A 57,671-nucleotide genomic window follows, 5' to 3' on the forward strand; every position below is an offset into this window, starting at 1 on the left:
ACAGGTTCCCCGGCAAAGGAAAAATCCTTAGCTTGTATTGTTTTCATAAGCCTGGAAGATTTATTTAAAATGATATGATAATTCACTTTAAATATAGTCTCCAGGCTTTCCTTTTTTAAACATACAGGCTCCGGGGATCTGAATGCAATTCTGCATTTCATTTTTTGCTACAGAGAGATTATCCCCTACGGGATCTAAATGCTTTAATTACCGTTTGCGTATTTACCTTGCAAACGTTTGATGTTTCCCCATTCATTTTCGCTAAATTAGAGGTCAAGCCTTCGCCACGCTAAAGCGGTCCTCATGAGATCAATTCGACAGACTTACATACTAGTCATTCTCGGTTCAATACTGTGGATGGGATGTACTAAAAATGCCGACCAGAGAGGCGTAGCCAGCAGAAAGGGAAAGATCGACTTCAACTACGATGTTAAGCCGATTCTTTCCGACAAATGCTTCGCATGCCATGGACCAGACATCAAGAAGCGCCAGGCTGATTTTCATCTCGACACCGAAGAGGGCGCATTCAAAGCTCTAAAGTCGGATGCACATCACTTTGCCATCGTAAAGGGAAAGCCCGACGAAAGCTATCTGGTAAAACGCATATTCTCTGAAGATCCTTTGTTCCAGATGCCGCCGCCGGAATCCAACCTGGTGCTCTCGGAGCACGAGAAGAATGTGTTGAGAAAATGGATCGAACAGGGTGCCGAATACAAGAAGCACTGGGCGTTTATCCCACCCGTTATGCCCGAGGTGCCCGAATCAGATTCCGACTGGCCCGCGAATAACATTGATAAGTTCGTTCTGGCAAAGCTTGAGGAAAAGGGACTTGATCATGCGGCCGAAGCAGACAAAGAGCGACTTATTCGTCGTGTAAGTTTCGATCTTACGGGGTTGCCGCCAACACTGCAGCAAGTCGATGCATTCCTCAAAGATGATTCACCTGAGGCATATGAAAAAGTTGTTGATCAGCTACTGGCTTCAAAAGGCTATGGCGAACGATGGGCAAACTACTGGCTGGATGTAAGCCGCTATGGCGACTCGCATGGCTATCAGGATGATTTACCCCGGGTAATGTGGCCCTGGCGCGACTGGGTTATTCATGCTTTCAATGTGAACCTTCCTTATGATCAGTTTGTCACGTGGCAACTTGCCGGGGATCTGTTACCACAGGCCACGCGCGAGCAGATACTGGCAACGGGATTTAATCGCAATCATAAGATCACGCAGGAAGGCGGCGCCATTCCTGAAGAATATCGTACTGAATATGTTGTGGACCGGACGAATACATTCGGGAAGGCCTTTCTCGGCATGAGTGTCGAATGCAGCCGATGTCATGACCATAAGTATGATCCGATATCTCAGAAGGAATTCTATTCGATGTATTCGTTCTTCAATCAGGCCAATGAAAAGGGATTGATCAACTACGGAGAACTACCCAAACCGCGCATAGAAATAACGCAGAGTGATGTTGATGTTGATGGCATTCTGAACTTCATCAATAAGAAGACCATCGGTCCGAAGGATACCATCAGAGTGATGGTGATGAGTGATGATCGCCCGCGCAAGACATTTGTACTTGAGCGTGGTGTGTATGATGCGCCCACCAATGTGGAAGTCAGATTCGGTGCGCCTGCGGCCATCATGCCCTACGACAGTAATCGTTACGGCTCAAGCCGCCTCGGACTTGCAAAGTGGTTGTTCTCGCCTGAGAATCCGCTTACGGCTCGTGTGATGGTAAACAGATTATGGCAGGAGATCTTTGGCAAAGGAATCGTTACAACATCCGATGACTTCGGCAACCAGGGAGCAAAGCCCTCCCACCCCGAGCTGCTGGATTATCTGGCCGTGCAGTTCAGGGAGAATAAGTGGGACATGAAGTACATGCTGAAACTGATGGTTACTTCTTCCACCTATAAGCAATCCTCGGCATCAACTGAGAAGATGAGAAAGATTGATCCCGATAATACGTACCTCGCCAGGAGTTCACGATACAGGCTTAATTCGGAAATGATACGCGACAACGTTCTTGCGTCGAGCGGACTATTACATGACGAACTGGGAGGTCCCAGCGTGAAGCCGTATCAACCGGAGGGCCTATGGGAAGCAATTGCCGTTGGCATTAAAGGACGAGGAGAATCGGAATACATTGCTGACAAAGGTGACAAGCTGTATCGCCGTAGTTTGTATACCTACTGGCGCAAGACGATTCCTCCCCCGTCGATGCTCATCTTTGATTCACCCATGAAAGAGTTCTGCGAAGTGAAACGGGTGCGTACGAGCACTCCGTTGCAGGCGCTCAATATGTTAAACGATCCTCAGACACTGGAGGCATCGAGGGTACTGGGATCAGCGTTGATAAAAGATCAATCGCTTTCAACTGAGCAGAAGATTGCTCTTGCATTCCGGAAGATCACTTCACGTCAGGCTCAGGATGAAGAAGTGAAGATCCTTTTGCAGGGGTATGAAGAAGAGCATGAACGCTACCGCGCGAATCCTGCCGAAGCGAAGAAGTTTCTTCATGTAGGCGGTTATCCGCAAGATGAACAGCTCGACACTGTAGAGTGTGCGGCCATGATGCATGTGGTAAGCATGATTTACAATCTCGACGAAACGATAAGTAAATCGTAAAGTGATCAGCAAACGTAAACGCAACATTTATGTCCAATGAATTTCTCCGGCATTCGCTCAATATAAATCGAAGGACATTTCTTTCAAGCGCAAGCATTGGCATCGGGAGTCTCGCCTTAGGTTCACTGCTGGTGCCCGATTTGTTCAGCGGCAAGAGTGATGAAGATGAGATGCTGCCTCCCGGGGTAACGCACTTCGCACCCAAAGCAAAGCGTGTGATCTACCTGTTTCAGAGCGGCGCTCCGTCTCAACTCGAGCTCTTCGATTACAAACCCATGCTGCATAAAATGGGTGGACAGGAGTTACCTCCATCGGTGCGCAACGGGCAACGCCTCACGGGAATGACGGCATCGCAGAAATCATTTCCACTGATCCCTTCGTTCACTTCGTTTCAGCAACACGGACAAAATGGAACGTGGCTTGGCGAGTTGTTACCTTTCACCTCGAAGATCGTTGATGATATCTGCATCATCCGAAGCATGAATACAGAGGCGATCAATCATGATCCTGCCGTTTCTTTCTTTCAGACGGGAAGTCAGCAGCCGGGCAGGCCGAGCATGGGCTCCTGGTTAAGCTATGGACTTGGAAGCGAGAACAAGAACCTTCCTGCGTTTTGCGTGCTGCTATCACGAAGCAAGGGCGACATTCAACCACTCGCCTCACGCAACTGGGGAAATGGATTTTTAGATTCAATACATCAGGGTGTTCATCTTCAATCGGGACATGATCCGGTGCTGTATCTTCAAAATCCTCCGGGCACCGATAAAGCGAGCAGAGGAAAGATGCTGGATCATATCGCAGCGCTTAATCATATGCAGGAGGAACAATTTGGAGATCCTGAAATCACAGCGCGCATTGCACAGTACGAGATGGCGTATCGCATGCAGACTTCTGTGCCAGACGTGATGAACTTTTCGGATGAACCCGAAAGTTCGTTCAAGTTGTACGGCGCCGATTCACTGCAGCCAGGCACATTCGCTGCAAACTGTTTGCTGGCGCGGCGACTCTCGGAACGCGGCGTTCGATTCATTCAGCTTTATCATATGGGCTGGGATGCGCACTCGGACCTGCCAGAGAGAACGAGGGTATTTACGAAGAGCGTTGACCAGGCCTCAGCTGCTTTGGTTCAGGACCTTAAGAACCGTGGAATGCTTGACGAAACACTGGTGATCTGGGGTGGAGAATTCGGACGCACCAACTATTGCCAGGGAACATTTAAAGATGGAAACTATGGCCGCGATCATCATCCCCGTTGCTTTACAATATGGATGGCAGGCGGCGGTGTAAAGCCCGGCATTGTGTATGGCGAAACTGATGAACTAGGATACAACATTGTAAAGGACCCTGTTCATGTTCACGACTTCCAGGCTACGGTCCTTAATCTTTTTGGATACGATCATGAAAAACTAATCTATAAACACCAGGGCAGACGTTATCGCCTCACCGATGTGAGCGGTCATGTCGTAAAAGGTATCCTTGCGTAGCATGATGCGAGAACTTCTTTCATTCCTTAATGTGACTCTCACAGATGCTGCAATTTAGACGGTTCACGATAGCGTTCTCCTCTTTTCTGAATGTTCTGCTGCTGTTCCTGATCTTCTTCGAAGACAGAGTACAGTTGCCTGTATTGCTGCAGGTATCAGGGCGGATGCATCCGCTTATCCTGCACTTTCCATTAACGTTATTGTTTACCGCGATCTTCCTGGAGTATCTGTCGACGCGACCCAGGTTTCGCCATCCCTCAGTGCAGGGCATTACATGGTGCGTGTTCTATTTGTTTGCGCTAAGTGCTGCGACGACGGCGCTGTTTGGTTTCTTCCTGTATGAAGAGGGTACTTACCTGGGCAGGGAAGTAACACTCCATAAGTGGTTTGGTGTAGCCGTATCGTTGCTATCCGTGGCCATCCTGTTAGTGAAGTCAAGGGCGTTGCCTGCCACGTATTACGTAACTCTAGGCCTATGTGCGGGCAGCCTTGTCGCGGCCGGGCATTTTGGTGCCGAAGTAACGCATGGTAAGGGATTTCTTACAGAGCCATTGCTTAATCGCACCAGGACAGCCGTGCAAATCGAGAATGCCGATAGTGCTGTCGTTTTCCGCGACGTCATCCAGCCGATCTTCAATGAAAAGTGCCTTAACTGCCACAATGCCAACCGAGCAAAAGGAGACCTGATCTTATCCGACTACGAGAGCATGATGGACGGTGGAGAACATCGCGACGGGCTTGTCCCTGGCAAGGCAGAAAAAAGCCTGCTGTACAAATACATCTCGCTGCCCATGGAGGACTCACTGCATATGCCACCCAAAGACAAACTCCAGCTGGACCGTGAAGAAATCAGGCTCATTGGATGGTGGATCAATTCAGGCGCTGATCCCAATGTAAAATATGTTACTCTTCCGAAGACAGACAGCATACAACCGATCATGCTGGCAAGGTTCCATCCAAAGACCGGTCTCGACCTCCTGAACATTCCCTTTGTTGATTACGATGAGATCGAGGGATTGAACAATCCATACAGAACCGTGCAGCAGATATCTGCGACACAGCCATACGTCGCAGTATTTCTTGGAAGCAAGAAAGATTTTACCTCAAAAGACATTGAAGAACTTGCGCCGGTGAGCCGGCAGGTAGTGTCGATAGACCTCGGTAATTCGGAAGTTAAAGACAATGACCTGAAGAACCTCGAACCCTTTACCCACTTGCAGAAGCTATACCTCCAGAACACAGGCATTGGCGACGAGGGAGTGAAACATCTTAAAGAATTTAAATACCTGGAAACGCTAAACCTTTCAGGAACAAAGATCACCAGCCAGACCGTTGAGCAGATATCGAAGTGGAAGGACCTTAAGAAATTGTATCTGTACAACACAGCAGTACCGGAGACATCGCTCGCAACGTTGAAAGGGTCGCATCCTGACCTTGAAATATTCAGCACAGCAATTGACTTAAGCGACTCTGTGTACAATGCAGCCCTTACGCCGCCGGTGGTAAAGATTGACAGCTCATTCTTTCGCAACAGTGCACTGGTCGATGTAAAACTATCGAGAGGAAAAGTGAAATACTTTTATACCCTTGACGGTAAAGATCCCAACACAGAATCAATGGTTTATGACGAAGCGTTTCGAATTGATCATTCCGCTACTCTCCGTATAATAGCAACGATGAACGGATGGAAAGACAGCAAAGTGGTTGAATTCCCGCTGATGAAACTTGGAAAGAGACCTTATGTTATTAAGCTCGAGTCCAAGCCCGATCCTAAGCACTCCGGCAAGCTGGATAGTGCGCTGGTCGATGGACTGTCCGGAGGATTCAGTCGCGGCGATAAAGAGTACCTGGGATATATCGACAACGATTTTCAGGTACTGCTTGATATGGGCAGGGACACAGAACTATCCGAAGTAACGATAAGCTATCTTGAAGATGGGGCAAATGGAGCTTTTGCACCTGAGAGCATAGAATTATGGACTGGTTCCGATAAAGAAAGACTATCGATGGTCGCCAGTCAAAGCAGCGCTCTGCCTTCAATGGAAAGAGCGGCGGGCAAAGGTGTCATCGTGTTGAAGTTTCCCAGGCAGACTGCGCGATACATTCGCGTCAAGGCAAAAAGATTCAAGACGCTACCCGAATGGAACAAGAATCACGGCAAGGGCAAGCCAGAGTTTTTTGTAGATGAAGTTTCCCTCAATTAATAGTAAGTGCCACTTCCTGTCGTTACAGGATCGCGCAACTCAATACCATACCGGCTTAAACGATTTGGTATGAAATTTTCGCCACAATTTTTTTAGAGCAGAAAGCCTCACTATTTCTTCGGGTATACGATATCAATCGCGGCGCCTCTGTCATCCTGCGAAAGCATCCATTCGTGCAATTTTGTCTCGTACGCTCTGATCTGAGATTTATATGCCGGATCATCTGCAAGATTTTTCAGTTCAAACGGATCCTTTGAAATATCATAAAACTCCATGCGCGGACGCTTTTCAAATCTCCTGACAAGCGTTGCTGCCCCGGCATTGTTCAATGCTTCATCAACCCAGCTGAACCAGACTGAATTCCGGTCCTTCCGCTGTGGGTCCATCATGAAACGATTGTAATAAGGCATATCGGATGAAAGGTTTACGATCAACTTATAACGTTCGTCGCGAATACTCCGGATTGGATAGGCATTGCCTTCCGGGATATTATTGTGAATACCATAAACGAATTGTCGCGCGCTCTTACTCTTGCCGGTTAATACTGAAAGAAAGCTTCTGCCATCGAGGGACGGCACCGCTGCTCCACCTGCGACATCTATTAAGGTGGGCGTAATGTCTTCGTATTGAGCAAGGATGTCAGGCTTGCTACCCGCTTTCACGACACCCGGCCACTTCACAATCATGGCGCTCTTTTGTCCTGCATCCCACAAGTTCCATTTCGCCCCGGGAAATTGCGCTCCCTGTTCTCCCAAAAACATTACGATCGTATTCTTGTCCTGGCCGGTTTCTTTCAACAGGCGCACTACGTCTCCCACCTGATTGTCCAGCCGTCTTATCTCTGCGAGGTATTTTACAAATTGACGTCGCGTAACTTTTGTGTCCACCCAATCCGGCGGCAGTATGAGCGCATCGGCGTTGAATTCTGTAGTATCACCAACGGTCCATGGAGCATGTGGATTTATGCTCATCACGAAAAGGCAATAAGGCTGAGTGCTTGCAGTAATATACTTTCTCAGATCATCCAGTTCGTAGTCGTCAGTGGCGGCGACGCAGTTAGGCTCAAAGCCCTTCACTATATCAAATGGAAAAATATATTTCGGTTTAGTAACATGATCTTTACCGGTGAGGCCGACGCGATAGCCCAGCGCTCCAAGGTAATGCACAACACTTTTCAGACTATCGTTAACAGGCTTATGATTTTGGAACGAACCATGACGCAACGGATACAGACCTGTGAACAAAGATGCTCTGGTCGGCACGCACATCGCTGCAGAAGCATAGATGTTAGTTTGAATTCCCTCTGACGCAAGTGCATCAATGTTATGCGTACGAATGTTCTTCCCACCGTAGCAACTGAGCTGTTTACTGTCGAGATCGTCAGCCATAATGATGACAATGTTGGGCTTGTCTCCGACCTTTTGGCCGATGGCCTGAAAGAAGATCATAAGCATGAGCACAGCGACGCTCAGAATTAGCTTCATGTTTTTATTCATCAACCGGTTGATGTTATAGCATCTCTTCAATATGTCGTGACTTCGCCTATACGCGTATATAAATCTTGCGCCGGTCGAGGAAAGCTGCCAGCAACAGGAACAGCAGCACGTGTGCAACGGCAAAAAGCAACGATCCCGGATAGTCTCCAGCTAATGGCTGGAATACCGACTTGTAGAGTGCGCCATAAAAGCCATCGCCTCCGATATGGATCAAACCATATATCTTCACCAGCACGCCCGACATCACGAAGATGAACAATGGATTCTTCCCAAAAAGTACAAAGGGAGTTGTCCACGACTGATATCCCTTCATCTCGACAAAAAACAGGATGACGGAAAGAATTGCGAGTGCGAGGCCTGAAGTATAAAACACATACGAACTGGTCCAGATCGGCTTGTTGATTGGAAGCGTGAGATCCCAGCAAAGACCGACGAAAATACTCAACAGTGCAGCAACCATCAGGTGAGCGATCATCTCATATGAATTGCCGTGCTTTCTGATGTAAGTGCCGGCCAGGAAACCAAATACGACAGAAACCATTGCAGGAAGCGCACTCAATAAACCTTCCGGATCAAAAGCGATATTCTCATTCAGAACTGCACTGAAATATCCTTTGTATAAATGCGAGTCGGCGAGCATAAAGCGATCCAGGTAACGCACCGCATTGCCTTCGAGCGTAAGGTCGCCAAATGTCAGCAGGATGATCCAGTAGACAATCAGCAAAACGATTCCTGCAATGAATGCCCTCGTTGGCTTAAAGAAATGAACAATGAGAGCCCCACCGAGGTACGCCAGCGCGATACGCTGTAGCACGCCGTAGATTCGGAGATTTTCAAATGCCTTCGGAACGAAATCGCCATCCTGCCAGCGAATGAACGGAAACCAGTTTAGTAACAAGCCGATCAAAAAGATTAGAGCACTTCGAATAAAAATCTTTCTCAACACTGCTGAAGACGACAGCGCCTGATACTTCGATATTGAAAAGCTGAGTGCATTTCCCACAGCGAACAGGAAGAAGGGAAATACAAGGTCGGTGGGCGTGCAACCGTTCCAGGGTGCGTGACGTAATGGGGCATAGACATAATCCCAGCTTCCCGGAGTATTTACCAGGATCATTCCTGCAACCGTGAGGCCGCGGAAAACATCAAGGGAGAGAAAACGGGACGAACGAGCAGACAGTGCTGCATGAGGATTTGTCGTGGTAGCTGTGGACATAAGTGATTACAATGTAGCCAACGAAAGGGATACACGAAAACATAAAAAAGCCGGTCTCTTTCAGGAGGCCGGCTCATTCTAATTAAACCAGGGACTTCTATCAAAAATACGGACTCAATGCGGCTTCATCCGCAGGGAGTGCATACAACTCTTTGATGTTGTTGAATGCATTGCTTCGTGGTTTCGCCTCAGGTGGGTAATAGTAAGCCTGTGGATCTGCCTTAATCCTGTTGCCGTATGCTGTAATTGTCTCGATTGCTTTGCCGGTTCTCACCAGGTCGAACCAGCGTTTGTTCTCAAAGCACAGCTCTACCCTTCTCTCCCTGTAGATCGCTTCCAGAATATCACCGGTTGCATCGCCAAGACCGGCGCGCTTACGAACCAGATTCAGATATGTACTGCCATCTTTGCCCTGTTTAGCCAACGCTTCTGCGAGGAACAGCAGCACTTCTGAATAGCGGTAAATCGGCCAGTTCATTCCATGATTGTTGTGCAGTGAGTGTGTCTTCGCGTATTTCTTGATATATGGATATACTTTGTCTGTCCTGAAACTGCCGGCCAAAGTGATATAACCAATCGAGACATCCTTCCTCTTATCATTAGGTTCAAAAGCTGCAATGACATCCGGTGTCGGAGTATTGTTACCTTCACCATCGAGTGGCTGAGGATTGGATGTACCGGTAATGGTGACCAGTTCTGCCGGGCTCATCGGGCGTGGCATGAAATTGTAAAGGAAAGTACCATTCAGACCGGCCGATCCTTCAATGAACTGAACCTCAAATACAGACTCAGCATTGTTCTTATTGGCGGTCGATGTAGAGAACACATTCTCGTAGTTGAGGATCAATGAATATTCGTTGCTTACCACCACTTCCTGCAGCAGTGCTTCCGCCTTTGCCCATTCTTGCCGAACGATGTAAACATTCGCCAGTAAGGTGCGCGCAGCACCGGATGTTGCACGACCAGCTTCCTGTTTTGACTTAGGCAGCATTAGTGGAATCGATGCGGTAGCGTCTTCAATGATCTGTGCGTAGATATCGTTTACCTCTGACAACGGTAGGGCTGCTTCTTCGCGGTTGGGTACAGGCGCGAGATGCAGCGGCACTTTACCAAAGTAACGTACCAACTCGAAGTAGGCGTATGCTCTCAGGAACAGGGCCTGCCCTCTTAAGTTGTCCTTTGATGCTTTATCAAACTCCACGTTGTCAATGGATGCCAGTACCTGATTTGCCCGTGCAATGATCTGATAGTCGAGACGATATTGATTCAGAACATGGGTATTGGAAGTTATTCCCTGTGCTTCAGGAATGGCGAAGTCGGCAATATCTTCCTGCTGCTCGGTTGCGCCGAACAGGATGTTGCGCGAATAGTAGGTATTGTCGGAGTGCATTTCTCCCAGTAGCCAGGCCCGGTCATTTACAATGCTCCGGAGCGGAACATAAGCGCCATTGACAGCCTGCACAAAGTCGGCTTCCCTGGTAAAGAATGTTGCTGAGCTGAGTGACGTCTCCGGATAGACGGTGAGGAAATCGTCGCAGCCGGATAGCGCTCCTGTCAGCAGGAATATTATCAATATTTTCGTTTTCATCTGATTCATACTTTTAGTCTTCTCGATGGTTGTTCGTAGTCTGAATTGTTAACGATTGAAATGTCAGGTCAAAAATTCAGGTTTACTCCAATGGTCCATGTACGGGGCACTGGGAAATTTGAGAGATCAAGACCCTGGCTTAGATTACCTCCGTCGCCGTTGCCATCTCCCTGCGCACTCGTTTCAGGATTGTTTCCTCCCCAGTACTTGGTGAAAACAAAGGCCTGTTGGACAGAACCATATACGCGGGCAGACTTAAAGAACTTATTGACAGCACCGATACTATATCCGAGCGTGATGTTGCGGATGGTGAAGAAGGAGGCATCGGCCACAAACCGGCTGTTTACCCAGTCGCGCTCAATACCCGTCACGTTGCCACCACCTACTGTTGTTCCATAAAATCCCTTACCTGGATTTTCTTCAGAACGGAAGCGATACTTCACGCCGTCAACCAGATTGAATACACCGTCGAGGTTAGCGGTGCTGTAGATATGACGAACCAACAGCTCATTGCCCTGAGAACCGGAACCGACGATAGTGAAATCGAAATTACCATAATTCAGTGTGTTGGTAATTCCGTATACGAAGTCCGGGAAAGGGCTTCCCATGATAGCGCGGTCGTCGTTGTTGCCACCATTCGTAATTATGCCGTCGCCGTTAATGTCTCGTAACTTAATACTGCCTACAGTTGACCTTCCTGGCACCTGCGGACTGCTGGCAAGGTCTGCAGCATTCATGTACACGCCGTCGGCGATATGTCCATAAAACTGACCGAAGGGATGTCCCACTTTTGTAATATGGAACGTGCCATAGACCCGGTCGATTCCGTCGGCAAGAGACGCAACCTCATTACGGTTAAAGGAGATGTTCGCAGTTGTTGTCCATCTTAGTCTGCCTGCGGTGTTGAGAGAAGTTATCGCGAATTCATGTCCCCAGAAATCGATCTGTCCGATGTTGTCGTTGAAGTTTGTGAACCCCGATTCCTGTGGGATCTGCACGCTGTAGAGCAGATTAGTCGTCTTCTTAGAATAGAAGTCATAGATGAATTGGATACGGTCGTTGAACAATCCTATGTCGACGCCCACATCGAACTGACTGGTTGTCTCCCATCCGAGGTTGCTGTTCGACAACGTGGTGACTACTGCTCCCGGTGCAACTGTTGCCCCGAAGGCAGCATTTACCGTATTGTTCACGAGAGCATATTGTGTATAGTTACCGATATTGTTATTCCCTGTGACACCGAAACTGGCTCTGAGTTTCGCGAAAGACACAGCTTTGACATTCTGCATAAAGGATTCATCCGACATCACCCAACCAACTGAGGCCGACGGGAAGGTACCCCACCGGTTGTCGGCGCCGAAGCGTGAAGAGCCATCCGCGCGAACGGCCGCGGTGAGCAGATACTTGCCCTTAAAATTGTACGTTAGCTTTGCCAGGAAGGATGTCAGCGACCATTCATCGACACCGCTGTTCGTACCCGCGCGGTTGATGTTGATCCCGCCCTGAATAGTGGGCAGTCTGTCATCTGAATATGTGTCGGCCTGAATGCGCGTTCTATCGCGTTTGAAATGCTGATTGGTAAAACCACCCAACAGCTCAAAGCGATGATCACCAAACTCAGCATTATAGGTAGCGAGGTTCTCATTCAGCCACACAAATGTCTCCATGTTCTCGCGAATGGAAACTGCGGTGGTCGGTATCGGAACATTGATCTGACTGGTTGCTGTCGACGGATTAAAGAAGAAGAATTTTGAGTTCAGTATCTCAGCGTTCATCGTGGATCTGAGCGTCAGTCCTTTTACGGGCTTGTATTCTATGTAAGCATTCGAAAGCAAATTCAACTGCTCCGTTTCGTTGGTCAATTCATCCGCTGATCTAACCCAGTTGGCATACGCAAAGATGTTTCCGGTGTTCGCCGGGTAGCGATTGAACTTGGTGAGCTCACCGTTTTCGTCATAGATCGGCATGATTGGCCAGGTGTGCAGCGCATTGAAAAGAATACCAGTACCCCGGTCACCATCTGTTCTTGGCGTGTTGTCGTAGATGAGTGTGGGCGCTATGTTGAATCCGATCTTCACCTTCTCAGACGCAGTGTAGTGCGTGTTCATACGAAGGGAATATCTTTTGTAGTCTGTGTTTAAAACTACACCCTCCTGATTGAATATACCTGCAACAAGTGCAGTGCTGATCCGGTCACGATTGGAAGTAAGTGTGAGATTGTAATTCTGAATTGGCGCAGTTTGCAGCAAGGCATCGTACCAATCATTATTTTTTCCCTCGTACTGCGATGGATCCTGAAATGCTTCCGGCACTGCAAGTCCTGCGTCCTCATAATACTCCTTCTTGAATGTTGCGAATTCAACGGCGTCCATCATATCAATCCTCCCTTTTTGAGGCACTTTAGCCACGCCTGCATACGCGCTGAAACTCAGGTTGCTTGTATTAGGCTTCGCTTTCTTTGTCGTTACCAGTACAACACCATTGGCTGCTCTTGATCCATAAAGTGATGTAGATGCTGCATCCTTTAACACCGTGATATCTTCGATCTCGTCGGGGTTGATCGATCCTATGTTTCCTGTGATCGGGAATCCATCAACCACATACAGCGGATCACTTCCGCCTGATACCGACAATTGACCGCGGATCCTCACCGACATTCCCTGACCGGGTTTACCTGTGGTTTGGTTGATCTGTACGCCGGCCAGGCGTCCCTGTATTTTCTGTGTGATCTGTGCGACCGGAAGATCCTTTAATTCTCTTTCGCTTATCGTCTGTACAGATCCGGTAATTTCTTTCTTCAACTGCGTGCCATAACCAACAACAACGATTTCCTCCAGGTTGGTAACATCGGGCACCATGACTACATCGATCGTTGATTTCGCTTCTACAGGTACCTCCTGCGTTGCGTATCCGATAACCGAAATGACCAGTATGCTGTTCGCATCAACGGACAGCGAGTATAGACCATCGACGTCGGTAACAGCACCACTCGTAGTACCCTTAACAAGAATATTCACGCCGGGAATAGCGGAGCCATCGTCCTGAGCGATTATTTTTCCCTTCACGGTTCTCATCTGCCCATAGGCACTGATCAAGCCTGATATCAAAATCAGGAGCAATAACGCTCGCTTTAAAATCCAGTAATATTTATTCATAGTTCGCAGGTTTAGGGTTACTCATCGGTGGGTTTATTTTTTAATTGAACAATACGTTCCCTTGTGCATGGTCAATACAATTCCATGCTCATGAACAATTCAACAATTTGAACGTTCATGGACGATACAATTCATGCCTTGAACAATCCAAATGGATGCTCATGGACAATACATTTCTATGGTTCCTCTTAAGAGGATCCAGATAGAAACTTTAACTCCTATATTTCACTTAAACACTACGCACGACCGATCACACATAACAATTCCACGTCGTCTCTTCTCACGAAAGAACAGTATTCTTCCAACCGATTTACATAAAAATAGATCACCCTATAGCCTAACCCATCCTGTACTATACCGTTTGCACCGACAGTACCCCACAGTTTTTTTCTCTAACACCAGCTAACGGTCACGGTAAGTGAGCGAAACCGGCTTCACAACTTTCGCGCATACCCTCGCCGTTAGTGTTTATTTCAGATAACAGATCCTGGCCTGTGCAATTAATAATTCAGTCTCCCGTACTGTCGTGATCGTCATGTTCAGATCCGATGGCGCCATGCATACCAACCGCTCCGAGCCTGACTGCGGCTCACACAACACAGGGTCACACGACGCCGGACGCTAACTGCCTTGTTTTGGCCGCAATTACCCCCGCTTTTAAATACAGTCCGGCATTATTTTTACCTCATTATTTATCAAAACAAATAGTCATGAGCAATCTCAACGAAACACTCGCCAAACTTGAATTCGCACAAATTGGATGGGTCGTCCCTGATATCAACGCCGCACTTAAATTCCTGGAGAAATCTTTGCGTATCGACTTTCCGAAGCCCGAACGTTATGATGCAGAGGAACTGAGCATAAAGTACTATGGCAAGGTTGTACCCAGCGACGGGCTGGTGAGTCAAACGTATAACGGCAGCGCCTTCATTGAGTTGATTCAGCCGCTCTCGGGAAAGAGTCTGTTCCATGATTACCTGGCAAAAAATCCGGCAGGTGGCGTGCAGCATTTGGCATTCAGGCTACCCGTTAGTGGTTTCGATCAGATTGTACAAGACATCACAGGGCACGGGTATCCGATCATTGGAGAAGTTGATCATCCGATCGCGAGAATGAAGTTCTTCGATACTTATAAAGCCACTGGGGTGGCCACGGAGATCATGGGCATCACTGAAGATGGGTGGAAGATGCTGGAGAAGATGGAGAAAGCGTAGTGGGCAAATCGTTTTTACCAAAGGACTGCTGTCGCCTCCCTAGCTGAGTCTACCGTAGGCTAATTATCATACTTCGCTCTGACTAGTCTGGCAAAGACAATCATTTCACAGAGTCCGATTGCCCACCACAATGGTATACGGAGCCATATGTATACCAATTCATAACCGTCGACCACTGTATACTTTCTGTACACGTTGTACAACTCAACTTTCATCGACGCCAAAGGGAACACGAGAAGTAAAACGACGGCAACCGATAGCGTGGTCAGGCAGCCGGCATTCTTCATCAGGTCGGTCTTCCAAATGAGCACGTTAAAGCCGATCACGATCAGAAACAGCAGAATGTCGAAATAGCCAAAAAAGACACTGGGGTTCGTTGGCTCAATAAGGAATTCAAAGTTCAACTCGATAGGGTTCGATATAAGGTACGGAGCAACAGCATCATCATCAAGTGCAAAGGTAACGTCGTGGAAGCAGCGATTTCCTTCGCCTCGTCACAGACGGCATTGAGATTCATTCAAATGTCGTAATTTATGTACCAAATAACGTTATGAAGAACCTAAGTCCCATCTCCTTCAGCCTGCTGCTCGTCGTTCTTAGCATCATAGCAGACGCGCGTGAATCAGCGGCACAGGACGGATATACACTGAACTTCAAGGTCACCGGCTGGCACGACACAACGGTATATCTGGGGCATCACTTTGGTGAGAGCATTTACATCAAGGACACAGCAGTTGTTGGCAAACAAGGTGACTTCAGGTTTGACGGTGTAACATTAAAAGATCATGGTGTTTACTTTGTCGCGATGGCAAAGGATGGAAAGGCAAGCAAACAATTTGACTTTCTCATTACCGATGATCAGCAATTTTCAATGACAACATCCGCGACGGATGTTCTTCAATCTATGAAAGTAACCGGAAGCGATGAGAACGTGCTTTTCTATAAGAACATGAAGTATCAGACTTCTGCACGTGAACGTGCAGCGCCTTTGGAAAGCATCCTTCAGGACGCAACGCCATCCATGCAACAGAAAGAAGCTGCAAAGGCAGAGTATACCAGGATCCGTGACGAAGTATTATTGTATCAGGACCAATTGATAGCGGCCAATCCCAACAGTCTTACAGCAAACATCATCAGGGCATACCGACCGATCAACGTTCCTGCTGCGCCTAAAGCGTCCGACGGCAGGATCGATTCAACGTTTCAGTTCAGATGGTATAAAAAGCATTTTTTCGACAACTTTGAATTGTCAGAGCCGGGGCTGGTTTGCCTGCCAGATCCACTCTATAAACAAAAGATTGATGAATATCTGGATAAGCTCACCGCCCAGGATCCTGACTCCCTATTTCTGGCTGCCACTAAGATTATCAACGCTGCGGAGAAAAATCAGCAGGCATATAGATATGCTGCATGGGTGTGTCTGCTGAAATATCAGCAGCCCAGCATTATGGGCCTTGATGAAATTTATGTCCGGGTCTTCGATACCTATTACGCATCCGGCAAGATGAACTTCTGGATCACCGCGGGTAGCCTGAAAGCTCTTAAGGATCAGGCCGACCGGCTTAGGAAAAGTCTTATTGGCAACATCGGTCCTGATTTGGTTATGCAGGATGCAAGTCTTAAACCTCAGGCGCTGTATTCCATTGATAACAAGTATACCATACTGTTCATCTTTGATCCCGACTGCGGACACTGCCGCGAGGAAACTCCTAAGCTTGTTTCATTCTATAACAAAAAGAAATGGGACGTAGGCATTTATGCCGTTAGCGCAGACTCGTCAATGCAGAAAATGCGCAACTATGTTAAAGAGATGAGCATGAGATGGACGACAGTAAACGGACATCATACTTATACTAAATATTATCAGGAGTTGTATGACGCGCTGATGCTGCCTTCGATTTTTGTTCTGGACAAAGACAAGCGTATTATCGCCAAGCAAATATCAGCGGATCGGCTCGATGAGTTCTTTGAGAACTATGAAAGGTATCATGGGGGAAACGGGAAACGATAATTGTGAAAAGCATAAAATGAAAATAAGATTTCTATTTATAATTATAGGGTTATGCACAGGGTGCCTGCAGGCGCTTGCGCAGATTCAGTCCAATCCGCCTGAGGATGACACGACAAGAACCACTGGCATTTCTGAACATCGTGCCGGGTCAGGCTTCCTCTTAGTCAACAATAAGAATGCTACCCTGTCCTTCTCTCCATACATCACTATCCGTTACCTGAATCAAAGTGGCTTTGACGATACATACACAGATTACTTTGGACGTACGTCAACGCTGGACAAACGCAACGATCTTCAATTCCAGAAGGTCACGCTTTATTTTAAGGGATGGCTTGCCACGCCAAAGTTCAGATACTTTGTCTATGTCTGGACATCAAATTCCAATCAGGGATTAGGTGCTCAGGTAGTGATCGGTGGAAATCTGCAATATCAGATTAACAAATATCTGGATGTCGGAGCGGGTATTGGTCCATTACCAACAACCCGGTCACTATACGGCCAATGGCCATTCTGGCTGCGACAGGACGCGCGCCCAATGGCTGATGAATATTTTCGCGGATCATTCACGTCCGGTATCTGGGCCCAGGGAGAAATCGTTGAGAACGTCTATTACAAAACCATGCTCGGAAATAATCTCAGCCAGCTTGGTGTAGACGCCGGGCAAATGGATAATAAGTTTGACACGTGGAGCACCGCTCTCTGGTGGGTTACGGGCGACTACGGTCGGCTTGCCCCTTACGGAGATCCCGAGAACCATGAGAAGGTTGCAACCCTGCTGGCGGGATCTTTCACTCGGAGTACCGAAACCGCGCAGTCTCAACCCGGATCCGACGCACCTGAGAACTCTCAGATCAGGCTGTCTGATGGAACAGGCTTGTTTAATGGAAATGCATTTGGTAATGGATCACAGGTATTGGAAGCCACCTACCAGATGATGGACATAAATGGAGGTCTCAAATACAAAGGTTTCTCACTCGACCTTGAATTTTATATGCGGTGGATCTCCAATTTAAAATCTAATGGGCAGCTTCCGGTTTCCAGGCTGTTTGACAAGGGATTCACAGCACAGGCCTCCGGAATGGTAGTGCCCAAAAAACTGATGGCGTATGCTACGGGCTCCTACATAGATGGAGAATACGGTAAGCCCTGGGAAGTAACTGCCGGTCTGAATTGGTTTGTAATGGGCAACCGGATCATTCGTATTAACCCCGAGGTGATGTTTGTTGATCGTTCGCCTGTTGGCTATTTCAGCTATCCAACTTTAGTAGGCGCGAAGGGTACGGCATTCATGATTAATGTTGAACTTTTCTGGTAGCAAATACAACTATGAAAAATCCATGTGCACTTACGGCATTTATGCTATTGGCTTTTAGCGCGTGCGCGCAATCTGTGCCGACCGCCAAACAGCGCCAGGATATCCATGCCTTAATCGATAAATACTCGGAAGCGCGCGAAAAGAAAGATACCATACTATTGAAATCCATATTGACAGATGATATCGACCAGCTCGTTTCAACTGGTGAATGGAGGAACGGAATTCAGTCGTCGGTGACGGGTATGCTGAAGAGTTCGGCTGCATCTCCGGGAACAAGAACGTTAACCATTGATAAGATCCGGATGATTGCTCCTGCTGCTGCAATTGTGGATTGCAAATATGAAATTGCCAATGCTGATGGTACACCCAGGAAGATGTGGAGTACGTTTGTAGTTGTTGACGAGAAGCGCGTATGGAAAATTAGTGCGATACGGAATATGCTTCCTGGTAAGCCCTAGGTTATACACACGCACAAGGTAACCTTTTCATGTTGGAGCTTGTTCTACATTCGACTGATCAAAATCCAGGATTGCGTCAACGTTAATCAATAATCAAAGACCTATTCAGGTCTTCGCACAAGGATGAGAGAATGTTCCCAGCTGGCATAGTTTATAGTAAAAGACAGGAAGTCACCGTTATTGGAGAGGATAACATCTTTCACTCTGGCAGGAAAATCTGCTAGCGGCCATTCAGGGTCAGTTACACCTGCAAAACCCTCTGCTTTTCCATCCGGCAGTACCGATTGTAAATTAATGCTGTTAAACTTATGGTATTGGTAGTGAACGTACGTGTCATTTTCGGACCAGGATGAATATACCAGCTTTGATTGAAAAGCACCATCCAGGCCAATATCAGCTTCGACCGTATAGTAAATGAAGTCGGGATTTATGTAATACGTCCAATATTGACCAACCCATTTTCCTGCGATCAGTTGTCTGAATTCGTCCACGCTTAACCCCGTCATCGGATTGTCAGGATTAGAGTTATAGTCAATTTTATAATAGCTGGTGATTGTCTTTCCTGGAAACACATTTTCACCAGCCGCGAATGCCTTCAATACTTTGAATGTACCATTCCCTGCAATACTGATAGGTGCTGTATAAACGTCAGACGCAAGGGTTGGTTCCTGACCATCAAGCGTGTAGTAAATTTTAGTGTTTGGTTTTTCGGCAAAAGACACAAGAATGTCCTGGTTGTAGACACCCGCCAGTTTATCAATCTTTGGATACGGTCCAACAAGATATTTGATTACATAGTCTTGTGTACTGACGACACTGTTGTCCATGCCTTCTTTAACAGCGACGGCCTTGACAACATGTGTTCCTTCGCCCTTTAACTTTATTGGATCAGTATATCGCAACGACGCAGTAGTCGGTGTTGTTTGATCAACCGTGTAATAGATGGTTGATCCGGGAGTCGCGCAGACAAGTTCCACCTCAATGTCGGTTGAATAGATGTAGGGTGCGTCTGTGAAGGGAGGTGGAACTTGTTGTGCAGGTGGTATAAAACGAGGCGTACGCACCTGATTCAAGTTGATTATCCCATCACCATCAGTATCAACATAAGGAAAAAAATCCGGAGGGTTAATTTCTGTTCCCAGGGCAGCAAATCTTTCCTTCAGTCTGTTAATTACATAGTCGACTGTGGGCTGGAAAATCTGCATCGACTGCGCTCTGAGCGCCCCCTTTATTGAAGTGTCGTCCAGTGTACCATCCTCCTGCAGGTCGGTTGAAATTTTCCGAATCTGCTCAGACAAGCCCGCCTCATCGTTACCGTATAGAAGTATGCATGAAACCGCCAGCAATATCGCCGACGATTCGTCAGACCTGGAAAGGTCGATCTGGCTAAAAGGTACAACGTCAGTGCTGACAATATGAAAAACGTTTAACACTTCCCGTTGTGCCTGATCTGAGGCCTCAGCGAGCGACTTCTTCTCGCTCAGAACAAGATACTTTATCCTGTCAGCACTTAACGAGGTCAACAGGTTTACATTAACGACTCCTGCCGACGCATCAGCTATCGCATTCAAGGCAATGGTGGAGTTCGATAGCTTACCAGCGAGCTCATTAAAAAAGTAGCCATTAGTGACTACTTCAACTGGCCCACTATTGACATTTGCCACTGAAAATGACCCAAAATCATCGCGGGTTTCTGAAAAGAAGACACTACCCGTTGGCTCAAAATGAGAATCCAGAATTCTGATTTGCACTTCGGCGCCTTGTATGAATGGGCCTTTTTGAACGACGCCAGAAACCTGTATTCTACTTGCTTCATTTTCGTTGTCGCATGATAAAATACTTAGCAGCAGCACTGCTACACAGATGAGTTTTGACATATAACGGGGGTGTAATCTATATTACAAATTATCCAGGCAAAAAGCAATGAAGTGTCTCGAGTTCTGAGAGGCAACCGGCTAGATATATCCCAAACGCTGCAGAATTTCCTTTACTACAGGGAAGGTGAAGAAGTGGCCAATTTTCCTGGATGCTACATCTCCAAGCTTGTTGATATGACGACTCATGGTCCTTGTGGACACACCGCAGAGCTCAGCTAATTGTTTCAGTTTGTAAGGTCGCGGCTGCAGGTTACTTAAATCGGCTAACATAGTTTTTTATATTTTATTTCATCTTGCTAACTGGTGCCATTCATTATGGCAGGCTAGTAAATATCGGAAAAAATTTCCTTCGTCCATATTCAATAGGTGAAAGAGGATTGAATGTCACTTTAATCTTCTCCAATTATTGAAGTACCAAAATGCAGATTTCAAACGGAGTTGCAGGTATAAACCACAAACTTCACTGCTGGCAAAAATAAATTTTCAGGTATTATGAAGCGGAGACCATTTCACTTCACCTCGCTGCGGACAAAGACTCTTAACCATGGTCAATGAGAGCGCAATATCAGTGCACGTTGTGTGCACTTTAGGTGCACGTTATGTCGACGTTAGGTCGACGATAGATCGACTTGCAGTAACGACAATCCTGGAGCGCACGGGCTTCCTGGGCAAGAAGTGTAAAGATGACACATCAATTTTCAACCCGAATATCCCAAACATGCGTTAGCGCTAACTGCAAACAACTGAAAGTAAACAACAGTTAACGTAATTTGACGACATAATCCGGACAAATCCGGACAGCAGGTTTCAGGCGCATTCGTAATGTTGTGACGTAATGCATTACTGACCTAAGTGTCGTTGGTCAATTAACGACACATCATTTTAACTAATTTATTTATGGCCCAACAAGTAGGCCTAATTCAATTTAAAGGCCGGATAGGAAATCTGTCTTTCTTCAAAACGAAAGATGGCTATTCGGTAAGAGAGGCGTCCGGCGTCGATGGTAACAAAATCAAGAATGATCCATCATATGCCAGAACGCGAGAGAACAATGCAGAGTTTGATCATGCGAGTAAAGCTTCCAAGGTGTTTCGCGCAGCCTTCGCGCGGGATATCAAGACCACGGGTGACCGCAGTCTTTCGGGCAGGCTCAGTTCGTTGATTCACAAACTCCTGAGGCAGGACCCGGTGAATATCCGTGGTTCACGCAAGGTACTTCCCGTTGCAACAGCGGCGCTGGAAGGTTTTGAGTTTAACGGTGCAATGTCGCTGAAAGACGCGCACAACCTGTCGTTCACACCGGTAGTGGACCGGTCGACGGGCAGCCTATCGGTCGAGGTCCAAACCTTCTCGCCGAAGACCCTGATCGTTCCACCTGGCGGAGCCACGCACTTTGTGCTGCGATCAACGGCCGCAGAAGTCGACTTCGAAACGCAAAAGTACGTAGCCGTTAGTGCTGAGTCAGCGCCCATCGGTGTTGATCAGGCACAGACAGATGCGATCACATTGCAGCACACTATTCCGGGCGCGACGAAGCCCTTGCTCCTGGCCTTCGGGATCAACTTCGTACAGATCGTTAACGGAATTCAGTACGCATTGAAGTCAGGCCTGCATTCCGTGATGCAGGTGGTGAAGGTCGACACGGGAATTGCTGTGTAGCAAATCAATGTGTCACTCATTACCGACACAGAGCACTGCGGCCGTACCATTCAGTAGTGAGTAAACGTTGAAGACCTGCGTTGCAACTGCAGTCCTCGTATCACGTACAACGATCCGCACAAATTGATCCTCGCATGTTACATAGGTGTCTTCGTTTATGATGCCCGGGCGTTGCAAATACAGAAGTAAGTCTTATGTATCATGCACATGCATCTAACAGAGAATAGGTGTACAGTGATAAATTGACGATTGATAGTACAGGTTTGTTTTCAACGGACGTATTGACATTGTTACATAGCGGTAACGTTGTTGATTATTTCATCGGGGGCTGGTGGATGCCAGCCCCTTCTTTTTTGGTGTTGAATAACTTTGTTACCTTCAGGCAATTCCATCAGCTATGCGTGCATCTCTTATCATAACGGCTCTGATTGCGGCTGCCTGTAACACTCCGCAGACTTCAAACCTTCAGGCTCCTTCTCAGCTAACATGCGAATATCTCAGTAATCCTGGCGTGGTTGATGTCGTTCCGCGATTAGCGTGGGTCAATACAACAACATCTTTACAGAGGAACGAGAAACAGACTGCTTATCAAATACGCGTGGCGACTTCCGAACAACAGCTTGAAGAGCCCGATCTCTGGAACAGCGAGAAAGTGTCGTCGGAGGAATCAAACCGCGTTGTATACAAGGGCAAGGAACTTACCTCGGGACAGGACTGCTATTGGCAGGTGCGCTCCTGGGACAGTAATGATAAGCCCGGACCATGGAGTAAGCCTGGCCGGTGGCGTATGGGGTTGTTGAAGAAATCCGACTGGAAAGCAAAATGGATTGGAGCTCCGTGGCAAAATGAATCGGCGTTGCCAAAACCAGATGGTGGTCCAGATGGCGTTCCAAAAGAATTCGGACCGCCGGCACCTATGCTAAGGAAAACATTTGACGTCAGCAAAAAGATAAAACGTGCCGTAGCGTTCGTCACGGGACTCGGATACTTTGAGTTTTATGTCAACGGCAGCAAGGTTGGCGATGATGTGCTCGTTCCGAATCAAACGAATTATGGTAAGCGTCCGGGTATAGAAACGGCCCTCATCAGTCTGCCCGATAATTTCAGAAAATATAAGGTGATGTATCTGGCCTACGACATCACCGATCAGTTGGTTCAGGGTAAGAATGCGATAGGTGCTATACTCGGAAATGGTTTCTACAATCCTGCTAAGTTCTGGACAGAAGGTTATGGAAGTCCGCGCTTTCTCGGTCAGATCCAGGTGAGCTACGAAGATGGTTCTGAAGATATCATCACCAGTGATACTTCATGGACTGTTCGCCGAAGTCCCATCGTCAGGGACATGGTTTATTACGGAGAGATCTATGATGCACGCGAGGAACAAAAAGACTGGAGCAGTCCAGGATATAATGATGTGCAATGGGAAAAGGCCATTGAAAGGACTGCACCCTACGGTGAGTTGGTGGCGCATACGGCACATACTGACAAAGTGATGGAGCAGTTAAAACCTGTTTCAATAGAGCGGCTCGGCGAAGGTCATTACAAAGTTGATTTTGGCAAGGAAATCTCCGGATGGGTTAAGCTGTTGAATGTGCAAGGTCCCGCGGGACATGCCATTGACATCGCTTTCAATGGCAACTTGTACTCCGGCGACAACCGCTATATCTGTTCAGGCAACGGTCCGGCTACCTACGCACCGCGATTTAACTGGTTTGTTTTTAGCGGCGTGGAGATCAAAAACTGGCCCGGTGAGTTGAAGACCCCGGATCTCGTCGCAGAAGCAGTGAACACCTATATTGAACCTTCTGCCAAATTTGAAACTTCCAACACGCTGTTCAATCAGATTAATACGATCTGGCAGAGAAGTCAGCTGGACAACATGCATGGCGGTATTGCCAGCGACTGTCCTCATCGCGAACGGTCGGGCTATACGGGAGATGCACAGGTGGCTTGTCCGACGGTGATGCAGAACTTTGAGTCACGCAACTTTTATCATAAGTGGGTACAGGATATGCTGGAAGCCCAGAATGTTGAGACCGGATATGTTCCGAACGGTGCGCCATGGCAGCCCGGCTGCGGCGGTGGTGTGGCCTGGGGAGCAGCTATTTGTATCATCCCCTGGGAATTTTATATGGCGTATGGCTCCCGCGACATGCTCGAAGATAACTACGACGGCATGAAGGGTTATGTCAGGTACATGGAAACGTGGGTTGATAAGGAAGGTATCATGCTGATGAAGCGTAAGAATTTGCAAGGTGAGGAAGTACAATGGTACAATCTGGGTGAATGGGTGGCGCCTGGTCCAACCGTTGGAAGTGACATGGTACACACGTTCTACTATTGGTATTGTGCTGATATCACTGCGCGTACTGCCAGGGCACTCGGTCGCGAACAAGAAGCTGAACAATACACTGCGCTCGCCGATAAAACCAAACGCGCATTCCATGCACGCTTTTATCAGAAAGCTGCAGGCGGCTACGGCGACGGAGGAGGAAACATCTTCGCATTAAAAATGGGTGTTCCCAAAGAGCAGTACGAAGAGGTTGTTGCATCGCTCCGCAAAAGTATCGCAGCAAAAGGCGGTCATCTCGATACAGGCATCTTCGGTACGCGCTTCTTTTTTGAAGTGCTGGCGGAAAATGGAATGAATGACCTCGCCTTTGAAGCGCTAAACAAGAAGACTGTACCCAGCTTTGGTCATTGGATTGAATTAGGTTCAACAACGTCGCGCGAACAATGGGACGAAGGAGGTTCACATAACCATCCGATGTTTGGCGGTGGACTCGTATGGTTCTATCGCAATCTTGCCGGCATGAAGTCAGATGAAGCGCAGCCCGGCTACAAACACATCATCGTGAAACCTCAGCCTGTGACTGCTGTCAGTCATACGAGTTATACGCTTCAGACACCCTATGGCGAGGCCGGTGTTGACTGGAAATTGAATGATGCTGCGTTTGAAATGAACGTCACCGTACCGGTAGGCTCTCACGCCACGGTGTATGTACCTACGCAGCAAGGGCAAAAGGCATCACTGGCAAGCAGCGAACAGGGAGACCAGATGAACGGTGAGGTAGCCGAAGATGGTTATACGAAGTTCGAGATAGGAAGCGGGCAGTATGTATTCCATACGAAATGAACAGGTGTTATAGATTGATATCAAAACAGAAGTCACTATGTATAAAAAACTCGTTATTCTGATATTGCCCGTAGTCGTCATTGCATGCAATCAAAAAGCAACAATAGAAGACGCTTCAAAAGGCGACACCGTTTCTTCATCAACCCGCTCATTGGCAGATGATCCTGTTGAACAACTGCCGGCCGGGCCAGTGCCTAACACAGTGATGACTGAAGAATATGTAAAGAGCATGACGAAACTTGTTTACCTGTGGGCCTGGCCTATGGTTAATGTCCACAACAGGGTCAGGCTGCTCAGCGACGTGAAGGAACCCGTGTATGTTGGCGGAGTGATTCCTACGGCCCCAATCGGTCGACTGTGTTTACTTAACGATTACATCAAGCCGGAACAAAGGACAATTGCATGTCCAAACCAGGATGTCGTATATGGAGTAGGTCCGTTTGATACACAAAGTGAACCTATCGTAATACAAGTGCCGGATTTTGGCGAACGGTTTTGGGTGTACCAGGTTAGCGATGAGCGTACAGACGGCTTTGCCGGGTTGGGGCAAATGTATCACACAAAACCCGGCTTTTACCTTGTAACAGGCAGAGACTGGAAAGGCAAAGTTCCCGAGGGGATTACCGGAGTCCTTACCTGTCCCACAAGATATGGCCTTATTCTTCCACGCGTTTTTCAATCCGATGATCCGGCTGATAAAGAAGCTGTGCAGCCGTTGATCAATCAAATTAATCAGTACCCGCTGAGTGAGTTTGATGGCAAAATGAAAATGGTGGATTGGAGAAAAACAAAGAGCACACCACCAGGTAATTCCGGGGGAGGCGAAACAAAATGGGTGAAGCCTGAAACTTTTTACGACCAGCTGCCGGATATCTTAAATGAAGTTCCTCCACAAAAGGGTGAGGAAGCATGGTATGCGCAGGTTAGTGGCTTACTGGATGCTATTGCTAAAAATCCCAAGCTGAAGGAAATTGCAAGGCAAGCAGCTATTGATGCCGACAAAACGCTTGTTAACCCATTGCTTCAATTTGTAAATGTTGGCTATCCTGTCAAGAACAGATGGACCACCCAAAGTAATGGAGCACAGTTTGGAGTAGATTATCTCACCAGGACCGCCTGTGCAAAGGCAAATATTTTCGTAAACAAGCCAAATGAAACAAAATACTTCTACCAGGATCTCGATTCAGCCGGAACAAGATTAAACGGCCGTAACCAATACACCGTCACCTTTGCAAAAGGTGAAATACCACCAGTAAAAGGATTTTGGTCGCTCACCATGTACGACAAGGAACATTTCTTTGTACCCAACAATTTGAACCGCTATTCTCTTGGCACAAAAAATAAAACACTGAAAACAAATCCTGACGGCTCACTTACTCTTTATGTGCAAAGCACGCCTCCATCGGATGAAAAAATCAGCAATTGGTTGCCTGCTCCTAAGGAAGTATTCTCATTATACGTAAGATGTTACTGGCCTGACGAAAATGTTGTACGGGACGAGTGGACGCCACCCGCTGTGGTGAAGGTGAAATAAACTGAGACCAGATCTCGTTAAAGAATCAGTGATCTGTTAAAATCATTCGCTTCGTGTCGATCACCTTACCATCGACGATGAGGGTGTACAGGTACATGCCGGCGCTCAATCCTTCCCCTGACTGCACCTTTACCGTTACATCGCCGCGATCCTGAATCGGAAGCGACTTCACCTGTTTACCCTCCAGAGTATAAATCATGAGCCGTGCGTAACCCGTTGACTCAGGCAATGACACCTTTACTTCGGTACCTGCCGAAAAAGGATTGGGACTATTCTGAAACAGGACGGCATCTCCCACGGAACGGGTAGCTCCGGGGTTTTCGAAGGTGGCAAGCTGTTGCTTCAGCACCTCAACTTCTTTTGAAAGCTCCTGCACAGCCTTTACCAGGGGCACGACAAACTCTGCATAACGGATGGCATAGTGGTCACCTTTATTCTGGGGTGACTCAACGCCGTCAAACACATATCCCGCATCACGGACCACAGCCTCAACCTCCTGGGCAATAAAACCCGTATGGCGGATGACATTCTTTTTAGCCGACGTCTTCTCTGACTGCAGGGTGTCTGGTATCTGAAGAAACTTATCGATGGCGTTGTCGTCAAGAGTGTAGCTCACCGGCCTTAGCTGCTTGATAAATTCAAGTCCTGATACATCTTCTCTAACATCCTTTTTGAATCGGCCATCCGAGAAAGTAGACCATGATACTTTTCCACCAATGCTGGTAACAGAGGTATTGCCTATCCTGACCTGATTGGACGCAGTAGGCACAGCGTTATATCCCAGCGCCGTTGTGTTGGACAGGTTCGCAAGCGTGGGGCCAGCATGGGCGCCAAATGCACTGTTCAGCGACCCGGTCTCGTTGTTAGCTAACGCGTGCATACCATAGGCCGAATTGATGTGTCCGGATGTATTCTCGTACAATGATTTATGACCCATTGAAGTATTGTTGCTGCCCGAAGAATTGTTGTAACCTGCCCACGCACCGATAACTGTATTGAACGACGCCGTTGAATTGGTCATGACAAAATATCCCAGCGCCGTACTTTCGTTGCCTGTCTGATTGTAAGTCATGGTAAAACTTCCAATCGCAGTGTTGCCGGTCCCGGTTCTGTTGTAGTCCATACTTTGTGAACCTACAGCTACGTTGGAAGTTCCCGTCGAATTGTGCTGCAGTGACGAGTAGCCAACGGCTGTGTTGCTACTGGCCGTGTTATACTCAAGCGCGCGGAATCCGATGGCTGTGTTAGACCCGTACGAAACGTTGCTGTATAACGCTCTATGCCCCATCGCCGTATTTCCGAATCCAGTAGTTGTTGCCTGGCCACAAAGATCGCCAAAGAATGAATTATAACTCTCTCCACCTTCGTTCGCTTCCGTTACTGACTTCCCGGCCTGAAAACCGAAATAGCTGCTGCCTTTTCCCAAAGTTCCGGCTCCGTTCCCATAGTAAGTCGGAGGATTCAGTTGTGCATAAGCACTTGAAAACATACTGATCGCGAATGCGACAAGGAATAGAGTGGATTTCATAGGGCTGAGGGTTTTGTTAATCATGCATATAGTTCGTGCGCGGCGGGCATGTAAACTTCAGCACAAATATGATATCGCGGTATCGCATGAACGGGCGATATGCGCATCAATGTATCCTCTCCCGGTGTCAGTTCCGGTCGCCGGCTAGACGAGCTTCTCCCTGAGCGCCTTCGATACTGCCTCCGTCTGGGAGTGTACATGAAGTTTCTCGTAGATCTTTTTGATGTGCGTCCTGACTGTATCCAAAGTGATGTTTAATTCGGAAGAAATGAGTTTGTAGCTGTTTCCGGTTGATAGCGATCGGAGAATATCCAGTTCGCGAGGGGTAAGTAAATAAGGATTGTGCTCTTTCTGAGCGATCTTCATAGAGTTGATGACCATACGCGCAATACTGGGCGACATTGGTGCGCCACCCGTCATTACTTCATCGACTGCGGAAAACAATCTGTCTGCAATATGCTTCTTCAACAGATAACCGGATGCGCCGGCACAAATGGCGTCGAACACATGCTGGTTGTCATCAAAAACAGTCAGCATCAGGATGGCAACATCGTTGTTTAATGACCGCACTATTTTCACTGCCTCTATTCCCGACATGCCGGGCATATCAATATCCATCAGTACGAGGTCAGGCTTGTCACGCTGAACATGGCCAGCTATCGACAAAACATTCTCGTACGCGCCAGCAATGGTGACGCCTTCCTTTAACCTTAAAAAACTCACGAGACTTTCGCGCAGCTGGGAGTTGTCTTCAAATATTGAAATTGTCATGTCCGTAGTCATATTGCAAACTGGCATGCATTCATCAAAGGCGCCATACCCCGATCATGTGATGTCTGCAACCTCAAGGATAAAGGTAGTTCCGTTCCCGGGCTCTGTTTGCAGTTCTACTTTCGCATTCATGGCAACAGCGCGTTTCTGTATATTGCTCAGTCCATTGCCCTTTCTTGCCGTTGTTTTATCAAACCCTTTTCCATTGTCAGCAATCGCCATCCGCCACCCGCTGCCGGCCTTGCCAAACACAACGTCGATTCGGGTTGCCTCGCTGTATTTGGCCGTATTATTAACGATCTCTTTGAAAATAAGGAAAAGACTTTTTCGTGACTCTATGTTCAGGTTCAATCCCAAAATCAATTCGATGTTTTCAAATGAATAAATGATGTCCCGGGAGTCCAGTATCTCGCCACAGAATTCCTTCATCCTCACCACGACCTTTTCCATACTATCATTCTCCGGATCAATCGACCAGACGATGTCTGACATGTTCTCCATCATTTTGGATGATTGTTCGCGAATCCGCCGGAAATGTGTGTCGAGTGACTGTCCCATTGTCCCTTCTTTTAATGCCACCTGACTGATGATGTTGATGCTTGATAAAGTTGATCCAATGTCATCGTGCAGGTCGCGCGCAATCTGATTGCGCATGCGTTCGATTTCAATTTCACTTTTTGTTCGGTTCAGAAGCCTGTAACGGTTCAGCAGTAAAGACGAAATAACAACAGCGGCAATAAAGGCAATGACTATGCTACCGGTGACGATCCTGTTCCGTTCCAACTCGGCAGACTTCACTTCCTGCTCCTTGGTGAGCAACACGATCGCCGCGCTCTTTTTGTCGTTCTGGTACTTAGCTTCCATTTCAACAATAGAGTTTCTGTTCTCCGCGGCAACCAGGCTGTCTTTGATTGAGATGTACCGTTCCTTATATGCAAGCGCACGCTCGTAATGATGCAGCTCGCTTTCAACCCTTGACAGTATTTCGTAGGCATCCATCTCCAGATACGCATTCCCTACGTCCGACGCAAGCTCCCGGGTCGAGTCCATGTATGCGGAAGCACCCTCCCACTGCCTGAGCGCATAAAAGGCAAAACCAATTGCTGAATATGCATGTGTAATAAGATTTCGGGAAGATATCTCCCGCGCCAGGGCAAGAGCTTTCCTGTACTCTGTCAACGCGTTGTTATATTCTTCAAGGTCGTAGTACAGATTGCCGATACCGAGCGCCAGTTCCGCGAGATTGTACTTGTCGCCCGCGCGATCATACGCCACCCAGGCAACTTTGTATTCCTGAAGCGCTTTGTCGGGCATTTTCTTCTGGCGGTAAATCCTTCCCGCGAGCTTATGATTGTAAGCAATTCCTTCGTCGTAAGACGTTGCCCCGGCAATCGCATTTGCCTGCGCCACGTACTCCAACGCTTTGTCATAGTCTCCAAGAAGATAGTGGACGTTCGATATGTTGCCCAACACCCGACCACGCCCGATGTCATCTTTCGTGGCGCTATCATACAGATTCGCCGCCCTGATGTAGCTTGACAGTGCTTCCTTCAGATTGTTTCTATCGACATAAACATTGCCGGCGTCGTTGTACAAACCGGCTTCTTCACCGTACAGTTGATGCTCACGCGCTACTTTTATGGCCTTCTCCAGGTAGGCATGTGAGGAGTCGTGCAGTGTTTGCCTCCGAAAGTTATCTGCGATGCCCTGAAGTGCGCTTACCTCCTCCGTGGTGTGCTTCGCAGAAATAGCCAGTGATAAGGCCTGACGATAATACATGGTCGAGGAGTCGTAATTTCCCTCAACGTGATACAGCTGACCAATTTCATTCAGTAGCCATGTTTTTACGGAAGTACTCTGATCTCCGGCGAGTTTCCATGCTGCGACATAGTCTGCCTTTGCTTGTTGTGGAAGGCTGTCCTTCAGAGCTTGTGCATGGTCAATTAATTGGAGGTAGCGCGATCTGTTTCCCGACTGGGCTAACGATAGATTATTAATCGTGAGCACGCCAATACAGACAGATACCACGCGCAGGAATATGCGGAAATATTGTTCTACTTTACCGGCCGCAGAAAATAGACTAAAAAAACGCATTACGTGACGCTCAATTTTTTAGTATCTGATTCTTCAGCGCTGAAACTCATTGCATCGACGTCACGCACCCCGGCAACGCTGCTTCGCTGAAATACTCCTGGAGAAATATACATAAATATGGCATCACCAGGAAAGAGGATGGTCCGCGAGTACGTTTGAAATAATCAAGACGACCACAACGCACGGGATACAGGTTGTTGGGCGCATTCAATAGGATACCATAAACAGAAACCATATAGACCTGATATGTTGCTACTATGCGGCAACTATCCATCTACGCTCCAGCGGATATGATGAACACATGATGCCGAGGTGATGAAGACATAAGGCGGATATACGGAGAATGAGAAGCCGATGGATAGAAAATCTGAAGCGGACTTAAAGCGGACTTAAAGAACATCTATAGCCGATCTGAAGAAAGTATATAGCGGACTTAAAGAAAGTATACAGCGGATCTGAAGACCTTACCAACATCATTCTTCGGGTGCGCGTCTGACAGCGTAAGTATATACGTGGTCGAATGGTGGGTCTCCGGTTCCAGTATCGTCAGGATCGTAGTCACGCGGATAACAGGTGATTTTGGGACCATTGGTCCTGGGCAACCTGCCCGAAGACTGGATGATACCTGACACCACTGCTGCCGACAATGACGTACCCGAGCCAACGAAAAACTGCCAGCCCTGAGCGTTCTTCAAGTAGGTTGTAAATACGTTGGTGCCTACCGCGACAAAGTCAACTTTTCGCCCCAGGTTCGAAAACAAAACACATTGCCGGTCACATGCCGCTGCTGCGACAATAACAATTTTGTTCCTTAGCGTTCTATCAAAGTTAAGACAACCCGGGAGGGCACGTTTCACTTTCCTTCCGTCGTTCCCGGATGCGATAACAACGAAGTGATCGCGCTCACGAACCAGGTTCTCAATAGCGGTCTTTATACCATCGTATTGAGTACCGCAGGTTCCACCCTTTCCAAGGAATTCACCAAGACTGAGATTAATCACATCTCCGCGCTTCGTGGGGTAGTTAACATAGATGTGCGTAAGGGCGTCGATCACCCACTGCCAATCACCCTCTCCCTTGCTGTCCAGGACCTTTAAAGGAACCACAGGTGCACCTGGCGCAACACCAGCAACCAGAGTTTGCGTCGATGAACCTGATGGTCTCCAGGAAATACTCCTTGCTGCAGCTACACCTGCGACCATCGTGCCGTGGCCATTGTCATCTTCGAATGCCAACTCGCCGCCAGTTGAAGTGAAGTTCCTGCCTAAATCAACTTTCACATTAAGATATGGATTGGTGCCAGGTCTGCCGGTTGCAATGCCTGTGTCGATTATCCAGATCAGCGTGCTTGAAGTTGGAGTGTTTGGCGTACCTCCCGCCGTGGACACCGCGCAGCTCGTCCATACCGATCCGCTCTGCGTCAGACCCCAATCCTGCGCTGCCGTGATATCGGTAGCATCCTTCTCAATCCTGGCATCCTGTTGAATCGGTCTACCCTGCTGAATGGGTCGGCCTTCTATTTTGAGATCGCTCAGAACTGACTGCACTTTCACGTGGTCGGCCTGAAACGTTGCCGCCTGTTCTTCCGTCATGAGCGACGAAAAGGCGACAACTAAATCGACATAAGTCTTCAGGGAGTCTCCAGTGAACCCAAGGTCGCCCATGAAGCTTGATATAGTTGCTTGAATTTCCGCGCGGGTCTTTGTCCTGGTGGTCTCGTCCATCTTATCGAAATCCCGTAAGGCGATCGGCTTCACGTACGATGGTTGCAAGAACACCATATACCGGCGTTTGACAGCCGCTGAACTCTTCTGATCCGCTGATTTGTCTGAGTTTGAAGGTGGATTGCAGGTCACCAGCGTAACCGCCAGCAGCAGGGCAAGGTGGATGAGTTTTCGCATAACGAGAGGGGTTGAGAAAAAAGTTAACGAATTCGCAGGTGAAAAACCAGCTAACGATAGACTATCGTCATTTGTGTGAAAATAAGTTTACAGAAAACTCAAAGAAGATCCGATAGCAGCCAGCACGTGTATCAATGGCAAACCGCGTTAACGAGTAACCGACATCATCTGTATCGTGGCCAACACAAGAGTAGCAGTCATTGCCACTACAATACAGATGGTACCACGCACTGGAATATGCGGAAGTGTTGTTCTACTTGCCGGCAGCGCGCGGTACAACGTCACCGCTGATGGTCGGTCGGGGGTTACTAATTCAAGAAAGGAAGCTGAATTCTATGTACAGGCGAAACAATTATGTTGCACATCAAACCCGATCTGCAATCGGCACGAATTCAAATAATATAAACCGACGATTGGTTGTTTCCGCTGAACCGGTTCTTAGTTACCCCCTTCTCCTTAACGAAGTATGAAACTATCGCATCTGAATATTCCACTTTGCTCTTGAAGTGTTTTGGTCGCTTCTCGATCTTATTTACCTGTAAAAGGCCCGCCAGACTTGCACGCTCTTTTGCGCCAATCTCCATTCCGGGTTTCAGCTCTGCTTCTACCGATTTAATTATTGCATTTATTTCTTCGACTTGTTTTGGATTAAACTTTGCCATGGTGCTGTCTTATGTTGAAAACCGAATAATGCGATCTACGCTAATGTGCGTAATCGCGTTTCAGCCCGAAAGTTAATATATTGACGAAGATCTTTGATCAACAAGTCATACAAAACACGGTTTTAATCTTACTTCCGAAAATAGTGTCACACGTCACATTCCATTCTACGATCAAACAAACCACCAGGGAAGAGAAAATCACTACGGCGAAAGTTGAAAAGTTCTCTGAAGAGGTTACGGCCATACTCCGAAAGGAAGCGGCGGCCAAGATGAAGAAGCTGATGTATGTGTTTATCCGTGTAGATCAAAAGAAGCCTGGATTGTTTACATACGAAATAGATGATAGCCGGGATAAGATTTCGGAAGGCGCTGGTAAAATGATCAGGACGGCGTTCGACGAGACGTTCGCTAAGCCCGCTGTTGGGTAGATGTTGCATGAAAGTATCAGACCTCGCGCTTACAGCGCCGTTGTTGCCACTTCAGAAAGGACGCCGCAGTTAAAATCTATAAGCTAAAGAGAGTAATACGGAAGAGTTTGACAATCCATAAGAAAATCCTGAAACATCACTTTTCACCTCTTGCCAGGTGTAAGAATCTATATCCGTAGAAGTTCCTGTCGAGTAGGAAACCGTTGGTAATAGTTCGGCGCCGATCACCAAATTAGAATTAAGAACATAGTTTAGTCCAAATACTAAACTTAGCCCCGGAGTGTAGGTTATTCGCTCAGAAAATCTGAAGTAATCACTTATGTTGGAGGAATACTCGGATTTATATTTTGAATATGTAAATGAAACGTCTACACCGAATCTCAATTCAAAATTGTTTGCCATCAACTTGCGAAACTCCTTGCCAGCCTGAATGCTGATCCCGGAATTACTCTGCTTATCATAGACACTGTCTGCAATGCTCTCGAGGGAGCTTCCTCCAATGAATATTGTGTTAAATCTCCATAAGGCCGTTTCTGTTCCGGTTCGAAAGGTTAATCCAAAACTATCAAAATTTCTAAAGGTTAGTCCAAGCTCCTTTCGCTTCGCTGGCTCTTCAGTCAATGATTCCTGGGCCAATAAGCAACAGGGCATAGAGATACATAGTAGAATGATAAATGATTTCTTCATTTGGTGGAGGTTTAGAACTGGTTGGGTATCAACAATTTTAAAACATAACGGAAGTAGGATGAATACAACGCGATGACCAGGTAACCGAAGGTTTATTACCCACCACGTAGTTAGTATTCGACATCAGCCCTTTCCACTACTCTTGCGCTATCGTCAGGCCGATGGATACATTGAGTTAGCAAATGCCATACCATAGTGAACATATTGGCATAGCAAAAGGAAAAATTATCCACACGACGCCCGGCAACTGAGGTCCTTTTCTATTGTTTCCTGAGAAGGTGACATTCACCGGTGCAAAAAAAAACCATTCACTCGGCGCCATGTTGATACCGGGACCTGGTATTACGATTGCAAGGACATCGATGTTATAGACATCTTCCTATAACTGTTGCCGCATGAAAACTCGTCACATTATTTTTATTATTGGACTTGCTTCCGCCCTATTCAACGAATTACGAGCTCAGCCACCAGATCCCGTCGAGATTGCTACTGAGTCCAATAGCAAAAAAACAATTAGTGGTATCGTTGAGAATAATGACGCCGAATTTCTGGTAAACGCCGCCGACAGCCGAATGATGGCATTAAGGGAAGGTAAACTCGCTGCTAAAAAGGGCACATCTTCAGCTGTCCGGGAATATGGCAAGCTAATGGTCGAGGATCAAAATACATTGCTCAACAGTCTCCGTTCGCTTGCACTAAAAAAGAAAGTGACGCTTCCCACGAACTTAAGCGATGCTAAACAGAAAAACAGGGAGCAACTTGCCAGACTAAAAAAAGGAAAGGCATTCGATGATAAATTTATTAATGCGATGATAGTTGAGCATGAACAGGATGTAACGATGTTCAGGAAGGCGCTTGGCTCAAACGACGAGGACGTCAAAGCCTTTGCCCGGGAGTACCTGCCGATGATTGAGTCGCACCTGGCCAGGATCAAATTGATTTCCGGGCGACAGTAATTGACGTGGAGCAATGCACGGTTTTTTTGTATGCTCAACTTTCATTAAATTCATTAACTGAATTAAACGTTGTGTTATATGATGGGTATTAGAACAAGCTGCATTCTGGCGCTTTTGCTCCTTACTTTTTGCTCCGACGACGATGAAAAGTTCATCACTCTTCTGGATGATGATTTCGATAATAGCCCAGGTTGGCAATACGTGAGCACAGCCAATCACGTGGGTGCGTTGGATGCAGTTGAATTTAGTTCACCGTCGCATTCCCTGAAGATAACGGCACTCGATACTCAGGCTAACGGATTCTCTTTCTGGTCGCAGAACCTTACGTCAGCGAATTTTCCCGATGGAGCACAACTTGTTCTAAAGGCCAAGATTAAGACTCAGGATGTAACGGGAGAAGGCGTATTTGTAGCCTTGCGTTGTGACTCGAATACAACCGTGCTCTCCTTCGAAACTTCACAAGGCACTACCAGCATCAACGGGTCGCATGATTTCAAGGAATACACGGTGGGGATGAATGCCATTCCTTCGGGCACGACCAATCTTTACGTCTTCCTGATTATGAGCGGAACGAGCACCGGCTCAGCTTACTTCGATGACGTTTCGCTTGTCTATAAGAAGTAAACATATTTGTATCCGGCAAATCAACGTGCCGACTACACGTCTCCGCCCCTGACTTCGGATTCATTATGATGAGAAAACTGATCCTGCTTCTCCTATGCGTCCCTGTCTTATTCAATCGCTGCGACGACGAAGAAGAACCGTTTTGGCACACGGACGTTGCACCCGACAAAACCACGACGTCCATGATTCCTTATCAATGGACTTCCGGGGATCTGACCTCAAATAACATCAACTGCTCCATTAACGAAAACTACAATTCGCTTGTCCGGTGCGCATGGTCAACCACCAGTTACGACATGAACATGGATAACGTAGACCACTTTCCGTTTGATGTCCTGCATCCCTTTCAATATACCATGACGCACATAACTTTGATCAACTTTTGAACACTTAACTGAGATTTGTTTGCGGTCAGAACGGGACCTCGAACAAAACGGAGTATGCTATTTTGAACCATTATTGATGTTTTTAATGGCTTTGTGGGACACATTAACCTAATGTTATCAGTTACTCCGGAGGAGCTGAAGTGACGGCATTTTGATGATCTCCCACCGACGTGCTATATTTATTCAGCACGCGTCGCAGTTGGCGCATTCACCTTCCGTTTTCATAATTTGTTGTTCGACCTTAAAAAACCCCTCATGAAAAGATTAAAACTAATCCGCTACTTACTGCTGCTGCTCACAGCTGCCCCCTTAATGGTAACAGCACAGCAGGCCAAACCAAACATCCTTGTCATCTTCGGCGATGACGTAGGCATCACCAACCTCAGTGCATACAGCGACGGACTGATGGGCTACGTGACCCCTCACATCGACCGCATCGCCAATGAAGGTCTGCGCTTACTTCACTACTATGGTGAGCAAAGTTGCACCGCAGGACGCGCAGCATTCCTCACCGGACAGCACGGCATTCGTACAGGGCTCACGAAGGTGGGTTTTCCCGGAGCGCCAATGGGCATGAATCAACTAGATCCCTCGATCGGTGGATTGCTCAAGGGGCTAGGTTACACCACCGGGCAATTCGGAAAAAATCACGTGGGTGACCGCAATGAATCGTTACCCACCGTGAATGGCTTCGATGAATTTTTCGGAAACCTGTATCATCTCAATGCTGAGGAAGAACCAGAGCTGCCGGATTATCCAAAGGATCCCGCGTTCAAGCAAAGATGGGGTCCACGTGGTGTACTGAAGTGCGTCGCCACTACAGTAGATGATCCGACAGTCGATCCACGGTTTGGAAAAGTGGGAAAGCAGAAGATTGAAGACACAGGTCCATTAACGAAGAAACGGATGGAAACCATTGATGATGAAACGTCGGCGGCAGCTATAGACTTCATGAAGCGTCAACAAACGGCAGGCAAACCCTTCTTCTGCTGGTTCAATTCCACGCGCATGCACTTGCGTACACACGTAAGACCTGAGCATCGCGGCAAGTATGAGCACGGCGACAGTGAATACATTGACGGCATGATCGAGCACGATGAAACCATCGGCAGCATCCTGAAAGCATTGGATGACATGGGTGTAACGAACAATACCATCGTGGTCTACACTTCCGACAATGGTCCGCACATGAACACGTGGCCCGACGGCGCCATGACATCATTCCGCAGCGAGAAGAACACCAACTGGGAAGGTGCCTTTCGCGTTCCCTGCCTGGTACGTTGGCCAGATCATATCAAGGCAGGTACTATTAGCAATGGTTTAATGAGCCACAACGACTGGGTTCCTACGCTTTGCGCAATCGCCGGTGAACCCGACATCATCAACAAGTTAAAGGCCGGCTATAGCGCCAACGGCATCAAATATAAGGTCCACCTTGACGGGTTTGATCAATCGAAATTTCTGACAACTGTTAGCGGGACCGTTGGAACTAATAATAGCATTAAGAGTGCGCGTTCAACATTTTTTTACACGGACGATGATGGCATGTTAGTCGCGATGCGTCAGGGCGATTGGAAGATGAGCTTTGCCGAACAACGTATGGCCGGTACGATGGGCGTTTGGGCAGAGCCGTTTACCAAGCTACGCCTGACGAAGCTTTACAACCTGATGCAGGACCCCTATGAACGGGCAGACATTACTTCGAACACCTATTGGGACTGGATCATGAACCACGTTCCGCAAGTATACATGGGCATGGAAGGAGTAGGCGTTTTCGCCAAGTCACTACAGGAGTTTCCACCCAGGTCATATCCCCCCAGCTTTAATCCCACGGTTATCATCGAGGATATTATCAAGATGCAAAAGGCAAAGGAGGCAATTCAGGAACACTTCCCGATGTTGCTCCAGGAGCAAAAAGCCCCGCCACCCCCTGCTGCAACGCCCAAGAAGAAAAAGGGCTGATAGCAATGAAGAAGAAGACAGGCATTTACACCTGTCTTTTTCTTTGAAGGCATACTTCGATGACGTTTCGCTTGTCTACAAGAAGTAGAACACATATTCAACGGTAGCCGCCCTACCTCGCCATGACTTCATGCCCTGACATTGTGATAGTATACCCCAACCTGATGGTACTTATCTATTAAAAAGAAACGGATTTGAGGTCACTTCAACCAAGGACCGTTATAGAATAACCGATGAGCAAGTCAATGCGTTGCTCTCTGGAATTACTTGACATTGTCTGGCGCTAACGCCTAAGCCTTCGAAGGTATCTTAATCTGGCGAACCAGAAACCGGCTATTCCAAGAGCCAGGGCAACCATGACAATCCACCTCACGCGCGACCTGGTCCTCACTTTATCCTGGTAGGCCAGCACACGAAGCATATCGTCGTGGTATTCATAGTCGATTTTGGTTACCTCGCGGGGAGGAGGAAACGCTGAACCCAGGTCTTCATCATTAAAAATGATTCTCGCACCACATGCCTTCATGCGGTTATGATTTTCTTCAAACCTGGCCTTTATTCCAAGGCTATTGTCCGGATCATACTGCATTCCAATATAGTAGAGAATCTCCGCCCGATGCCACGAAAGCTGAGACATCGCGTCGGCCACCTCTTCAAACGTTCTGGCGAGGATGAGATTGGGGGTAGGCACGATGTGGACTTGCCTGCTCAATTCCCACTCGAAGTGTATTGCATTCTCCAGGATATTCCGTTTCTGGTCGATACTGTCCAGCGATATGCGCAGCGGCGGAAGGTCCAGAACCTTGTTGTGGAGAACCCAGTTCGGTGATTGCTGCGCTGCCATCTGTGCTTTCAGAATCCGTGTTTGGACGAACCGCTGTCCGTATTTGCTATTCCAATCGCTTGATTGTCCATAGGGTACGGCAACAGCAAGTGCGGAGTCCAGGTACCCCATCCGTTGATAAGCGCTGGCCAATAGGGCGACCGTCTCGCTTTTATTGAAGTCCACATGCATGATCTGTTTGAGTAGCCTGGCCGCCTCTTCATTCTTTCCAACGATGAGCATGTGTTCGGCAATGCTGCGCTTAAGCTTGGGATCGACGAGATTAAGTGAGTCGCCGAAACTGGCGATGTAAAGTTTAGAGAAACTAAGGTTGCGCGATCGGTCGAACGATGGCGCCATCCATTCGGTACTGCCAAAAACGTCACGCTTCAGTTGCGAACAATCCTGAGCGGTGGAGGGGAGTGCGTTAATTGAGATGAGGAAGGCTGATAGGCAACGGAGGGGATTTGACATAGCGGTCCGGGAGAAGTGAATAACGAATATCTAATAATTAAATTGTTAATATGAATGCGTGCTTCAATGCATTGACGGGATTGCCCTTCGCTACTTTTATTGTTTACGTAGCCGTGGCGAGCATTAGAATCAACACCCCACCAAGACTCATTATGAAAACAACAGGAGTCAACTGTATTCCCGTAACGAACGTAGAAGCACCCATCGCCTTTCTAATTCCAATTTCCTTTGTTTTCTGTCCTACCCAAGTGACCAACCTCGTTTATCATTTAAAATCAGTGTAACAATAGTCGCTCACCGACAGGCAATATCCCTGCAAAACGACATACGTCTCCCACCCATGAAGCAATGAAGGTCATCGCTGCAATTGAGAAGCAAATATGGAGTCAGTTATCGCTTCTGAATTGATTCGGTGTTACGCCTACTTTCTGCTTAAACAACCGCGTAAAGTGTTGAGGATATTTGAATCCAAGTTCATAGGCGATTTCACTCATGGATTTGTTTCCTTCGCTGATGCGTTCCTTGGCAATTGAAATGAGCTTTGCCTGAATGTATTCCTGCGCGGACTTTCCTGTTTCCTTCTTGACAAGGTCACCGAAGTAGTTTGCAGAAAGATTTAGCTGAGCGGCACAGTATGCTACGGTGGGCAACCCTTCAGTATTGGGCAGACTCTTCGAAAAATAGTCATCCAATATTGACTCGAAGTTGGTAAGCACATCACGATTGACGTTGTCCCTTGTTATAAACTGCCGGTCGTAAAATCTGACGCAGTAATTTAAGAACAACTCTATATTCGAAAGAATTAATGTCTTACTGTGCTTGTCGATACCACGACCCAGCTCATGTTCAATCTTACTAAAACAATCAATAACAATCTGTTTCTCCTGTTCTGAAACATGCAGTGCCTCGTGAACATCGTAAGAGAAAAATGTATAATCGTGAATTCTTTTAGCTAATGGTGACCCTTGCAGTAGGTCAGGATGAAACATCAACGCCCAACCAGTCGGCCTAAATTTCTTTCCAAGTTTCTCCTCATTGAAACCAACGACTTGCCCGGGCGCAATAAATATCAACGTTCCTTTATTGTAATCGTATTGATGGCGGCCATAAAACAAATCGACATCTTTGGCAGTCTTTAGAAAGACGCCATAGAATCCAATGTTCATTTTGATATAGTGCAGCTCACCGTGCTTCGAAAAGTCGATCACTGTGACCATTGGGTGTAAAGTCTCTTTCCCAATAAGGGCATTGGCTTCAATAATGCTCTCGACTCTTCTGATGGAACTCATGACTTTTCAGGTTCAATTTCTTAACAAAAGTAGTCGATTTGCGCCTCTCTGAGAACCACACGGTAAGCCAGCGGTAAAAGTGGTAAGAGAAACCGTAATACGTATACAGAAGACCGAGCGCCCCCAAAATACCTTTGCCGAAGACTAATAACAACAATCCCATGAAAACGCTATTCACCACACTCGTCGCAGTTCTGCTTGTTTCAGCATCGTTCGCTCAATCAAAGACTGATGCGGAGATCAAGAAATTGTCCAAGGACAGAATTAAATGGCTGCTCGAAGGGAAGGCCGATTCATTGGCAACACTTTACGATCAAAAAGCGGTCACTGTTCACGGCAATGGCATGGTAAAATCTACCGAAGAGCAATTGCAGGACGTGAAGAAAGGAGTCATAAAATACAACAGCATCGACGTAAGTGAAATGACTGTAACAGACTTTGGAAAGACTGCTGTACTTGTTGGTAAAGGAGTATTCAATATCGAAGTCGGTGGTTCAAAAATGACTGCTAACATGGCGTACACAGAGGTCTATCTTAAATCAGGTAAGACCTGGAAACTTATTGCACGTCATGCAAGTCCGATCCAATAAACCGATCAAACAGAGGTCGAAGGACTGTGTACATGATCAAAATAATACGTACACATGGCAAATTAGAAAGATTGCAAATCGCGAAGAACCAACAATAACCAGTAAATCCCTACCGCGGCGGCAATACCCCCAAACAGTCGATGGATACCCCTACATGACCAGAGCATTAGTATGCCAGCGATGATTAACAGGGGTCCGCAAAATACAAGACGCAACCCATAAGAGAATGTTGAAACTGTTTCTCTTTCGATGGTCCTTAGATGAATTTCGTACTCCACAATTGGGTACAGCGCTAAAAGCATTATGCCATAGAAAATTATCAGGGCCAATCTTCCCATCTTGTTCGTACTTATGAAATGTTTGAGCGAAAATCACAGCAAACCAATAGAATCATAAGTGCAAGAAGAGGGCGTTTTGAAAACAACATGCTCTAGGGCAAAGACAGTTACATAAGGTACGCCATTTTCCGGTGACGAAGCAATCCAATGCCTTTAGCTGATACCCTGCCATGATACACAACAAAAAAGCCCTTGATAATCAAGGGCTTTTTTGCATTGTGCGGTCCGGACGGGACTCGAACCCGCGACCTCCTGCGTGACAGGCAGGCATTCTAACCAGCTGAACTACCGGACCAGATTCATTTGCAGATTTGATGATTTTTTGGTTTGGTGATTTGATATCAAAAATTCCTTTGGAATTTTTGAAACGTAATCCCCAGATCCCCAGATCATTAAATCTCCAGATGCTCTAAAGGTGTGCAAAGATAGCTTTGCCTTCGTTTTATCCAAAATTTGAGCAAAAAAAATGCGTTTTTCAGTGCCCTGGCCTACTAAAGCCAAACCTTCGGCCGGTACTTAAATGGCCTTGAAAAGCTAAATCGCCGCAACGCCAACGCACTCAGGGCTTTGTGTACGTATCGATCGTCAGCTTCTTAATCATCTCCGGGCTTAGCGATTCAGAGTAGGCACCGTAAGCATCCACTAAAAGTCCCTTGAGGCCTTCATTTGCAGAAATAGCATACAGCACCGAGCTGTCGTCGGGGTTGGTCATGCCTTCGAAACGGTATACCGCATCCACATGGAACTCGTTTGGAGCAAACTTCTGGCGCTTGTCGGCGCACTCAATCACGTCGGGATGCAGATTGAAATCGTATTCGTAACCATCTTTCTTCAACCCCTGAATAGCAACTGATAAAGTTTCGAATGTTTTCATAATGGTTTCGTTAGTGATTACCAAAACTACAACTACTGCGGAAACTTGAAATAAAACTCGCCAATGATATTCGAACTGTCCCAGGTATTTTGCTTGTTCGACGAAAGGCGCAGCACACTTTGTCTCACGTCTTTGAACACCTGCTCAATTGTAAGTCCTGGCTTCTTAACGGCTTTGATCAGCTCCTGCGTGTAGAGGCCGTTGCGTCCGGTGCCGTCGCTGGCAACTGAACCGGGTGCTGTGGCGTAGGCAATGAATGACCCTCGCGCACGACGCATCTCCCCTAACCCATCTTCACCCATCGATCGGTTGAGTGCAGGGAACGGATTGTTCCGGCATGCATCGAGTATCACAATGTTCATACGCGAATTGGAACGCTCCATATTCGCCAGCACCATTCGCTGAACAGGAAAACAATACCGCTGGATGTCGTCTTCGAATTCTACGATAGCGTCTACAGGCACTAAATAATTCTCGTCGTCGCGCTGCACGCCATGGCCGGCATAATAGAATAAAGATACCGTCTTGTCTTTTTCGCCGGCATCGACCTTCTCTTTGAAGCGGAGCATAGCGGCACGCATCTGTCCGTAAGTTGCATCGGTGAGTAACTGAACTTCAAAACCGGAACTCTGCAGCTCTTTGGCAAAGTCAGTAGCATCATTCACCGGATTCTTCAACACACCAATGTTCTTAGGATAGTTCGCGTTGCCGATCACCAATGCAAAACGCTTCTCGTCTTTATATAACTCAGCAATAGTGGGAAGAATTGCCTTCGTTTCAACGGCCTGGGTAGGCGTCGCATTTCCCGGTGTAGCGTTATCTGCTGTAGCAGTACCAGGTTTAGCTGAGTTTGCCCCTGCAACCTGCGATCCAACGGCTCCGCTAGTGGCCGCCGGGCTAAGTTCTTTTTTACCAGTTTCTGATTTAGCAGTCCCCGTTTTTCCACTCTCTGTTGTACCCGCCTCCGCACTCCGGGCCTTGTCATCGGCCTGCTTTTCATTGTTCTGTGCAACCGGAGGACTGGTAGTTACCGGTGCCTTGATGCCCTGCTTCTCCAATTTCTCTATCTCACGTTTTGCATCCGCATGGTTTGGCTGCAATGCTGTTAATGTCTTGAGATCGAGATAAGCCATTGGCAAATTGTTCATCTTTAAATGCAACTGGCTCCTCTCCCACAACAGTTTTGCCTTGCTTTCCTTATTATCACCCAGGTCGCGCACAGCGTAGTTGTAGGCATTGAGGCTCTCAGTGAGACTGTTCGTCTTGTCGTACGCCTTTGCCATGAACCAGTAGATGTTGCCCTTGTTCTGATGATCCAGCAACAGCGTCTCCTGGAAGTCACCTATTGCCTCTTTGTACTGATTCGTCTTGTAGTAAGATAGCGCACGCAAGTAGAACACATCAACGTCCAGTGCCTTATCGCGCGTACCTTTGGTGAGGTATTCCGAAAAGTTTTTAATCGCTTCAGTGTACTTTCCTGACGTGTAGGCGTCGTGCCCTTTTTCATACAACTTAAACTGTGCCGTTGCGACAGACGCGTACAGCAGACACAGCAACATCAATATGGAACGCACAAAACTCATAGCAATAGCACTGGGGTGCCGTGATTGAATAAGCGCAGAATGATCTGATATAAATCCGGTAATCATCGGCGAGGCCTGGGGCACGCCGTCCGAACTCACGCAACACAAGTTACGAATAAAGGAACTCACGAATCAGAAATTGTAAGACGCTCCAAACTGCACACCAATCGAAGGGAAACCCTTTTTCAGCATGGGATACTTTTCAATGTCGCCACTTGTAATCATGGTTTGAAGATTGTTTTTGCTCCCCTCCTTATTGTAGTATTCGGTGCTTACATAGGTGATCGGGAATGTATACCCCAGTGCTACCTGAATGAAAGCCGAGAATTTCCGAGTTGGGAAAAGCTCTATGCCCGGACCAATGTAAATTCCTCCCGTCACTTTAGACTCTTCCTTCATGTCCTGTGATACATCGATGTTGTATGTATTCTTCACATACGTGTTGCCAGCCGTCCAGTCGAACTCGTCATAGATTATCCAATCGTCCGAATTCTCGATGTCGTCGTAGTTCACAAGGTAGGATGCTTTACCCTTCACTTCCGAGCGGCTGGAATAGGCGACAAACGGCTTCGCGAAAACATAAAAAGAGAATTTCGTATTGTCCTTTATAGGCACCGCGTTCAGCTTTAGATTCACGGCCAGCGAAGTGAGCGAAATGTCGCCGCCGGTGAAATCGATGTACAAGCCTTCATAATACGTACCCGTGTTGTCGGTAAACGGACCACCTATGAATGTATTCTTGTTACCTGCCTCTGTCACTGTCGGGTCGTAATCAAATTGCACGAATGAAAGTGACGGGCCAACCGAGAAGATCCGGTTTACGCGCTTCGTAAAGCCGGCCTCCAGATTGAAGCCTACGCTATAGTCGCCGATGTTTTTTCCCAGTGTAAAGGAAGGTCCTAATAATAAGTAGATGCCTTTGTCGCGTTCAATTCGCTCGCGCTTTACTATCGTTCCTTCATCCTGTGCACTCAGTGCCTGCGAAACAAACATGATTAAGCCAGCGAGAAAAAGTGGTTTTCTCATATAGACAATTGGGTAGGGTTAGTTCTATTGAACTCGAGTATACGTCAGGCAATCCGCGGGGTTGCATGTGCAACGCATAGACTGGGCGCAATCGACGCGTCTGCCTGGACAGGCCGTGTCCGGAAGACGCTTAACTGGGGTGCCTCTTCCGGACAGTCCTTAACGGCTGGCCTAACAGTTTAAAACTTAAAGTAAAACTCTCCGATGATGTTGGAGCTGTCCCATGTGTACTGCTTGTCGCCCGACAAGCGCATCACGTTCATCCGCACTTCTTTAAATACCTGCTCGATCGTTAAACCGGGCTTTCTCAATGCTTTCACGAGCTCCTGGGTATAGAGGCCGTTACGACCTGACCCGTCAGAGGCAACAGAACCGGGCGCTGTCGCATAAGCGATAAACGATCCCCTCGCTTTCTTCATTTCGCCAAGGCCACCGCCGATATCCCGAGTCGTAGCCGGGAAAGGATTGTTACGGCAGGCGTCTAATATCACGATATTCATCCGCGAGTTTGTGCGCTCCATGTTGGCAAGCACCATCCGCTGAACGGGGAAGCACATGCGCGTGATGTCGTCTTCAAATTTTACGTCGGCGTCGATGGGAACCAGGTAGTTTTCATCCTGATAAGCCACACCGTGGCCAGCATAGTAAAAGAGTCCGACGGTTTGGTCGCGCGGGCCGGCGGTAAGCTTCTCCTGAAACTTGCGCATGGCTTCACGCATCTGAACGTATGTAGCATTGGTGATCAACTGCACTTCAAAGTTCGAGCGGCGTAACTCTGTGGCCACGTCAGTCGCATCGTTCAGTGGATTCTTCAATACACCGACCTCCTTCGAATAGTTGCTGTTACCAATCACAAGAGCATAGCGCTTCTCATCTTTATATGTAGATGCGATGGCCGACACGAGCTCAGCATTCTGAGTAACGGGAGCAGCTGCAGTCTGCGACTGAGCTCCACCGGTCTGACCCGTCTTAGCATCAGGCTTGCCCGCATTAGGATTGCTTCGAACAATCACCTGGGTACCCTGAGTGCTCTTGTCCTCACCAGCCGTGCGTGTAGCCGTAGTGTTAGCGGGAGCCTGCTTTACAGCCGCTACAGCCGCACCACCAGTTACTCCATGAGCGGCAGCCGCTTTTTGAACATTAGGATCAAATTCGGCGGCGGCGGCAAGATCTGCATCGGCAGCGGTCTTCTGTCCATGGCGCAGATGATACTGAGCACGATCATAGTGGATCAGTGCAGTAGTCTTCTTATTGTTTTCGGCAGCCTTCAGCGCATCTTCATACGCCGACTCCGCCTCCTTGCTCTTATTCAATTTATCGTAGCAACGAGCCTGGTACCATTTGATCATACCTTTGTTGTACGCATCGAGCGACAACGATTGACTCAGGTCATCCAATGACTTGTTATACTCGCCAGTATGATAATAGGCCTGACCGCGATACAAGTAAAGGTCCTCATCGTAACGCTTATTATGATCAGGATTACTTAGGGTCGCACTGAACTGTGTGATCACGCCCTGGTAATCCTGGGCTTTAAATTTCGCAACGCCGGAGTCGAAGTCCTTCGAGTCCTGGGCTACAGTAAAGGTTGAAACCAGCAACAAAACGCTAAGGCTCAGCAACAGGTTTTTCATGGGTGTACAGGGGAAATCTTTTGTCAAAGATAATGATGTAATTATACGATAGATACCATGGAATCGTTTCCCTAAAATCGAAGCCGGGCGATATTTCAAAAAATGCTATTTTTGGGCCACACAAGGCATGCGAAGCATCTTTTTAGCCATTTTTCTTTTGTTCTTCCTGCTGCCTTCGTGCAGTCCGAAATCCAACTCCACCGCAACTGTCGTTAAGCCAAAATACCACCATAGATGGTATGATCGCAAGAAGGACAGGAAGAAGGCCAGAACAAAGCAATTAAGAATTAAGAATTAAGAATTATGAATTGCTTCGCGTGCGGGCTGCCAGTTCGGAGCCAGGGTCTCTGGCGCGACAGTTAATTAATTGAATACAAGGGCATTAGTGGCGGTCCGTTCAACTCGAAATTAAGAAATAAGAATTATGAATTAGCGGTCAGCCTGGCGACTGATTGCCCGTCACGACCTCCGGTCGTGGCTGCTAATTCTTAACTCTTAATTCTTAATTCTTAATTCCCTCTAGTTCTGCAGCCCCTTCAACAGCATCTCCACGTTCCGCCTATAGTACATCTTAAGTGGCGTCATATGGTTCGTGTGGGCGATGACGATTCCACCCATGAAGGTGGCCAGAAGCAGGTGCGTTATATCGCGGGTGTTTGTAGAGCGCGTGATCTCCTTGCGGAAGATGGCCTCCAGCACAAACTTTTCAACCATCTGATCGAGCGAAAGGAGCTCAATGGTCGAGATGTTGTTGATTTCCGGGAAGAGCAGTTTTTTCTCTTCGATCTTAATAGGAAATGGCTTTGGTGACCGGCGCATATCCGACAGGTAGCCAAGCACAGCCAGCATGAGGCCTGGGTGCTCTTCCGAAGTGTCGCCGAGTTTGTCGAACAGGTAGATCAACCCCGACGCACCTTCCCTTGGCCTCTGGGCCAGCTCCACACAGCGCGACATGCACCAAATGCGGAAATAGTACAGCAGGATGTCTTCCTTCTGCGGAAAGTATTTAAACAGTGTTACTTTAGAAATCTTAGCCCGCGCACAGATATCATCGACGTATAAGTCTTCGAACGATTTTTTTCCGATCAACTTCAGCGTCTGATCCAACACGTGAACTTTCAAGCGGGCCGCCTTCTCTTTGCGTAGGCTCATGAAAGTAAATCAAATTTCGAGAGGGGAAGTACCGGCTTTAGAGGCAATTAACCAATACCGGGCAGGGTGAATTGACGTGAGACACTATGACCTGCTGATGGAGCGGATACCCGTCTGCCGGCCGGCTCACCGAAGTGGCAATAGCAGCTGCCCCAAACACCGCAAATGCAGTAGTAAACCGCCGCTGAGGCAATGATTACTCCCAAAATGAGTAAAAAGGACCGACGCATGAGTACGGTTTGCATAACCGAATGTACGCAGACAGCACAAGCAAAAATCTCCCTCCCGACAGATGCCGGCAATCGATGCACATCTTACCGCCTTAACATGTCGAATGAGGTTAGTCCGGTACAAAAGAGCGTAGGTCTGGCTGAAAGTGTTGTGCGTGTCTGAAAGATCATCAGCAGGAAAGATTGTGGTACCTTGCCGGAATTAAGAATTAAGAATTAAGAGTTAAGAATTAGCAGTCAGCCTTGCGGCTGGTTGCTCGTCACGACCCTAGGTCGTGGTAGCTAATTCATAATTCTTAATTCCTAATTCTTGATTTTCATTTCAAACTGTGACGCACTTTGCTTAAACGCAAATTCGATTGGTTATTCGGCAACCGGGTTCTACAGCACATCCTGTTTTGGGTGGCGCACCTTGTGTTCTATGCGATCCTGTATGGAAGCTTTGAAGAGAACTACCGGCAAACGTTTCTTCAGGAGTTTATCTATTTGCCAGTCAAAATCATCTTCACCTATTACACTCTTTACTTTCTTCTTCCAAGGTATTTGCTGCCTGGAAAATACGGAGCGTTCTTCGCCTGGCTAACTGTGGCATCATTCATCGCGGGGATAGCGCAGAGATATATCGCCTTCAACTTCGATTATCCCCTCTACTTTCCCCTGGGTTTACAGGATCCCTTCTTTTATCTGCCCAAGATCATCAAGATGTTCGTGGCCATTTATCCTGTCACCTTCTTCGCGGTTGCCATTAAGCTTTTGAAATACTGGTATATAAATCAGCAGGAACAGCAGGTACTTGCACAGGAAAAGTTACAGGCCGAACTCAAGTTCTTAAAGACGCAGATCCATCCACACTTTTTGTTCAACACGCTGAACAACCTGTACGCACTCACTTTGAAGTCATCGCCGAAAGCGCCCGAGATGGTATTGAAGTTATCGGAACTGATCAACTACATGCTCTACGAGTGTACCAGCGATGAAGTGTTGTTATCCAAAGAGGTAAAGTTCATCCGTAACTATATCGACATCGAGAAGATGCGTTATGGTGACAACCTGGATGTCGACATTCGCGTTCGTGGAGAAACGCACGACCGGAAGATCCCCGCGCTCATACTTCTCCCCTTTGTTGAGAACTGTTTCAAGCACGGTGCCAGTGAAACACTTCAGTTGTCGTGGGTGAAGATCACGATCGACAATCAACCAAATCTCATCGTGATTAAAGTTGAGAACAACAAGAACGGTGAGAATGCCGTTCAAAAGAAAGAAGGAATCGGAATTCAGAACGTTAAGCGCCGCCTCGACCTGCTGTACAACGGCAAGCACGAGCTGAAGATCATTAATGGGAAGGAAACGTTTCTCGTTATTCTGACGATTCAAACGTAGAAATAGAGTTAGTCCTGAGTTCTGAGTCCTTAGTCCTGAGTTTGGTAAATAGTATTTTGAGACACCAGTGGAATCAGAGTGAGTAACAGTGTGAGAGTGAATAAATCAGAGTGAGGAACAGTGTGAGAGCGATGAAGAAGAATCAAGGGCTAGGAACCAAGTACTAAGAACTACTAATTACTCAAGACCAATACTCAGGACTAACGACTCAGGACTAACGACTACTCCATGACTTGCATAATTGTCGACGACGAACCACTCGCTATAGAAATCGTTGAAGCTTACCTGGAAAAGATTGACCAACTCAAGCTGCTGGGCAAGTTCCGGAATGCGATCGAGGCCTTTGCCTTTCTGCAAGACCATGCCGTTGATCTCATCTTCCTCGACATACAGATGCCAAAGCTGTCGGGACTCGATTTTATAAAGACGCTGAAGAATCCTCCCAAGGTAATATTCACCACCGCCTATCGCGACTATGCTATCGAAGGATTTGACCTGGAAGTGGTCGATTATCTGCTGAAGCCCATTCCTTTCGACCGGTTCCTGAAGGCCGTGGCAAAGGTGCTTCATCAACCAACGGCACCCCTGGCTGCCGCCAAAGCAGATGGTACCGGCGACGACTACGTCTACTTTAAAGTCGACAAAAGAATGGTGAAGACTCGTATGACTGACGTGCTTTATATCGAAAGCGTAAAAGACTACGTGAAGGTCCGCACGGCCGACAAAGAAATCATCACCCAGCAAAAGATCAGCTACCTCGAAGAAAGCCTGCCACGACCACAGTTCCTTCGCATACATCGCTCCTTCATTATCAACGTAGAAAAGATCGATGCTTACTCTGCAACTGATGTGGAGATCGGGAAGTTTAGTGTTCCCATCGGCAGGAACTACAAGAATGATGTGATGAAGGCGTTAGGGAAAAACGTGTTCTAATTGACAATTGATAATTGATAATTGATAATTTTGGAGGCCCTTTCGGGCCTTTTTTTTATACAGCTCTGTTCCGGGATTAGCAAGCAGCGTCAGGAGGCAGCGATGGAATGTGGCGGCTGATATCAGTCTGTTCATGAAGCTACCAGGCAGCAACCATCCGGCTACTTTAATGCCGATATGACAAAAGTATACAGCCGATATAAAAAACAAGAGGGCCACATGGCCCTCTCCAAAATTATCAATTATCAATTGTCAATTATCAATTGTTTTAGGACTTCTTAATCACAAACTCCACCCTCCTGTTTAGCTTGCGCGTCTCCTCATCCTCATTGCTCGCTATCGGCTTCGCGCCACCATAGCCCTTACCCGTGATTCGCTTGTATTCAACTCCCCTGCCCACGAGGTATTCCTTCACTTTCTCAACCCTTGCCTGCGACAGCTTCACGTTCTGAGCGGGGATACCACGGTTATCAGTATGACCGGCAAGTTCGATCTTAACATTTGGATTGGCTTTCAGGAAAGATACAACCAGGTCCAGCTCCGGATATGATGTCGGCAGCAACACGGTCTTACCCTGCTCGAACAAAACATCCTTAAGGTTAACAGTCGTTCCTACTTCGATTGGCTGCAATCTGAAGTTCATTTCGAGATCATTCAATTCATAAGTATGAATATCCAGCTTCTCCATTGTACTCACATACCCCTTTGCTTCGATGCGGACGGTGTAATCATCCGTGCTGGGTATCGTGATTGAAAAACCGTTATCGGTTGATGCCTGAGCGTTTTGATTATTGGTCGGCGCTGCAAATAATAACGTGGCGGCTATTGCTTCGCCGGTCTTTGCATTGGTGATCTTTCCATGGACGCGAACGTTCTTGCCATCCGCAGGTGCCCGCGGTACTTCCACTACCCTGCTCACCGTATCGCGTGCCACAGGTGGCATCTCAACATAGATCACACTGTCCTTTTTATCCTGCTGATAGGGTTCATCAAGTATCGAAATTCTGATGTCTCCATATCCATCGCTGTTCTTCGTTGAAGTATAGACCATAAAGCCCAACATCTCGTTAGAGCGGTAGTACATCTCACGTCCTTCAGTATTATATGCCGCACCCATATTCACCGGCACCGACCAATTCGTCCACGTGTCGTCCAGGCGGACCGACGAATAGATATCAAAACTGCCCTGCCCCTTTCTTCCATTGCTGGAGAAGTACAACGTCTTTCCATCAGCACTCATAGAAGGACTTAGCTCCTGAAACGGAGTATTGATCACACCTCCAAGGTTTTTCGCTTCAGACCACTTTCCATCACTGGTGCGCAATGAAACGTAGATATCTTCAACACCACGCGTGCCGTAGGTCTCGGCAGAGAACACGAAGGCGGCCCTGTTTGACGTAACGTGACCGGTAAGCGCACTGGCCTTATTTTGAAAATATGGGATCGAAATATTTTCGGGACGCGACCAGCTGTCGCCCGCACGATTCGAAACAGCAATACCCTGAGTACGCACGGGTCCATTGGTTGAATAGTGCCCCAGCAGAAACAACTGCGTGCCATCGGAAGACACACCCGCTACAGCATTAAATGATGCATCATTGATAAGAGTGCCACCATGAACCGGAGCATTCCATTGATTATTCTCTCCCATCGTCGATATCCATATGTCGCCCTGGTCTTTCTTGCCGCCGACATTCGATGGATGATTGGCGATGGTGACAAATAGCGTTCGTCCATCAGGACTGATCACCGGATTCAACTCATCGTACGGAGAGTTGACCTTGTCGAATGCGTTTTTAACCGGACGCTGCGCGAGTAAGGGTTGAAAAAGTATCAGCAACCCAAGAATAAAGTATAGTCTCATGTGCCGCAAATATAATCACCACGGTGGGAAGATCGCAAGGGGCGGTGGCCGTGTTGGGGAGAATGCAGGTTGCGCGACTGGATTTTACCAACGTGTGCGGCTGATAGTGGGTGCTCGCTCAGCAAACTCGTTACTCGTGATACATTGTGAAGGTATCTGAGGTAAAATAAGGTCGCGCAACCTGCATTCTCCCCAACACGGCCACCTTATTACGCTATCATTACCGTGATGATTGATATTCACGTGCTCTGAGCACAGGGAGAAGAGACCCAGGAAAGGCGGCAGAGATGATAAGGTCGAGCAAAACTGCATTCTCCCCAACACGGCCACCTTATTACGCTATCATTACCGTGATGATTGATATTCACGTGCTCTGAGCACAGGGAGAAGAGACCCCGGAAAGGCGGCAGAGATGATAAGGTCGAGCAAAACTGCATCCTCCCCAACACGGCCACCTTATTACGCTATCATTACCGTGATGATTGATATTCACGTACTCTGAGCACAGGGAGAAGAGACCCGGAAAGGCGACAGAGATGATAAGGTCGAGCAAACCTGCATTCTCCCCAACACGGCCACCTTATTACGCTATCATTACCGTGATGATTAATATTCACGTGCTCTGAGCACAGGAAGAAGGAACCCCGGAAATGCGGCAGAGATGAAAACGTGATGTGGTCATTCTACGACCGCTTCGCGCTTACCCACAAGTTTCCTTTAATGTAAAAGCGCCAGGGCAGCAATGCATCTTCGCCGGCGTAGTCGATGCCGATTCGTGGTGTGGCTACAATTTTTGCAGCAGGGACTTTCACGTCGTTGTCGGCGATCCAGACGTCTTCATCCATTAATGATTTTCCATTCCATTGACGATCGATACCGAGCGCCCGGGTAAGCTTTCCCGGGCCTGAGGTAAGATGAAATCGGTTGGCAAGCTTACCCCTACGTGATTCCATTGCTTCGACTCCGGTGTGCGGTTCAAGTGCACGTACCAGGATGGCATCTGCGGTATGAACACCGTTAGTAACCACATTGAACAGATAGTGAATCCCGTAGCACATGTACACATAAGCATGACCGCCCGGTCCAAACATCACAGCGTTGCGCGCAGTTTTGCGATTATCGTAAGCATGGCATCCACGTTCCTTCCATGAGTATGCTTCGGTTTCCACGATCATGCCTCCTGTAACGACACCATCGATCTGTGTATAAAGTGATTTGCCCAGCAATTCTCTTGCGATTCTGACGACGTTCGTCCTATCGTAAAAGCTTTCCGGCAGCTTCTGACCGTTCATGCGCGATGATTTGATAGTTTCATTACTTTTGGCCCGGGTAAAACAACTAAAAATACATACCACCATGAAAAAAATGTTCCTGTTTGCTGCGATTGTTGGATATTCCTTCGTCGCGCAGGCACAAGTTCAGGCACCGGCGCCAAGCCCTGCCGGATCTGTAAGCAGCGTTGTCGGTCTCACAGACGTAAAGATTGACTACTCGAGACCGAAAATGAAAGGCCGTAAAATCTTTGGAGCGGAACCAACGGTACTGGTACCGTACGGAAAGATCTGGCGCACAGGTGCCAACAACGGAACCAGAATAACTTTCTCCGACGACGTTAAAGTAGAAGGCGTTGCTGTACCAAAAGGCACCTACCTCTTATTGAGCTGGCCTGGTGCGACTGAATGGACCATCGCCTTGAACAAAGACCTCGCTCTCGGTGGTGGCGTTGACCAATACGATGCATCAAAAGATGCTGCCAAGTTCAAGGTGAAATCTGAAAAACTCACTGAAAAGGTGGAGACACTTACCTTTAACATTTCCGACATCGCCGACGACAGCAAGTCTGGTAAGGTTCAGCTTGCCTGGGAAAACACTTCAGTGAAGTTCACCATCGGCACGGACTACGATGCGAAAGTAATGGAGTCGATCGCTAAGGCCACAACTGTAGATCCCTACAACTACTTCGTTGCTGCCACCTATTACATCGACAACAACAAAGATCCCAAGCAGGCTCTTGAGTGGGTTAACAAGGCAGTAGCGGCAAATCCAAATCCTCCGTACTGGATGCTTTATCAGAAAGCAAGAATCCAGAAAGCAAATGGTGATAAGTCTGGTGCTATCGCTACGGCAAATGCTTCTCTCGAAGCTGCGAAGAAAGGAAACAACGTTGATTACCAGCGCATGAACGAAGACCTGATCAAGTCTTTGAAATAAAACATAAGTGCAAAGGGATAGCAAATGCTGTCCTTTTGCGCTGCTACAGATATCATGGAGTAAAGACACCACAGGCATTACAACCGGTACCATCTTCTTACAACAGATATCAAACAAAAAGACCACCGCTATCCACGGTGGTCTTTTTTCGTTGAGACAAAAACAGAAGGACCTACTTATATTTGTCGGCCTTCTTCGCTTTCTTCTCCGCACGCTTTTCCTTTAATGACTTTGCTGCGGGTTTCTTCGTCTCCTTTTTGGTGTCCATTCCTTTTGACATATCCAATAAGCTTTAGTGCATGTTCAAATTTAACGAAAGAAATATTTCAATAAATGCAACGCGTGCAAAATATTGATTGCGCTTCCTCAGACGCTAGAAAATATAGCGCTTAAGTATTTTCTCGATATCGTTAAAGAAGAGTTCGTCCTGACCATCCGCGAGGGTAGCCGACCCTGTTTCGCGCAGGAAGGACAGAATAGGTTCATAGTGCTGAACATCCAGAGAGCTCTGGAGCAATTCTTTAAGTTCCTTACGGAGGAACTCAAGCTTCACATTCGGCAACTCACGTACGTTGTAATTCTCAAATATGAACTCTTTCAGGTAACGCTCATCAAGAAAATCTTTAACGAGATCGTCTCTTAACTTACGAATAAGCTCGACGTCGCTGTCCTGGGTCCACTGCTGATTCTTGATCAATTCCATAAGGTTGAGGATCTGGGTAAGTTTAACCTTTACAAACGAAAAGATAAGGATATTTTGTCCACTTCCTCAAAACTGTAATCGTAGTCAGGAAAGATTTTTGTTTTCAATATGGGAGACGAAGTTGTAAACGCGGGGACTATTGCCGGGCAGAAAAAGCTCAGCACATCAATGTGCAGGACATGTCTCCCGACAGAAACGCCGCAAACTTACTTGCGGTAGAACTTTATATAACGCTGATCTTCTTGCGCTTATAATGTGTTATTTCAGGGCCTGACGGCAACTGATTTCCGGGATATTCTCAGAGCTTGTAAGCCTGGCGGGCGATTAGTTTCCACTCCCCTTTCTGCTTTTGAAACACCAGTAACACGCCAATATTAACAGTGGCAGGCACGCCATCATTTGCTGTGTCGCCGGTAATTTTATGTCTGACAACGGCGTTAGGCCCGGTAATTTTCACCGTCACGTCCGGATATTCGATCTTCTTAAACTCAAACTTCCGATTGGCAATGTTGTTAACGAACGAAGCTTTGTCTTCAAGCAAACCCGATGAGTGAACATAGACAAGTTCAGGTGCTGCAATCTTTTCCAGCGTAGCTCTGTCAGCATTCATCATGGCCTGCCTGAAAGACTCTACAATTGCAAGAACTTCCTTTTCATCTTTTGATTGTGCATTCATAGTCGTGTTGATAACAAGCAAACATGCGAACAAAGTTAAGATGGTCTTCATAATCCAGCGGTATTTTTTTGGTTTGATCTGTTGATAATCGATTGAATAAAGAGCGCCAGAACGATCACGACGCAACATCCGATCAGATTATATTGCAGGAACGCAATATCGGTAAACTTATAACAATAAAGCACGACCGATTCACTGATGATCGCCGCCCAAAACACCGCTGTGCCGCGCACATACTTGATGTAAAAAGCGGTCAGGAATATGCCCAGCAGTGTTCCGTAAAACAATGAACCAACGATGTTTACGTATTGAATAAGATTCTCAGAGAAACGGGCAAGCATGGCAAACACCATGGCAATGATGGCCCATCCGAGCGTCATCCACTGAGACGCCTTCACATAATGCTCAGGCGAAGCATCCTTATTGATTCCTCTTTTGTAAATGTCGACGCACGAGGTTGAAGCAAGCGCATTCAGTTCACCCGCCATCGACGACATTGCCGCGGAAAACATCACGGCCAGCAGCAGCCCGATGATACCGTGCGGCAGATTAGAAAGAACGAAATTCAGGAATATGTAGTCCGTATCATTCTCTTTGGCATTAGGTATTGCCTTCTTTATTGTTGTCTTCACGGAATCCCGTACCGACCTTTCTTTCGCCTCCCACTGCTGAACATCGAGCTTCGCTTTCTCGATCTGCCCAGCATCGTCCTGCTTAACGGCGCTCAGCAACCTGTCGACGGCCTTACGCTTTTCACTATAGACACCGTTGTATTCATCGCCGAGCTCATTCAACACGGCAGCCTGATCGGTGGCCATAGCACGTGAGCTCAGCACCTGATTATGAAATACGGGCGCCTGATTGAACAGATAAAAAACGTAAACCATCACTCCGATAAACAGGATGATGAACTG

At 47.4% G+C, this 57,671-nt stretch carries 44 protein-coding genes and 1 tRNA gene (1 of these 45 running past the window's edge); 19 read left to right on the forward strand and 26 right to left on the reverse strand.

Going from position 1 to position 57,671, the window contains the following annotated elements; genetic code table 11:
* Positions 1-303: 303 nt before the first annotated feature.
* Genes WBG78_RS29855 through WBG78_RS29865 form a run of 3 tightly spaced genes read left to right on the forward strand, consistent with a single transcriptional unit; the run spans position 304 to position 6,319 of the window.
* Positions 304-2,631: a PSD1 and planctomycete cytochrome C domain-containing protein gene (locus WBG78_RS29855; RefSeq protein WP_337330209.1), complete on the forward strand. Its 2,328-nt coding sequence runs from the start codon at positions 304-306 to the stop codon at positions 2,629-2,631.
* Between the two features lie 29 nt (positions 2,632-2,660).
* Positions 2,661-4,115 (forward strand): DUF1501 domain-containing protein, encoded by a 1,455-nt coding sequence (locus tag WBG78_RS29860; RefSeq protein WP_337330210.1) that lies wholly within the window; start codon positions 2,661-2,663, stop codon positions 4,113-4,115.
* A 44-nt stretch (positions 4,116-4,159) separates the two neighbouring features.
* Positions 4,160-6,319 carry a c-type cytochrome domain-containing protein gene (locus tag WBG78_RS29865; protein WP_337330211.1) on the forward strand — a complete coding sequence of 720 codons (2,160 nt, stop codon included), beginning with the start codon at positions 4,160-4,162 and terminating at the stop codon, positions 6,317-6,319.
* Between the two features lie 110 nt (positions 6,320-6,429).
* Here WBG78_RS29865 and WBG78_RS29870 read toward each other — a convergent pair whose 3' ends face one another.
* The 4 genes from WBG78_RS29870 to WBG78_RS29885 all read right to left on the reverse strand — a co-directional run bounded on the left by WBG78_RS29870 (position 6,430) and on the right by WBG78_RS29885 (position 13,774).
* Complete coding sequence (locus tag WBG78_RS29870) at positions 6,430-7,803, reverse strand: sulfatase family protein (RefSeq protein WP_337330212.1); 1,374 nt, start codon at positions 7,801-7,803, stop codon at positions 6,430-6,432.
* Between the two features lie 58 nt (positions 7,804-7,861).
* On the reverse strand, positions 7,862-9,031 hold the full coding sequence (locus tag WBG78_RS29875) for an acyltransferase family protein (RefSeq protein WP_337330213.1): 1,170 nt from the start codon (positions 9,029-9,031) through the stop codon (positions 7,862-7,864).
* A 100-nt stretch (positions 9,032-9,131) separates the two neighbouring features.
* Entirely contained in the window at positions 9,132-10,619 is a 1,488-nt protein-coding gene (locus WBG78_RS29880) for a RagB/SusD family nutrient uptake outer membrane protein (protein WP_337330214.1), read from the reverse strand.
* A gap of 68 nt (positions 10,620-10,687) precedes the next feature.
* Complete coding sequence (locus tag WBG78_RS29885) at positions 10,688-13,774, reverse strand: SusC/RagA family TonB-linked outer membrane protein (RefSeq protein WP_337330215.1); 3,087 nt, start codon at positions 13,772-13,774, stop codon at positions 10,688-10,690.
* A 710-nt stretch (positions 13,775-14,484) separates the two neighbouring features.
* On the opposite strand from WBG78_RS29885, the gene WBG78_RS29890 reads away from it, so the two are divergent.
* On the forward strand, positions 14,485-14,988 hold the full coding sequence (locus tag WBG78_RS29890; protein WP_337330216.1) for a VOC family protein: 504 nt from the start codon (positions 14,485-14,487) through the stop codon (positions 14,986-14,988).
* Between the two features lie 59 nt (positions 14,989-15,047).
* On the opposite strand, the gene WBG78_RS29895 is transcribed toward WBG78_RS29890, so the two are convergent.
* Positions 15,048-15,392, reverse strand: coding sequence for a hypothetical protein (locus WBG78_RS29895; RefSeq protein ID WP_337330217.1), 345 nt, complete (start codon positions 15,390-15,392; stop codon positions 15,048-15,050).
* 146 nt (positions 15,393-15,538) lie between these two features.
* Between WBG78_RS29895 and WBG78_RS29900 the strand changes: the two genes are divergently transcribed.
* The 3 genes from WBG78_RS29900 to WBG78_RS29910 are packed head-to-tail and all read left to right on the forward strand — an operon-like array spanning position 15,539 to position 18,772.
* Positions 15,539-16,999: a thioredoxin-like domain-containing protein gene (locus WBG78_RS29900; protein ID WP_337330218.1), complete on the forward strand. Its 1,461-nt coding sequence runs from the start codon at positions 15,539-15,541 to the stop codon at positions 16,997-16,999.
* 16 nt (positions 17,000-17,015) lie between these two features.
* Positions 17,016-18,314 carry a hypothetical protein gene (locus WBG78_RS29905; protein WP_337330219.1) on the forward strand — a complete coding sequence of 433 codons (1,299 nt, stop codon included), beginning with the start codon at positions 17,016-17,018 and terminating at the stop codon, positions 18,312-18,314.
* 11 nt (positions 18,315-18,325) lie between these two features.
* Positions 18,326-18,772: an SgcJ/EcaC family oxidoreductase gene (locus WBG78_RS29910; protein ID WP_337330220.1), complete on the forward strand. Its 447-nt coding sequence runs from the start codon at positions 18,326-18,328 to the stop codon at positions 18,770-18,772.
* A 101-nt stretch (positions 18,773-18,873) separates the two neighbouring features.
* Here WBG78_RS29910 and WBG78_RS29915 read toward each other — a convergent pair whose 3' ends face one another.
* Entirely contained in the window at positions 18,874-20,649 is a 1,776-nt protein-coding gene (locus tag WBG78_RS29915; RefSeq protein ID WP_337330221.1) for a chitobiase/beta-hexosaminidase C-terminal domain-containing protein, read from the reverse strand.
* Positions 20,650-20,727: 78 nt separating this feature from the next.
* Positions 20,728-20,919 (reverse strand): hypothetical protein, encoded by a 192-nt coding sequence (locus tag WBG78_RS29920; protein WP_337330222.1) that lies wholly within the window; start codon positions 20,917-20,919, stop codon positions 20,728-20,730.
* A gap of 627 nt (positions 20,920-21,546) precedes the next feature.
* Here WBG78_RS29920 and WBG78_RS29925 point away from each other — a divergent pair.
* From WBG78_RS29925 to WBG78_RS29935, 3 genes are all read left to right on the forward strand, one after another.
* Positions 21,547-22,308 (forward strand): hypothetical protein, encoded by a 762-nt coding sequence (locus tag WBG78_RS29925; protein ID WP_337330223.1) that lies wholly within the window; start codon positions 21,547-21,549, stop codon positions 22,306-22,308.
* Between the two features lie 397 nt (positions 22,309-22,705).
* Positions 22,706-25,444, forward strand: a complete 2,739-nt coding sequence (locus WBG78_RS29930; protein ID WP_337330224.1) for a family 78 glycoside hydrolase catalytic domain — start codon at positions 22,706-22,708, stop codon at positions 25,442-25,444.
* A 37-nt stretch (positions 25,445-25,481) separates the two neighbouring features.
* Positions 25,482-26,978 carry a DUF1254 domain-containing protein gene (locus WBG78_RS29935; protein ID WP_337330225.1) on the forward strand — a complete coding sequence of 499 codons (1,497 nt, stop codon included), beginning with the start codon at positions 25,482-25,484 and terminating at the stop codon, positions 26,976-26,978.
* 25 nt (positions 26,979-27,003) lie between these two features.
* On the opposite strand, the gene WBG78_RS29940 is transcribed toward WBG78_RS29935, so the two are convergent.
* The 5 genes from WBG78_RS29940 to WBG78_RS29960 form a co-directional block, all read right to left on the reverse strand.
* On the reverse strand, positions 27,004-28,506 hold the full coding sequence (locus tag WBG78_RS29940; protein ID WP_337330226.1) for a tail fiber domain-containing protein: 1,503 nt from the start codon (positions 28,504-28,506) through the stop codon (positions 27,004-27,006).
* A gap of 144 nt (positions 28,507-28,650) precedes the next feature.
* Entirely contained in the window at positions 28,651-29,277 is a 627-nt protein-coding gene (locus WBG78_RS29945; protein ID WP_337330227.1) for a response regulator transcription factor, read from the reverse strand.
* A gap of 54 nt (positions 29,278-29,331) precedes the next feature.
* The gene (locus WBG78_RS29950) at positions 29,332-31,371 is read right to left on the reverse strand and encodes a tetratricopeptide repeat-containing sensor histidine kinase (protein WP_337330228.1); all 2,040 of its coding nucleotides are present in this window, start codon (positions 31,369-31,371) and stop codon (positions 29,332-29,334) included.
* A 473-nt stretch (positions 31,372-31,844) separates the two neighbouring features.
* Positions 31,845-33,272: a S8 family peptidase gene (locus WBG78_RS29955; protein ID WP_337330229.1), complete on the reverse strand. Its 1,428-nt coding sequence runs from the start codon at positions 33,270-33,272 to the stop codon at positions 31,845-31,847.
* Positions 33,273-33,664: 392 nt separating this feature from the next.
* Complete coding sequence (locus WBG78_RS29960) at positions 33,665-33,934, reverse strand: hypothetical protein (protein ID WP_337330230.1); 270 nt, start codon at positions 33,932-33,934, stop codon at positions 33,665-33,667.
* Positions 33,935-34,077: 143 nt separating this feature from the next.
* Between WBG78_RS29960 and WBG78_RS29965 the strand changes: the two genes are divergently transcribed.
* A complete protein-coding gene (locus WBG78_RS29965; RefSeq protein WP_337330231.1) occupies positions 34,078-34,362 on the forward strand; it encodes a hypothetical protein in 285 nt (94 codons plus the stop codon).
* A gap of 69 nt (positions 34,363-34,431) precedes the next feature.
* Here the strand turns inward: WBG78_RS29965 and WBG78_RS29970 are convergent, their stop codons facing one another.
* The gene (locus WBG78_RS29970; protein WP_337330232.1) at positions 34,432-35,049 is read right to left on the reverse strand and encodes a hypothetical protein; all 618 of its coding nucleotides are present in this window, start codon (positions 35,047-35,049) and stop codon (positions 34,432-34,434) included.
* A 395-nt stretch (positions 35,050-35,444) separates the two neighbouring features.
* On the opposite strand from WBG78_RS29970, the gene WBG78_RS29975 reads away from it, so the two are divergent.
* The 4 genes from WBG78_RS29975 to WBG78_RS29990 all read left to right on the forward strand — a co-directional run bounded on the left by WBG78_RS29975 (position 35,445) and on the right by WBG78_RS29990 (position 38,977).
* A complete protein-coding gene (locus tag WBG78_RS29975; protein WP_337330233.1) occupies positions 35,445-36,005 on the forward strand; it encodes a DUF4142 domain-containing protein in 561 nt (186 codons plus the stop codon).
* 78 nt (positions 36,006-36,083) lie between these two features.
* Positions 36,084-36,629: a hypothetical protein gene (locus tag WBG78_RS29980; protein ID WP_337330234.1), complete on the forward strand. Its 546-nt coding sequence runs from the start codon at positions 36,084-36,086 to the stop codon at positions 36,627-36,629.
* 65 nt (positions 36,630-36,694) lie between these two features.
* Positions 36,695-37,015 carry a hypothetical protein gene (locus WBG78_RS29985; protein ID WP_337330235.1) on the forward strand — a complete coding sequence of 107 codons (321 nt, stop codon included), beginning with the start codon at positions 36,695-36,697 and terminating at the stop codon, positions 37,013-37,015.
* Between the two features lie 255 nt (positions 37,016-37,270).
* Positions 37,271-38,977: an arylsulfatase gene (locus WBG78_RS29990; RefSeq protein ID WP_337330236.1), complete on the forward strand. Its 1,707-nt coding sequence runs from the start codon at positions 37,271-37,273 to the stop codon at positions 38,975-38,977.
* Between the two features lie 283 nt (positions 38,978-39,260).
* Here the strand turns inward: WBG78_RS29990 and WBG78_RS29995 are convergent, their stop codons facing one another.
* Positions 39,261-40,274: a hypothetical protein gene (locus WBG78_RS29995; RefSeq protein ID WP_337330237.1), complete on the reverse strand. Its 1,014-nt coding sequence runs from the start codon at positions 40,272-40,274 to the stop codon at positions 39,261-39,263.
* Between the two features lie 386 nt (positions 40,275-40,660).
* Positions 40,661-41,563: a helix-turn-helix domain-containing protein gene (locus WBG78_RS30000; RefSeq protein WP_337330238.1), complete on the reverse strand. Its 903-nt coding sequence runs from the start codon at positions 41,561-41,563 to the stop codon at positions 40,661-40,663.
* Positions 41,564-41,724: 161 nt separating this feature from the next.
* On the opposite strand from WBG78_RS30000, the gene WBG78_RS30005 reads away from it, so the two are divergent.
* Positions 41,725-42,153 carry a nuclear transport factor 2 family protein gene (locus tag WBG78_RS30005; RefSeq protein ID WP_337330239.1) on the forward strand — a complete coding sequence of 143 codons (429 nt, stop codon included), beginning with the start codon at positions 41,725-41,727 and terminating at the stop codon, positions 42,151-42,153.
* A gap of 559 nt (positions 42,154-42,712) precedes the next feature.
* Here WBG78_RS30005 and WBG78_RS30010 read toward each other — a convergent pair.
* From WBG78_RS30010 to WBG78_RS30035, 6 genes are all read right to left on the reverse strand, one after another.
* A tRNA-Asp gene (locus WBG78_RS30010) sits at positions 42,713-42,786 on the reverse strand.
* A 264-nt stretch (positions 42,787-43,050) separates the two neighbouring features.
* On the reverse strand, positions 43,051-43,365 hold the full coding sequence (locus WBG78_RS30015; RefSeq protein ID WP_337330240.1) for a phosphoribosylpyrophosphate synthetase: 315 nt from the start codon (positions 43,363-43,365) through the stop codon (positions 43,051-43,053).
* Between the two features lie 32 nt (positions 43,366-43,397).
* Positions 43,398-45,047 carry a caspase family protein gene (locus WBG78_RS30020; protein WP_337330241.1) on the reverse strand — a complete coding sequence of 550 codons (1,650 nt, stop codon included), beginning with the start codon at positions 45,045-45,047 and terminating at the stop codon, positions 43,398-43,400.
* Positions 45,048-45,080: 33 nt separating this feature from the next.
* Positions 45,081-45,974, reverse strand: a complete 894-nt coding sequence (locus WBG78_RS30025) for a hypothetical protein (protein ID WP_337330242.1) — start codon at positions 45,972-45,974, stop codon at positions 45,081-45,083.
* A 179-nt stretch (positions 45,975-46,153) separates the two neighbouring features.
* The gene (locus WBG78_RS30030; protein WP_337330243.1) at positions 46,154-47,608 is read right to left on the reverse strand and encodes a caspase family protein; all 1,455 of its coding nucleotides are present in this window, start codon (positions 47,606-47,608) and stop codon (positions 46,154-46,156) included.
* Positions 47,609-48,127: 519 nt separating this feature from the next.
* On the reverse strand, positions 48,128-48,760 hold the full coding sequence (locus WBG78_RS30035) for a TetR/AcrR family transcriptional regulator (protein WP_337330244.1): 633 nt from the start codon (positions 48,758-48,760) through the stop codon (positions 48,128-48,130).
* Between the two features lie 569 nt (positions 48,761-49,329).
* Between WBG78_RS30035 and WBG78_RS30040 the strand changes: the two genes are divergently transcribed.
* Entirely contained in the window at positions 49,330-50,370 is a 1,041-nt protein-coding gene (locus WBG78_RS30040) for a sensor histidine kinase (RefSeq protein WP_337330245.1), read from the forward strand.
* 228 nt (positions 50,371-50,598) lie between these two features.
* Positions 50,599-51,303 (forward strand): LytR/AlgR family response regulator transcription factor, encoded by a 705-nt coding sequence (locus WBG78_RS30045; protein WP_337330246.1) that lies wholly within the window; start codon positions 50,599-50,601, stop codon positions 51,301-51,303.
* Between the two features lie 268 nt (positions 51,304-51,571).
* On the opposite strand, the gene WBG78_RS30050 is transcribed toward WBG78_RS30045, so the two are convergent.
* Positions 51,572-53,167, reverse strand: a complete 1,596-nt coding sequence (locus WBG78_RS30050) for an OmpA family protein (protein WP_337330247.1) — start codon at positions 53,165-53,167, stop codon at positions 51,572-51,574.
* 683 nt (positions 53,168-53,850) lie between these two features.
* Positions 53,851-54,459, reverse strand: a complete 609-nt coding sequence (locus tag WBG78_RS30055) for a DNA-3-methyladenine glycosylase (RefSeq protein ID WP_337330248.1) — start codon at positions 54,457-54,459, stop codon at positions 53,851-53,853.
* 64 nt (positions 54,460-54,523) lie between these two features.
* Here WBG78_RS30055 and WBG78_RS30060 point away from each other — a divergent pair, with 64 nt between their 5' ends.
* Positions 54,524-55,378: a DUF2911 domain-containing protein gene (locus tag WBG78_RS30060; protein ID WP_337330249.1), complete on the forward strand. Its 855-nt coding sequence runs from the start codon at positions 54,524-54,526 to the stop codon at positions 55,376-55,378.
* Between the two features lie 373 nt (positions 55,379-55,751).
* Here the strand turns inward: WBG78_RS30060 and WBG78_RS30065 are convergent, their stop codons facing one another.
* From WBG78_RS30065 to WBG78_RS30075, 3 genes are all read right to left on the reverse strand, one after another.
* Positions 55,752-56,081: a hypothetical protein gene (locus WBG78_RS30065; protein WP_337330250.1), complete on the reverse strand. Its 330-nt coding sequence runs from the start codon at positions 56,079-56,081 to the stop codon at positions 55,752-55,754.
* A gap of 298 nt (positions 56,082-56,379) precedes the next feature.
* Positions 56,380-56,808, reverse strand: a complete 429-nt coding sequence (locus WBG78_RS30070; protein WP_337330251.1) for a nuclear transport factor 2 family protein — start codon at positions 56,806-56,808, stop codon at positions 56,380-56,382.
* Positions 56,805-57,671: the 3' portion of a sodium:solute symporter gene (locus WBG78_RS30075; RefSeq protein ID WP_337330252.1), read on the reverse strand. It continues 843 nt past the right edge of the window; the window shows 867 of its 1,710 coding nt (coding positions 844-1,710); the start codon falls outside the window, past its right edge — the gene reads right to left on this strand; its stop codon occupies positions 56,805-56,807. Before WBG78_RS30075 ends, WBG78_RS30070 begins: the two co-directional genes overlap by 4 nt.

The organism is Chryseolinea sp. T2 (genome assembly GCF_037203685.1).
Taxonomy (GTDB): Bacteria; Bacteroidota; Bacteroidia; order Cytophagales; family Cyclobacteriaceae; genus Chryseolinea.

Excerpts from the sequence above, each read along its gene's own strand:
- WBG78_RS29855 (WP_337330209.1), top strand. The coding sequence starts at position 304 with ATGAGATCAATTCGACAGACTTACATACTAGTCATTCTCGGTTCAATA.
- WBG78_RS29860 (WP_337330210.1), top strand. The coding sequence starts at position 2,661 with ATGTCCAATGAATTTCTCCGGCATTCGCTCAATATAAATCGAAGGACA.
- WBG78_RS29865 (WP_337330211.1), top strand. The coding sequence starts at position 4,160 with ATGCTGCAATTTAGACGGTTCACGATAGCGTTCTCCTCTTTTCTGAAT.
- WBG78_RS29870 (WP_337330212.1), bottom strand. The coding sequence starts at position 7,803 with ATGAAGCTAATTCTGAGCGTCGCTGTGCTCATGCTTATGATCTTCTTT.
- WBG78_RS29875 (WP_337330213.1), bottom strand. The coding sequence starts at position 9,031 with ATGTCCACAGCTACCACGACAAATCCTCATGCAGCACTGTCTGCTCGT.
- WBG78_RS29880 (WP_337330214.1), bottom strand. The coding sequence starts at position 10,619 with ATGAAAACGAAAATATTGATAATATTCCTGCTGACAGGAGCGCTATCC.
- WBG78_RS29885 (WP_337330215.1), bottom strand. The coding sequence starts at position 13,774 with ATGAATAAATATTACTGGATTTTAAAGCGAGCGTTATTGCTCCTGATT.
- WBG78_RS29890 (WP_337330216.1), top strand. The coding sequence starts at position 14,485 with ATGAGCAATCTCAACGAAACACTCGCCAAACTTGAATTCGCACAAATT.
- WBG78_RS29900 (WP_337330218.1), top strand. The coding sequence starts at position 15,539 with ATGAAGAACCTAAGTCCCATCTCCTTCAGCCTGCTGCTCGTCGTTCTT.
- WBG78_RS29905 (WP_337330219.1), top strand. The coding sequence starts at position 17,016 with ATGAAAATAAGATTTCTATTTATAATTATAGGGTTATGCACAGGGTGC.
- WBG78_RS29910 (WP_337330220.1), top strand. The coding sequence starts at position 18,326 with ATGAAAAATCCATGTGCACTTACGGCATTTATGCTATTGGCTTTTAGC.
- WBG78_RS29915 (WP_337330221.1), bottom strand. The coding sequence starts at position 20,649 with ATGTCAAAACTCATCTGTGTAGCAGTGCTGCTGCTAAGTATTTTATCA.
- WBG78_RS29920 (WP_337330222.1), bottom strand. The coding sequence starts at position 20,919 with ATGTTAGCCGATTTAAGTAACCTGCAGCCGCGACCTTACAAACTGAAA.
- WBG78_RS29925 (WP_337330223.1), top strand. The coding sequence starts at position 21,547 with ATGGCCCAACAAGTAGGCCTAATTCAATTTAAAGGCCGGATAGGAAAT.
- WBG78_RS29930 (WP_337330224.1), top strand. The coding sequence starts at position 22,706 with ATGCGTGCATCTCTTATCATAACGGCTCTGATTGCGGCTGCCTGTAAC.
- WBG78_RS29935 (WP_337330225.1), top strand. The coding sequence starts at position 25,482 with ATGTATAAAAAACTCGTTATTCTGATATTGCCCGTAGTCGTCATTGCA.
- WBG78_RS29940 (WP_337330226.1), bottom strand. The coding sequence starts at position 28,506 with ATGAAATCCACTCTATTCCTTGTCGCATTCGCGATCAGTATGTTTTCA.
- WBG78_RS29945 (WP_337330227.1), bottom strand. The coding sequence starts at position 29,277 with ATGACAATTTCAATATTTGAAGACAACTCCCAGCTGCGCGAAAGTCTC.
- WBG78_RS29950 (WP_337330228.1), bottom strand. The coding sequence starts at position 31,371 with ATGCGTTTTTTTAGTCTATTTTCTGCGGCCGGTAAAGTAGAACAATAT.
- WBG78_RS29955 (WP_337330229.1), bottom strand. The coding sequence starts at position 33,272 with ATGCGAAAACTCATCCACCTTGCCCTGCTGCTGGCGGTTACGCTGGTG.
- WBG78_RS29960 (WP_337330230.1), bottom strand. The coding sequence starts at position 33,934 with ATGGCAAAGTTTAATCCAAAACAAGTCGAAGAAATAAATGCAATAATT.
- WBG78_RS29970 (WP_337330232.1), bottom strand. The coding sequence starts at position 35,049 with ATGAAGAAATCATTTATCATTCTACTATGTATCTCTATGCCCTGTTGC.
- WBG78_RS29975 (WP_337330233.1), top strand. The coding sequence starts at position 35,445 with ATGAAAACTCGTCACATTATTTTTATTATTGGACTTGCTTCCGCCCTA.
- WBG78_RS29980 (WP_337330234.1), top strand. The coding sequence starts at position 36,084 with ATGATGGGTATTAGAACAAGCTGCATTCTGGCGCTTTTGCTCCTTACT.
- WBG78_RS29985 (WP_337330235.1), top strand. The coding sequence starts at position 36,695 with ATGATGAGAAAACTGATCCTGCTTCTCCTATGCGTCCCTGTCTTATTC.
- WBG78_RS29990 (WP_337330236.1), top strand. The coding sequence starts at position 37,271 with ATGAAAAGATTAAAACTAATCCGCTACTTACTGCTGCTGCTCACAGCT.
- WBG78_RS29995 (WP_337330237.1), bottom strand. The coding sequence starts at position 40,274 with ATGTCAAATCCCCTCCGTTGCCTATCAGCCTTCCTCATCTCAATTAAC.
- WBG78_RS30000 (WP_337330238.1), bottom strand. The coding sequence starts at position 41,563 with ATGAGTTCCATCAGAAGAGTCGAGAGCATTATTGAAGCCAATGCCCTT.
- WBG78_RS30005 (WP_337330239.1), top strand. The coding sequence starts at position 41,725 with ATGAAAACGCTATTCACCACACTCGTCGCAGTTCTGCTTGTTTCAGCA.
- WBG78_RS30015 (WP_337330240.1), bottom strand. The coding sequence starts at position 43,365 with ATGAAAACATTCGAAACTTTATCAGTTGCTATTCAGGGGTTGAAGAAA.
- WBG78_RS30025 (WP_337330242.1), bottom strand. The coding sequence starts at position 45,974 with ATGAGAAAACCACTTTTTCTCGCTGGCTTAATCATGTTTGTTTCGCAG.
- WBG78_RS30030 (WP_337330243.1), bottom strand. The coding sequence starts at position 47,608 with ATGAAAAACCTGTTGCTGAGCCTTAGCGTTTTGTTGCTGGTTTCAACC.
- WBG78_RS30035 (WP_337330244.1), bottom strand. The coding sequence starts at position 48,760 with ATGAGCCTACGCAAAGAGAAGGCGGCCCGCTTGAAAGTTCACGTGTTG.
- WBG78_RS30045 (WP_337330246.1), top strand. The coding sequence starts at position 50,599 with ATGACTTGCATAATTGTCGACGACGAACCACTCGCTATAGAAATCGTT.
- WBG78_RS30050 (WP_337330247.1), bottom strand. The coding sequence starts at position 53,167 with ATGAGACTATACTTTATTCTTGGGTTGCTGATACTTTTTCAACCCTTA.
- WBG78_RS30055 (WP_337330248.1), bottom strand. The coding sequence starts at position 54,459 with ATGAACGGTCAGAAGCTGCCGGAAAGCTTTTACGATAGGACGAACGTC.
- WBG78_RS30060 (WP_337330249.1), top strand. The coding sequence starts at position 54,524 with ATGAAAAAAATGTTCCTGTTTGCTGCGATTGTTGGATATTCCTTCGTC.
- WBG78_RS30065 (WP_337330250.1), bottom strand. The coding sequence starts at position 56,081 with ATGGAATTGATCAAGAATCAGCAGTGGACCCAGGACAGCGACGTCGAG.
- WBG78_RS30070 (WP_337330251.1), bottom strand. The coding sequence starts at position 56,808 with ATGAAGACCATCTTAACTTTGTTCGCATGTTTGCTTGTTATCAACACG.